This window comes from Devosia sp. MDV22-iso42 (assembly GCF_058629155.1).
On the sequence record NZ_JBZVWR010000006.1, the window covers coordinates 790,860 to 846,571 of the forward strand.

60 protein-coding genes and 2 riboswitches (2 of these 62 cut by a window edge) are annotated in these 55,712 nt (G+C 62.9%); of the genes, 27 read left to right on the plus strand and 33 right to left on the minus strand.

What is annotated here, in order from left to right; all coding sequences use genetic code 11:
- From AC4NN3_RS05490 to AC4NN3_RS05500, 3 genes are all read left to right on the plus strand, one after another.
- Positions 1-677, plus strand: partial view of an ABC transporter substrate-binding protein gene (locus AC4NN3_RS05490; RefSeq protein ID WP_491926079.1) — the 3' portion only. It extends 571 nt beyond the left edge of the window; 677 of the gene's 1,248 nt are visible here — the last part of the coding sequence; its start codon lies off the left edge, out of view; its stop codon occupies positions 675-677.
- Positions 678-748: 71 nt separating this feature from the next.
- Positions 749-1,228, plus strand: a complete 480-nt coding sequence (locus tag AC4NN3_RS05495; RefSeq protein WP_491926080.1) for a VOC family protein — start codon at positions 749-751, stop codon at positions 1,226-1,228.
- A 63-nt stretch (positions 1,229-1,291) separates the two neighbouring features.
- The gene (locus AC4NN3_RS05500) at positions 1,292-2,050 is read left to right on the plus strand and encodes a sugar phosphate isomerase/epimerase family protein (protein WP_491926081.1); all 759 of its coding nucleotides are present in this window, start codon (positions 1,292-1,294) and stop codon (positions 2,048-2,050) included.
- A gap of 77 nt (positions 2,051-2,127) precedes the next feature.
- On the opposite strand, the gene AC4NN3_RS05505 is transcribed toward AC4NN3_RS05500, so the two are convergent.
- Together AC4NN3_RS05505 and AC4NN3_RS05510 are read right to left on the minus strand one after the other, a co-directional pair.
- Positions 2,128-2,442, minus strand: coding sequence for a hypothetical protein (locus AC4NN3_RS05505; protein WP_491926082.1), 315 nt, complete (start codon positions 2,440-2,442; stop codon positions 2,128-2,130).
- Positions 2,443-2,459: 17 nt separating this feature from the next.
- Positions 2,460-3,137: a helix-turn-helix domain-containing protein gene (locus AC4NN3_RS05510; protein ID WP_491926083.1), complete on the minus strand. Its 678-nt coding sequence runs from the start codon at positions 3,135-3,137 to the stop codon at positions 2,460-2,462.
- 143 nt (positions 3,138-3,280) lie between these two features.
- Between AC4NN3_RS05510 and AC4NN3_RS05515 the strand changes: the two genes are divergently transcribed.
- Positions 3,281-4,015 (plus strand): response regulator, encoded by a 735-nt coding sequence (locus AC4NN3_RS05515; protein WP_491926084.1) that lies wholly within the window; start codon positions 3,281-3,283, stop codon positions 4,013-4,015.
- A 3-nt stretch (positions 4,016-4,018) separates the two neighbouring features.
- Here AC4NN3_RS05515 and AC4NN3_RS05520 read toward each other — a convergent pair whose 3' ends face one another.
- Positions 4,019-5,572 carry a PAS domain S-box protein gene (locus AC4NN3_RS05520; RefSeq protein WP_491926085.1) on the minus strand — a complete coding sequence of 518 codons (1,554 nt, stop codon included), beginning with the start codon at positions 5,570-5,572 and terminating at the stop codon, positions 4,019-4,021.
- Between the two features lie 300 nt (positions 5,573-5,872).
- Between AC4NN3_RS05520 and AC4NN3_RS05525 the strand changes: the two genes are divergently transcribed.
- Entirely contained in the window at positions 5,873-7,165 is a 1,293-nt protein-coding gene (locus AC4NN3_RS05525; protein WP_491926086.1) for an NAD(P)/FAD-dependent oxidoreductase, read from the plus strand.
- Positions 7,166-7,225: 60 nt separating this feature from the next.
- Here the strand turns inward: AC4NN3_RS05525 and AC4NN3_RS05530 are convergent, their stop codons facing one another.
- Complete coding sequence (locus AC4NN3_RS05530; protein WP_491926087.1) at positions 7,226-8,143, minus strand: helix-turn-helix domain-containing protein; 918 nt, start codon at positions 8,141-8,143, stop codon at positions 7,226-7,228.
- Positions 8,144-8,249: 106 nt separating this feature from the next.
- On the opposite strand from AC4NN3_RS05530, the gene AC4NN3_RS05535 reads away from it, so the two are divergent.
- The 5 genes from AC4NN3_RS05535 (at position 8,250) to AC4NN3_RS05555 (ending at position 14,583) form a co-directional block, all read left to right on the plus strand.
- Entirely contained in the window at positions 8,250-9,524 is a 1,275-nt protein-coding gene (locus tag AC4NN3_RS05535) for an ABC transporter substrate-binding protein (RefSeq protein ID WP_491926088.1), read from the plus strand.
- A 106-nt stretch (positions 9,525-9,630) separates the two neighbouring features.
- On the plus strand, positions 9,631-10,527 hold the full coding sequence (locus AC4NN3_RS05540) for a carbohydrate ABC transporter permease (protein WP_491926089.1): 897 nt from the start codon (positions 9,631-9,633) through the stop codon (positions 10,525-10,527).
- Positions 10,528-10,631: 104 nt separating this feature from the next.
- Positions 10,632-11,405 (plus strand): carbohydrate ABC transporter permease, encoded by a 774-nt coding sequence (locus tag AC4NN3_RS05545; RefSeq protein ID WP_491926468.1) that lies wholly within the window; start codon positions 10,632-10,634, stop codon positions 11,403-11,405.
- 11 nt (positions 11,406-11,416) lie between these two features.
- On the plus strand, positions 11,417-12,505 hold the full coding sequence (locus AC4NN3_RS05550) for an ABC transporter ATP-binding protein (protein ID WP_491926090.1): 1,089 nt from the start codon (positions 11,417-11,419) through the stop codon (positions 12,503-12,505).
- Positions 12,506-12,579: 74 nt separating this feature from the next.
- Positions 12,580-14,583 (plus strand): aldo/keto reductase, encoded by a 2,004-nt coding sequence (locus AC4NN3_RS05555; protein ID WP_491926091.1) that lies wholly within the window; start codon positions 12,580-12,582, stop codon positions 14,581-14,583.
- Between the two features lie 158 nt (positions 14,584-14,741).
- On the opposite strand, the gene AC4NN3_RS05560 is transcribed toward AC4NN3_RS05555, so the two are convergent.
- Complete coding sequence (locus AC4NN3_RS05560; protein ID WP_491926092.1) at positions 14,742-15,065, minus strand: putative quinol monooxygenase; 324 nt, start codon at positions 15,063-15,065, stop codon at positions 14,742-14,744.
- A 162-nt stretch (positions 15,066-15,227) separates the two neighbouring features.
- Here AC4NN3_RS05560 and AC4NN3_RS05565 point away from each other — a divergent pair, with 162 nt between their 5' ends.
- Positions 15,228-15,593, plus strand: coding sequence for a winged helix-turn-helix transcriptional regulator (locus AC4NN3_RS05565; protein ID WP_491926093.1), 366 nt, complete (start codon positions 15,228-15,230; stop codon positions 15,591-15,593).
- A gap of 166 nt (positions 15,594-15,759) precedes the next feature.
- Here the strand turns inward: AC4NN3_RS05565 and AC4NN3_RS05570 are convergent, their stop codons facing one another.
- Positions 15,760-16,029 carry a hypothetical protein gene (locus AC4NN3_RS05570; protein WP_491926094.1) on the minus strand — a complete coding sequence of 90 codons (270 nt, stop codon included), beginning with the start codon at positions 16,027-16,029 and terminating at the stop codon, positions 15,760-15,762.
- On the opposite strand from AC4NN3_RS05570, the gene AC4NN3_RS05575 reads away from it, so the two are divergent.
- The 9 genes from AC4NN3_RS05575 (at position 16,028) to iolB (ending at position 26,668) form a co-directional block, all read left to right on the plus strand.
- Complete coding sequence (locus AC4NN3_RS05575) at positions 16,028-16,771, plus strand: SDR family oxidoreductase (protein ID WP_491926095.1); 744 nt, start codon at positions 16,028-16,030, stop codon at positions 16,769-16,771. The genes AC4NN3_RS05570 and AC4NN3_RS05575 overlap by 2 nt on opposite strands.
- Positions 16,772-16,921: 150 nt before the next feature.
- A complete protein-coding gene (locus tag AC4NN3_RS05580; protein ID WP_491926096.1) occupies positions 16,922-17,836 on the plus strand; it encodes an AraC family transcriptional regulator in 915 nt (304 codons plus the stop codon).
- Between the two features lie 499 nt (positions 17,837-18,335).
- Positions 18,336-18,485, plus strand: a riboswitch (FMN riboswitch).
- Between the two features lie 101 nt (positions 18,486-18,586).
- On the plus strand, positions 18,587-19,564 hold the full coding sequence (locus AC4NN3_RS05585) for a DMT family transporter (protein ID WP_491926097.1): 978 nt from the start codon (positions 18,587-18,589) through the stop codon (positions 19,562-19,564).
- Positions 19,565-19,683: 119 nt separating this feature from the next.
- Positions 19,684-20,526 (plus strand): MurR/RpiR family transcriptional regulator, encoded by an 843-nt coding sequence (locus AC4NN3_RS05590; protein ID WP_491926098.1) that lies wholly within the window; start codon positions 19,684-19,686, stop codon positions 20,524-20,526.
- A 166-nt stretch (positions 20,527-20,692) separates the two neighbouring features.
- Positions 20,693-22,630 (plus strand): bifunctional 5-dehydro-2-deoxygluconokinase/5-dehydro-2-deoxyphosphogluconate aldolase, encoded by a 1,938-nt coding sequence (locus AC4NN3_RS05595; protein ID WP_491926099.1) that lies wholly within the window; start codon positions 20,693-20,695, stop codon positions 22,628-22,630.
- A gap of 74 nt (positions 22,631-22,704) precedes the next feature.
- A complete protein-coding gene (gene iolD, locus AC4NN3_RS05600; protein WP_491926100.1) occupies positions 22,705-24,552 on the plus strand; it encodes a 3D-(3,5/4)-trihydroxycyclohexane-1,2-dione acylhydrolase (decyclizing) in 1,848 nt (615 codons plus the stop codon).
- 142 nt (positions 24,553-24,694) lie between these two features.
- Complete coding sequence (gene iolE / locus AC4NN3_RS05605; RefSeq protein WP_491926101.1) at positions 24,695-25,612, plus strand: myo-inosose-2 dehydratase; 918 nt, start codon at positions 24,695-24,697, stop codon at positions 25,610-25,612.
- A gap of 62 nt (positions 25,613-25,674) precedes the next feature.
- Positions 25,675-25,923 (plus strand): DUF3329 domain-containing protein, encoded by a 249-nt coding sequence (locus tag AC4NN3_RS05610; RefSeq protein WP_491926102.1) that lies wholly within the window; start codon positions 25,675-25,677, stop codon positions 25,921-25,923.
- Positions 25,865-26,668: a 5-deoxy-glucuronate isomerase gene (gene iolB / locus AC4NN3_RS05615; protein ID WP_491926103.1), complete on the plus strand. Its 804-nt coding sequence runs from the start codon at positions 25,865-25,867 to the stop codon at positions 26,666-26,668. Before AC4NN3_RS05610 ends, iolB begins: the two co-directional genes overlap by 59 nt.
- 135 nt (positions 26,669-26,803) lie before the next feature.
- On the opposite strand, the gene iolG is transcribed toward iolB, so the two are convergent.
- The 7 genes from iolG to AC4NN3_RS05650 form a co-directional block, all read right to left on the minus strand.
- The gene (iolG, locus tag AC4NN3_RS05620) at positions 26,804-27,841 is read right to left on the minus strand and encodes an inositol 2-dehydrogenase (protein WP_491926104.1); all 1,038 of its coding nucleotides are present in this window, start codon (positions 27,839-27,841) and stop codon (positions 26,804-26,806) included.
- Between the two features lie 164 nt (positions 27,842-28,005).
- Positions 28,006-28,461, minus strand: coding sequence for a MerR family transcriptional regulator (locus tag AC4NN3_RS05625; protein WP_491926105.1), 456 nt, complete (start codon positions 28,459-28,461; stop codon positions 28,006-28,008).
- Between the two features lie 24 nt (positions 28,462-28,485).
- The gene (locus AC4NN3_RS05630; RefSeq protein WP_491926106.1) at positions 28,486-28,797 is read right to left on the minus strand and encodes an integration host factor subunit alpha; all 312 of its coding nucleotides are present in this window, start codon (positions 28,795-28,797) and stop codon (positions 28,486-28,488) included.
- A 244-nt stretch (positions 28,798-29,041) separates the two neighbouring features.
- Positions 29,042-30,019 (minus strand): beta-ketoacyl-ACP synthase III, encoded by a 978-nt coding sequence (locus tag AC4NN3_RS05635; RefSeq protein WP_491926107.1) that lies wholly within the window; start codon positions 30,017-30,019, stop codon positions 29,042-29,044.
- A gap of 4 nt (positions 30,020-30,023) precedes the next feature.
- Positions 30,024-31,085: a phosphate acyltransferase PlsX gene (gene plsX, locus AC4NN3_RS05640; protein WP_491926108.1), complete on the minus strand. Its 1,062-nt coding sequence runs from the start codon at positions 31,083-31,085 to the stop codon at positions 30,024-30,026.
- Positions 31,086-31,163: 78 nt separating this feature from the next.
- Complete coding sequence (locus AC4NN3_RS05645; RefSeq protein ID WP_491926109.1) at positions 31,164-31,712, minus strand: YceD family protein; 549 nt, start codon at positions 31,710-31,712, stop codon at positions 31,164-31,166.
- On the minus strand, positions 31,709-32,236 hold the full coding sequence (locus tag AC4NN3_RS05650) for a ubiquinol-cytochrome C chaperone family protein (protein ID WP_491926110.1): 528 nt from the start codon (positions 32,234-32,236) through the stop codon (positions 31,709-31,711). The genes AC4NN3_RS05645 and AC4NN3_RS05650 overlap by 4 nt, the downstream gene beginning before the upstream one ends.
- Positions 32,237-32,403: 167 nt before the next feature.
- On the opposite strand from AC4NN3_RS05650, the gene AC4NN3_RS05655 reads away from it, so the two are divergent.
- A complete protein-coding gene (locus AC4NN3_RS05655) occupies positions 32,404-32,853 on the plus strand; it encodes an outer membrane protein assembly factor BamE (RefSeq protein ID WP_491926111.1) in 450 nt (149 codons plus the stop codon).
- A 63-nt stretch (positions 32,854-32,916) separates the two neighbouring features.
- Entirely contained in the window at positions 32,917-33,303 is a 387-nt protein-coding gene (locus AC4NN3_RS05660; protein WP_491926112.1) for a putative immunity protein, read from the plus strand.
- A 9-nt stretch (positions 33,304-33,312) separates the two neighbouring features.
- Here AC4NN3_RS05660 and nusB read toward each other — a convergent pair whose 3' ends face one another.
- The 8 genes from nusB to AC4NN3_RS05700 all read right to left on the minus strand — a co-directional run bounded on the left by nusB (position 33,313) and on the right by AC4NN3_RS05700 (position 39,942).
- Positions 33,313-33,807, minus strand: coding sequence for a transcription antitermination factor NusB (gene nusB / locus AC4NN3_RS05665; RefSeq protein ID WP_491926113.1), 495 nt, complete (start codon positions 33,805-33,807; stop codon positions 33,313-33,315).
- Positions 33,808-33,909: 102 nt separating this feature from the next.
- Complete coding sequence (gene ribD / locus AC4NN3_RS05670) at positions 33,910-34,983, minus strand: bifunctional diaminohydroxyphosphoribosylaminopyrimidine deaminase/5-amino-6-(5-phosphoribosylamino)uracil reductase RibD (protein WP_491926114.1); 1,074 nt, start codon at positions 34,981-34,983, stop codon at positions 33,910-33,912.
- Positions 34,980-35,456: a transcriptional regulator NrdR gene (nrdR, locus tag AC4NN3_RS05675; RefSeq protein ID WP_193336297.1), complete on the minus strand. Its 477-nt coding sequence runs from the start codon at positions 35,454-35,456 to the stop codon at positions 34,980-34,982. Before nrdR ends, ribD begins: the two co-directional genes overlap by 4 nt.
- Before the next feature lie 9 nt (positions 35,457-35,465).
- Positions 35,466-36,767, minus strand: coding sequence for a serine hydroxymethyltransferase (gene glyA, locus AC4NN3_RS05680; RefSeq protein ID WP_491926115.1), 1,302 nt, complete (start codon positions 36,765-36,767; stop codon positions 35,466-35,468).
- 120 nt (positions 36,768-36,887) lie between these two features.
- Positions 36,888-36,970: riboswitch (ZMP/ZTP riboswitch) on the minus strand.
- 48 nt (positions 36,971-37,018) lie between these two features.
- A complete protein-coding gene (locus AC4NN3_RS05685; RefSeq protein WP_491926116.1) occupies positions 37,019-37,228 on the minus strand; it encodes a DUF6898 family protein in 210 nt (69 codons plus the stop codon).
- An 87-nt stretch (positions 37,229-37,315) separates the two neighbouring features.
- On the minus strand, positions 37,316-38,545 hold the full coding sequence (locus AC4NN3_RS05690; protein ID WP_491926117.1) for a L,D-transpeptidase family protein: 1,230 nt from the start codon (positions 38,543-38,545) through the stop codon (positions 37,316-37,318).
- Positions 38,546-38,829: 284 nt separating this feature from the next.
- Positions 38,830-39,339 carry a transcriptional regulator LdtR gene (gene ldtR / locus AC4NN3_RS05695; RefSeq protein WP_193336301.1) on the minus strand — a complete coding sequence of 170 codons (510 nt, stop codon included), beginning with the start codon at positions 39,337-39,339 and terminating at the stop codon, positions 38,830-38,832.
- Positions 39,340-39,549: 210 nt separating this feature from the next.
- Positions 39,550-39,942 (minus strand): DUF6163 family protein, encoded by a 393-nt coding sequence (locus tag AC4NN3_RS05700; RefSeq protein WP_491926118.1) that lies wholly within the window; start codon positions 39,940-39,942, stop codon positions 39,550-39,552.
- Between the two features lie 91 nt (positions 39,943-40,033).
- Between AC4NN3_RS05700 and hemB the strand changes: the two genes are divergently transcribed.
- The 4 genes from hemB to AC4NN3_RS05720 all read left to right on the plus strand — a co-directional run bounded on the left by hemB (position 40,034) and on the right by AC4NN3_RS05720 (position 43,494).
- A complete protein-coding gene (gene hemB / locus AC4NN3_RS05705; protein WP_491926119.1) occupies positions 40,034-41,047 on the plus strand; it encodes a porphobilinogen synthase in 1,014 nt (337 codons plus the stop codon).
- 42 nt (positions 41,048-41,089) lie between these two features.
- Entirely contained in the window at positions 41,090-41,653 is a 564-nt protein-coding gene (locus tag AC4NN3_RS05710) for an RDD family protein (RefSeq protein WP_491926120.1), read from the plus strand.
- 59 nt (positions 41,654-41,712) lie between these two features.
- On the plus strand, positions 41,713-42,441 hold the full coding sequence (locus tag AC4NN3_RS05715) for an arginyltransferase (RefSeq protein WP_491926121.1): 729 nt from the start codon (positions 41,713-41,715) through the stop codon (positions 42,439-42,441).
- A gap of 63 nt (positions 42,442-42,504) precedes the next feature.
- Complete coding sequence (locus tag AC4NN3_RS05720; RefSeq protein WP_491926122.1) at positions 42,505-43,494, plus strand: endonuclease/exonuclease/phosphatase family protein; 990 nt, start codon at positions 42,505-42,507, stop codon at positions 43,492-43,494.
- A 19-nt stretch (positions 43,495-43,513) separates the two neighbouring features.
- Here AC4NN3_RS05720 and AC4NN3_RS05725 read toward each other — a convergent pair whose 3' ends face one another.
- The 10 genes from AC4NN3_RS05725 to rpoZ all read right to left on the minus strand — a co-directional run bounded on the left by AC4NN3_RS05725 (position 43,514) and on the right by rpoZ (position 53,701).
- Positions 43,514-43,825, minus strand: a complete 312-nt coding sequence (locus AC4NN3_RS05725) for a Dabb family protein (RefSeq protein WP_491926123.1) — start codon at positions 43,823-43,825, stop codon at positions 43,514-43,516.
- Positions 43,822-46,092, minus strand: coding sequence for a DNA topoisomerase IV subunit A (gene parC / locus AC4NN3_RS05730; RefSeq protein ID WP_491926124.1), 2,271 nt, complete (start codon positions 46,090-46,092; stop codon positions 43,822-43,824). Before parC ends, AC4NN3_RS05725 begins: the two co-directional genes overlap by 4 nt.
- A gap of 442 nt (positions 46,093-46,534) precedes the next feature.
- Positions 46,535-47,242: a DNA repair protein RecO gene (recO, locus tag AC4NN3_RS05735; protein WP_491926125.1), complete on the minus strand. Its 708-nt coding sequence runs from the start codon at positions 47,240-47,242 to the stop codon at positions 46,535-46,537.
- A 32-nt stretch (positions 47,243-47,274) separates the two neighbouring features.
- The gene (gene era / locus AC4NN3_RS05740; protein WP_193336309.1) at positions 47,275-48,198 is read right to left on the minus strand and encodes a GTPase Era; all 924 of its coding nucleotides are present in this window, start codon (positions 48,196-48,198) and stop codon (positions 47,275-47,277) included.
- Positions 48,195-48,902, minus strand: a complete 708-nt coding sequence (rnc, locus tag AC4NN3_RS05745; RefSeq protein WP_491926126.1) for a ribonuclease III — start codon at positions 48,900-48,902, stop codon at positions 48,195-48,197. The genes era and rnc overlap by 4 nt, the downstream gene beginning before the upstream one ends.
- A complete protein-coding gene (gene lepB / locus AC4NN3_RS05750; RefSeq protein ID WP_491926127.1) occupies positions 48,899-49,693 on the minus strand; it encodes a signal peptidase I in 795 nt (264 codons plus the stop codon). The genes rnc and lepB overlap by 4 nt, the downstream gene beginning before the upstream one ends.
- A gap of 87 nt (positions 49,694-49,780) precedes the next feature.
- Positions 49,781-50,197 (minus strand): holo-ACP synthase, encoded by a 417-nt coding sequence (gene acpS / locus AC4NN3_RS05755; protein WP_491926128.1) that lies wholly within the window; start codon positions 50,195-50,197, stop codon positions 49,781-49,783.
- The gene (gene pyrE, locus AC4NN3_RS05760) at positions 50,194-50,787 is read right to left on the minus strand and encodes an orotate phosphoribosyltransferase (RefSeq protein WP_491926129.1); all 594 of its coding nucleotides are present in this window, start codon (positions 50,785-50,787) and stop codon (positions 50,194-50,196) included. The genes acpS and pyrE overlap by 4 nt, the downstream gene beginning before the upstream one ends.
- Positions 50,774-53,059, minus strand: coding sequence for a RelA/SpoT family protein (locus tag AC4NN3_RS05765; protein WP_491926130.1), 2,286 nt, complete (start codon positions 53,057-53,059; stop codon positions 50,774-50,776). Before AC4NN3_RS05765 ends, pyrE begins: the two co-directional genes overlap by 14 nt.
- Positions 53,060-53,332: 273 nt before the next feature.
- Positions 53,333-53,701 carry a DNA-directed RNA polymerase subunit omega gene (rpoZ, locus tag AC4NN3_RS05770; RefSeq protein ID WP_193336315.1) on the minus strand — a complete coding sequence of 123 codons (369 nt, stop codon included), beginning with the start codon at positions 53,699-53,701 and terminating at the stop codon, positions 53,333-53,335.
- 225 nt (positions 53,702-53,926) lie between these two features.
- Here rpoZ and AC4NN3_RS05775 point away from each other — a divergent pair, with 225 nt between their 5' ends.
- Entirely contained in the window at positions 53,927-54,499 is a 573-nt protein-coding gene (locus AC4NN3_RS05775) for a LabA-like NYN domain-containing protein (RefSeq protein ID WP_491926131.1), read from the plus strand.
- A 44-nt stretch (positions 54,500-54,543) separates the two neighbouring features.
- On the opposite strand, the gene smpB is transcribed toward AC4NN3_RS05775, so the two are convergent.
- Together smpB and dapA are read right to left on the minus strand one after the other, a co-directional pair.
- Complete coding sequence (gene smpB / locus AC4NN3_RS05780) at positions 54,544-55,041, minus strand: SsrA-binding protein SmpB (RefSeq protein WP_193336317.1); 498 nt, start codon at positions 55,039-55,041, stop codon at positions 54,544-54,546.
- Positions 55,042-55,046: 5 nt separating this feature from the next.
- Positions 55,047-55,712, minus strand: partial view of a 4-hydroxy-tetrahydrodipicolinate synthase gene (gene dapA, locus AC4NN3_RS05785; protein ID WP_491926132.1) — the 3' portion only. 210 nt of this gene lie beyond the right edge of the window; 666 of the gene's 876 nt are visible here — the last part of the coding sequence; its start codon lies off the right edge, out of view; its stop codon occupies positions 55,047-55,049.

Consider the following 55,712-nt stretch of genomic DNA (forward strand, 5'->3'; position numbering starts at 1 on the left):
TTGGTTACCTGACCCATGCACTGGTCGCGGCAGTGGCCGGACCGGACATCTACAGGAAGCTCTATGGCGAGGAGGTCGACCCCACCGCCCTGGACGATCCGGCCTTCGCCAGGACGCTCGAAACCCTGCGCCTCTTCGCCAACGAGGCCGGTCCGGAGGCGCAGAACCGCCCCTGGAACGAAACGACCAATGAGGTGATCACCGGCAAGGCGCTGATGCAGATCCATGGCGACTGGATGAAGGGCGAATGGCTGGGCGCCGGCAAGGTTGCCGGCTCCGATTTTGGCTGTATCGAGATCCCTGGTGCCCAGGCCGTCGTGGTGACCGTCGATGCCTGGGGCCTGCTTGGCGGTACTGCCGAGGACGTCAAGACGGCCGAGCTCGACTTTGCCGCCGAAGTACTCGATCCGGGTGAACAGGCCAAGTTTGCCGCGGCCAAGGGCTCGACCCCGGTGCGCCTGGACGCCCCGGCCGAAAGCCTCGACGCCTGTTCCACCGAAGTGCTGCGCATTCTCGAAGACCCGGCGCAGCAGGTGCAGAACCCGCACAATACCGCCGACGCCGACTGGCAGGATTCGATCTGGAACGTTGTCTTCAACTTCTGGAGCGATCCCGACATGACCGTCGAAGACGCCATCGCCCAGATGCATGAGAACTACGAGACCATCCTGGGCTGACACAAGTCCCTCCCGGGCCGGCGACCGCAATGGCCGCCGGCCTCCCCCATGACCTGAAATGGACCCATGCTATGGATAAGCGCCTGTTGGATGAAGACGAGGTGATGCAGATCTGCTTCGTCACCGACGATGTGGTGAAATCGGCGCAGTGGTTTGCCGACCTCACCGGCAAGCCCCTGCCCAAGGAAGGCAGGGCGGCCGAGCCGGCCGAGGCCAAGGCCATCTATAATGGCCAGCCGGCCGATGTCGGCTGCCGCATCATGATGTTCAAGTTCGGCAATATCGATGTCGAATTCCTGCAGCCGGGTCCGGAAAAGAGCGCCTGGCGCGACCTGCTCGAGCAAAAGGGCCCCGGCTGCCACCACATCGCCTTCCGCACCCGCAACCTCACCAAACGCGACGCCTATCTCGGATCCAGGGGTCACAAGCTGCTGCAGCGCGGCGAGTTCGACGGCGGCCACGGGCGCTATGCCTATTACGACACGGTCAAGGATCTGGGCGTGATGATCGAGCTGCTTGAATTTGACAAGGACAAGGAACCCCAACCCTAGCCCCGTGCCCCTCTTCCCGGGCGAAGCCGATGAAGCGAGCACGCCAACCCTCTGCAGGCCACCATGTCCTATCCCATTGCCTACCAGCTCTATTCCTCGCGCAACTTCCCGCCGCTGGCAGCGCAACTGCCCCTGCTCAAGGCCATGGGCTACGACGCCGTCGAGCCCTGGTTGCCGGCCTACGAGGCCGATCCAAGACTGTTCCGGCGCCAGCTCGATGATGCGGGCCTGGCCTGCTACGGCTTTCACATGCCGCTGGCCGGGCTGGTATCCGAGCCGAACCGCTTCATCGACATTGCCCTGACCCTGGGCGCGACGGTGATGATCCCGCCCTATGTCTGCGCCGAGGAGCGGCAGAACACGCCGGGCTATTGGCAGGATCTGGGCCGCAAGCTGGCCCGAGGTGCGGAACTGGCGGCGCCCCACGGGCTCAAGGTGGCGTGGCACAACCACGATTTCGAATATGCCCCGCTGCCCGACGGCACAAGGCCCATCGACCACATTTTCGCGGCGGGCGGGCCTGCGGTCTGGTTCGAGATCGACTGCGGCTGGATCACCAGGGCCGGCGCCGATCCGGCCGCCGAACTGGAGCGCTATGCCGATCGCATCGTCGCCATCCAGACCAAGGACACCGCGCCCATAGGCACCACGGAGGATGATGGCTGGACCGCGACCGGCGACGGCATCGTCGACTGGGCCGCCCTGGTGCCGCTGTTTGGCCAGACCAGGGCCAGTCATATCGTCACCGAGCACGACAATCCCGGCGACTGGCAGCGCTTTGCCCGGCGCTCCATTGACCACCTGAAGTCCATGGGCGTCTGACCCGGCAAGGCCGAGCCTACCTACGAAAACACCTCAAATGCCGAGGCTGGCGCGCGCGGCCGGCAGCAGAAAGCCGCTCAGAAATCGTGCAGCTGGACGCTTTGCGCGGCGCTGTCCAGCAAGGTGCGGGCGACCATGGCTTCTTCCTTGGCGCCGCCCGTCAGGTCCACCCGCAGCACAAAGGCATGGGGGTAGCGGGCCTGCAGGTCACCCAGCAGGGAGGAACTGAGCAGCGGGAATGCCCCCACGCGCGAAATCTCGTTCGCGGCCGAGCCGACATCGAAGGTCTCGCAGCGCTCGACACCCTGGCTGCGTAGCTTGGAGGTAACGGCGTCCAGATCAGCGACAGTGGTAAAGATGCCGATCGCGGCGCGACGACGAACCTCAGACATGGGGACTCTCTGCGCGATCAGTGGCTGTCGCCGTCACATTCGGCGAGTTGGCGGAGACGCTCGAGGCTGCGCACCTGGAAGCTGCCGCGGTCAGGAAGGTCAATGATGCGCAAGGAGCGCAGCCGGGTCATGTTGCGGCTGACCGTTTCAATGGTGAGGCCAAGATAGTCGGCGATGTCGGCCCGGCACATGGGCAGCGGCAGGCGCTCGCCCGAGGCCGGATCGGCCGACTTGCGCGCCATGGTCAAAAGGAAGCTGGCGATCCGCTCGATGGCAGTCTTGCGGCACAGCAGCAGCGACAGGTCCTGCAGCGTCTCGACTTCACCACGGGCCACTTCGAGCAGCTTTTCGGCCAGTTCGGGACGATCGCGCATGGCGCGCAGCAGCGACAGCTTGTGGATGACGCGCACGCGGGTGGTGGTCAGCGCATCGCAGTCAAAGCGGTAGGTGTCGCCATGGCCGAAGCCGACGATATCGCCGGGAAAGGCAAAGGCGACGATCTGGCGGCGACCATCGGGGAAAATCTTGTAGGCGCGCACCGCGCCGCTCAGGATCTCGTAGAAGGCGATGGTCTCATCGCCTTCGCGAAACAAGGCATCATAGGGGGCCAGCAGGCGAACAGCGCCGGTACCGGTGCCCTCGCTGGGCCAGAGCGTTTGAGTCTGCAATGGTGATGCATTATCAGAAAGCTGCATGATGAATCTTCCAAACCGCAAATCATCGTGGATGTGGTCTATATGCGCTTGGCCGTGTAAGCGCCGTACGGCAGCTTTGTCGTGATTTGTAACCCAATGTAACGGGCGCCCTGCCCCTGCATGCGAGATGCCGAGCCAGACCCATGAGCGATCGCCAGCATCACATTCTGATCGTCGATGACGACGCCCAGATTCGCCGCATGCTGCGGCGCTGTTTCGAGGATGAGGGCTACCGCGTCAGCGAGGCCATGGCGCAGGCCGGCGTCGACGCGGCGCTGGCCACCGGGGTGGACCTGATCACCCTCGATCTCAACCTGGATGGTACGGATGGGCTCTCGATTGCCCGCGCCGTCAGGCAGAACTGGGATATTCCCATCATCATGATCACCGGCAAGGGCGACATGATCGACCGCATCGTGGGCCTCGAAATCGGCGCCGACGACTATATCGCCAAGCCCTTCCATCTGCGCGAAGTGCTGGCCCGCGTGCGGTCGGTCTTGCGCCGTACGCAGCCGCGGCCGGCCCCGCTCGCCACGTCCTCAACCGCCGCACCGCCCAAGACGGCCCAGGTGCGCTTTGATGGCTTCATGCTCGATCTGGATCGTCGCGATCTGACCGGCCCTGACGGGGAAATCCGCCTGACCAGCGGCGAGTTCGACCTGCTGGCGCTATTCGCCCGGCACCCGCATCGTGTGCTCAGCCGTGATCAGATCATGGATCTGCTCAAGGGGCATGACTGGAGCCCCAATGACCGCAGTATCGACAATCAGGTGGTCCGGCTGCGCAAGCTGATCGAAGCCGATGCCCGCGCGCCCCGCCTGCTCAAGACCGTGCGCGGCGCGGGCTACAGCTTTACGCCACAGTCGCTGCAGTCCTGACCGTCATGACTTGAGGGCATCATCGATGGCGGCGGCGAGCTCGGCGAGCCGATAGGGCTTGTTGAGGATCTTGAGGGGGCCATCCCCGCCGGTGCCGCCCTCGCGCGACAGTTCCTCGGCATAGCCCGAGGTCAGCAATACCGGCATATTGGGATAGAGCGCCTGCACCTTGGCGCGCAGCTCGAAGCCGCTCATGCCGCCGGGCATGACCACGTCGGAGAACAGCAGGTCCACCGGCCTGCCGCCCGCGAGAATGTCGATGGCCTCGGCGCCGCTGCCCGCGGCCAGAACGGTGTAGCCCAGTTGCGTCAGACGGGTCACGGTCAGCTTGCGCACCCGTTCGTCGTCCTCGACAGCCAGGATGGTCTGCCCGGCCCCGACCAGCGTCGAGCCGCCGAGATCGGCATCGACCACCAGCGTCGGCTCGACGCGGTGGCGTGGCAGATAGATGGCAACGATGGTGCCCTTGCCCGGCGTGCTGTCAATGGTGGCCAGGCCGCCCGACTGCTTGGCAAAGCCATAGATCATCGACAGGCCCAGGCCGGTGCCACGCCCCATCTCCTTGGTGGTGAAGAACGGCTCGAAGGCGCGCTCACGCACGCCCGTGCTCATGCCCTCGCCGGTATCGGATACGGCCAGCTGCACATAATCGCCGGGGCTCAGCCCATCGAGCCGACTGGCCATATCGTCACTGATCGTCACATTGGACGTTTCGATGACCAGGCGCCCGCCGCGCGGCATGGCATCGCGGGCATTGACGGCGAGGTTGACGATGGCGCTCTCGACCTGGGAGGGATCGACGCGGACTGGCCACAGGCTGGGGGTCAGCGAACTGGAGAGATAGATGGTCTCGCCCAGGGTGCGGTGCAGCATGTCGGTGAGACCGAGCACGAAACTGTTGAGGTTGATGCTTTCCGGCTCGAGATGGGAGCGACGGGCAAAGGCCAGCAAGCGGGCGGTCAGGCGGGCGCCGAGATCGGCGGCGTCGAGCGCTTCAGTGGTCAGTTCGCGCTGCAGTGGCGTCGTCAACTTGCCTTCGAGCATTTCCAGATTGCCGATGATCACCGTCAGCAGATTGTTGAAATCATGGGCAATGCCGCCGGTCAGCTGGCCCATGGCTTCCATCTTCTGGGCCTGGCGCAGCGCCAGTTCGGTGGCCTTGTGGGCCGACAGATCGTGGATGATGCCGGTAAAGAAAGTGCGGCCGTCCATTTCGAATTCGCTGACCGCCAGCTGCATGGGAAACACAGTGCCGTCGCTGCGGCGCCCGCTGACTTCGCGGCCAATGCCGATAATGCGGCGCCGACCCGTGGTGCGGTAATTGTGCAGATAGCCATCGTGCTCGACCTGATAGGGGGCGGGCATGAGAAATTTGACGTTGCGACCCAGGAACTGGTCCTGGTCATAGCCGAACAGGCGCGCGGCCGCCGGATTGACCGTGGTGATGGTGCCAATGGCATCGATGGTGATGATGGCATCCACCGCCGATTCCAGAATCGACTGCAGTTTGCGCGCCTGACCCAATAGCGATGAATTGCTGTCGTTATCGTCGGTCAAGGCAGGTCACCAATGGTTGTGTTCACCGCGTACAGCATGCCCGAATTCAGCGACAAGCCAATGAAACTGCTGGTCTAATCCGCAATGCTGCGCCTATGGCCTACACGTGTCCCACAATTGGCGGACCTTGGCAATTCAGGCCTGGCTGCACGGCGCCCCACGGCGCCCCGTCATGGCATTCAGTGGCCGGATTGATACAGGTCAAGGGGACCTGGCTCCTGCCCTGCTAGCCTGCGCGGTAATGGAGCCGGCTCTCGATGCACCTGTCGAGGCTGGCAACCGTCCTGGGAGGAGATGCATATGGCACACGTCGTGGTACTCGGCGCCGGACTTGGTGGCACTATACTGGCCTACGAACTGCGCGATGCCCTCGGTGCCGTGCATCAGGTCAGCGTAATCAACAAGGGCCCGGAATATTCCTTTGTGCCATCCAATCCGTGGGTTGCCGTGGGCTGGCGCGATCGCAATGCCGTTACGGTCGATCTGGCGCCGGTCTTTGCCAAGCGCAAGATTGATTTCTATCCACAAGGTGCCCAGCGGCTGCATCCAGCCGAGAAGCGTGTCGAACTGACCGATGGCCGTAGCATCAGCTACGATTATCTGGCCATCTCCACGGGGCCGGAACTGGCGTTTGACGAGATTCCCGGCTTCGGGCCCGAACATTTCACCCAGTCCGTCTGTCAGATCGATCATGCGCTGGCGGCCAAGCCGGCCTTTGACGCGCTGGTGGCCAATCCGGGGCCGGTGATCATCGGCGCGGTGCAAGGCGCCTCCTGCTTCGGGCCGGCCTATGAGTTCGCCTTCATTCTCGAAAAAGCACTGCGCGACGCCAAGGTCCGCGACCGGGTGCCGATGACCTTTGTGACCGCCGAGCCCTATATCGGCCATCTCGGGCTGGATGGCGTGGGCGACACCAAAGGCATGCTCGAGAGCGCCATGCGCAACCGGCACATCAAGTGGATCTGCAATGCCAAGGTGGACAAGGTCGAGGCCGGCAAGCTCAGCGTATCGGAAATCGCCGAGGATGGTTCGGTCAAACAGGCACATGAACTGCCGTTTGCCTATTCGATGATGCTGCCGGCCTTCCGCGGCGTCGCCGCCGTGCGCGATATCGAGGGGCTCACCAATCCGCGCGGCTTCATCCTGGCCGACAAGTATCAGCGCAACCCGGCCTTCCCGGAAATCTTCTCGGTGGGCGTCTGCGTGGCGATTCCGCCCCTGGCCAAGACCCCGGTGCCGGTGGGCGTGCCCAAGACCGGCTTCATGATCGAATCCATGGTCACGGCAACGGTGCAGAACATTGCCCGGCTGGTGGCGGGCGAACAGCCCAATGCCATTCCCACCTGGAACGCCATCTGTCTGGCCGACTTCGGCGATTCAGGCATTGCCTTCGTCGCCCAGCCGCAATTGCCGCCGCGCAATGTGAACTGGTCGGCCGAGGGCAAGTGGGTGCATCTGGCCAAGATCGGCTTCGAAAAATACTTCCTGGGCAAAATTCGCTCGGGCAAGTCAGAGCCCTTCTACGAGCACCTTGCCCTGCAGGTGCTGGGGATCGACAAGCTCAAGGCGGTCAATACAGAGCCGGCCGAATAACGCCCGCCCGCCACCGCCGCACAGAGCAATGGCACCTGCAGGCGCCATTGTTGCCCGGCGTCAGTTCACGGCGCCGCGGGAATTGGCGCGCACCGGTATTGCCGCAGCCGGCCGGCACCGCACGTCGCGGCGAAAATCGGTGGGTGACATGCCGGCGATCTTGCGGAACGACTTGTTGAAGGCACTGAGCGAGCCAAAGCCGCTATCCATGGCCACCTGCAGCACATTGGCCTCTTCCTGCATCAGCAGGGCCTGGGCGTAGCTGAGCCGCATCAGGTTGACATAGTCGTTGAGCGTCATGCCGGTCGACTTCTTGAAAACCGTCATGGCGTATTTGGGATGAATATCGGCGGCGGCGGCAATGTCGGCGGAATCGATGTCCTCGCGGAAATTGTCGGCGATGAAATCACAGATGCGCACCACGATCGGCGATGAATGGTGATCGAGCCCGTCCACCGCGCTGACCACATCGGCCGGTCCCGGCAGCAGGTCATAGGCGTCAAAGCGCACCCGTTCGATGCGCAGCAGCAGCTCATCGACGGCCATGCTGGCCTTCATCGGGTCGCCGGAACGCGCATAGTCGTTCCATCGCGCAAAATTGACCGGGTCGGAGGCGTCGGTGGCGCGGGTCACCAGGGTGGCCCCCTGCATCAGCTTTGACTGCACGTTCTGCGGCAGCCGCAGACGGAAGAAATGCACCAGCGGCAGGTGTCCGCCGGCATAGATTAGGTCGTCCGAGGCATCGTCGAGCCAGTGCGGCAGACCGCCCCAGAACAGGGCCATATCCCCGGCATTGAAGCGCACATCATGCCCGCTCATGCGGTAATGCGCCCAGCCGCGAACAATGAAATTGACCTCGACCTGGGCGTGCCAGTGGGCCGCGCGCATCACCAAGGGCGACGCATGGAACATCTGCAGTTCGGTGGGCAGCCGTTCCACGCCATTGGCCTCGGGCACATAATAGGCTCGGGGCGCCATCTTACTTTCCGCCAACTCTACATACCTTTTGGCATAGACGTATTGCACCAGAAGCATAGCTTAGGAAGGGCTCGCGCTAAGAGCAAATGAAAAGGGAGGATCTTTCATGAACCGCATCGCATCACGGTGGCACCAGAAGCTCGCCGTCGCCCTCGCCGGCATCAGCCTGCTGACCGTCGCCGCCGCATCGGCCGGCGAAATCTCGGTCTGGGTCTGGGACAAGGCCTTCAATGGCGACACCATGCGCGAGGCCGGCGCCCTCTACACAGCCGAGCATCCCGGCGTCACCCTCAACGTCGACGACACCGCCAGCCAGGACGATATCCGCGCCAAGCTGCAGACGCAGCTGCTGGCCGGCAGCACCGAAGGTCTGCCCGATATCGTGCTGATCCAGGACGACATTGCCCAGAAATACCTGCAGTCCTTCCCGGGCGCCTTTGAGCCGCTGTCGGATTCGATCGATATGTCGGTGTTCGCGCCCTACAAGGTCGCCGCCGCCACGCTGGACGGCAAATCCTATTCCGTGCCGTTCGATTCGGGCGTGACGGGCCTGTTTTACCGCTCCGATTATCTCGAGGAAGCCGGCTTCACCGCGGCCGACCTCGAAAACATCACCTGGGATCGCCTGGTCGAAATCGGCACCGAGATCAAGGCCAAGACCGGGCATCTGCTGCTCGACCTCGACCTCAACGATACCGGCCTGATCCGCATGATGATGCAGTCGGCGGGCGAGTGGTATTTCAACGAGGACGGGAGCCTGAACATCGTCGACAATGCGCCGCTCAAGAAGGCGCTTGAAAGCTATGCCAAGTTCTACCAGGCCGGCCTGGTCAAGCCCGTTTCCGGCTGGGCCGAGTATACCGGCGCCTTCACCTCGGGCGAAGTCGCCATGGTGCCGGTCGGCGTCTGGATCACCGCGACCATCAAGGCCAATGCCGATCAGTCCGGCATGTGGGGCGTTGCCCCCATTCCGCGCCTCGACATCGAGGGCTCGGTCAATGCGTCCAACCAGGGCGGCTCGAGCTGGTTCGTGCTGGCGTCATCAGACAACAAGGAAGAGACCATCGACTTCCTCAAGACCGTCTGGGCCGGCAATACCGACTTCTACCAGGACATCCTGATCAAGCGCGGTGCCGTGGGCTCGCTGCTGGCCGCCCGCGACGGCGATGCCTTCAAGGCCTCCGATGAGTTCTTCGGCGGCGCGCCCGTCTGGCAGAATTTCTCGGCCTGGCTCGGCCAGATCCCAAGCGTGGACTATGGCACCTTCACCGCCGAAGTCGATGCGGCCGTGCAGGCCCAGCTGCCCACGATCATCGAGGGCGGCGACATCGACGCGGCCCTGCAGGCGATCAACGACCAGGCCACCCAGCAGATGCAATAGGCTGACTGACGGGGCGGGCTCCGGCTCGCCCCACTGGTCAGGTGCCGCCTGGCGGTACCCGACCGCTATCGGCCACATGGCGTTGCACTATCAGGGAGGCTGACAATTGGCACAGGCGCGACTGGATCGCCGCGAGCAGATCACGGGCTGGGCATTCATCGCCCCTGCCCTCGTCCTGCTTGGACTGTTCATGATCTATCCCATCGTCTGGTCGCTCTGGATGAGCTTCCAGGTCGGCAAGGGGATGAATCTGAGCTTTGGTGGCTTCACCAATATCGTGCGGCTGACCAAGGATACGGTGTTCCTGCGGGCGCTGGGCAATACCTTCACCTTCTTCATCATCCAGGTGCCCATCATGATCACCCTGGCGCTGCTGTTCGCGGTGGCGCTCAATGATGCGACCCTAAAATTCCGCGGCCTGTTCCGTACCGCCATCTTCCTGCCCTGCGTCACCTCGCTGATCGCCTATTCGACGCTGTTCAAGTCAATGTTCGCCACCGATGGCGTGGTCAACCAGGCGCTGATGGCCATCCACGCCATCTCCGGACCGATCTCCTGGTTCGGCGACCCCTTCTGGGCCAAGGTCGTGGTCATCATCGCCATCACCTGGCGCTGGACCGGCTACAACATGATCTTCTATCTGGCGGCGCTGCAGAATATCGACCGCTCGATCTATGAGGCCGCCCGCATTGACGGCGTGCCGGCCTGGGCACGCTTCCGCTACCTGACCATTCCCATGCTCAAGCCGGTGATCCTGTTCACCACGGTGATCTCCACCATCGGTACGCTGCAGCTGTTCGACGAGGTCTACAACTTCACTGCCGGCACCGGCGGCCCCTCGGATTCGACGCTCACCCTCTCGCTCTACATCTACAACCTGACCTTCAAGTTCATGCCCAGCTTCGGCTATTCGGCGACCGTGTCCTGGGTCATCGTCATCGTGGTGGCGATCCTGAGCTTCCTGCAGTTCCTGGTAGCCCGCGACCGGAGGGTCAAGCCATGACCGTTTCGCCGATGACCGACATCGCCGCCGACCGGACGATCGCCACACGCTCCTTCATGCCGGGCAATGCCTGGGCCCTGGTGCGCCGCGGCCTCGTCTATCTGATGCTCAGCGTGGCCGCCTTCATCTCGGTCTTCCCGTTCTTCTGGATGATCGTGGGCGCCACCAACAGCTCGGCCGACATCATCAAGGGCAAGGCCAGTTTCGGCGATGCCTTGTTCACCAATGCCGCCACCTTCTTCACCCAGGTCGATGCGCTGCGGGTGTTCTGGAATTCCGGCCTCATTGCCGTGGTCGCCACCGCGCTGACGCTGGTGATCTCCTCGCTGGCCGGCTACGGCTTCGAGATGTTCCGTTCGCGCATTCGCGAGCGCATCTTCAGCCTCTTGCTGCTGCTGCTGTCGATCCCGTTTGCGGCGATGATGGTGCCGCTCTTCGTGATGTTCGCCCAGGCCAAGCTGGTCAATACCTTCGTGGCGGTGATCCTGCCCACCGTGGCCTCGATTTTCATCATCTTCTACTTCCGCCAGGCGACCAAGGCCTTCCCCAGCGAGCTGCGCGACGCGGCCAAGATCGACGGGCTCAAGGAGTGGCAGATTTTCCTCTTCGTCTACATGCCGGTGATGCGCTCGACCTATGCGGCGGCCACCATCATCATCTTCATGACCAACTGGAACAACTATCTGTGGCCGCTGATCGTGCTGCAGACGGCCGAGAACAAGACCATTACCCTGATCCTCTCCGCCCTCACCTCGGCCTATACGCCCGATTACGGCATGCTGCTGTTCGGGACGGTGCTCGCCACCCTGCCCACCCTCGTCATTTTCTTCCTGCTCCAGCGCCGCTTCGTCGAAGGCATGCTGGGCGCGGTCAAATAGGTGCAATTAACATGAGCAGCTTGAAACTCACGGGCGTGCGCAAGTCCTACGGCAATCTCGAGGTCATCAAGGGCGTGGACCTCGAAATCAAGAGCAAGGAATTCGTCGTCTTTGTCGGCCCCTCGGGTTGCGGCAAGTCGACCCTGCTGCGCATGATTGCCGGGCTTGAACATATCACCGCCGGCGACCTCGAGATCGGCGGGCAGCGCATGAACGAGGTCGATCCGTCCAAGCGCGGCATTGCCATGGTGTTCCAGTCCTATGCGCTCTATCCGCATATGACGGTACGCGAGAATATGGGCTTTGCCCTGCGTTTTGCCGGTGTCGCTAAGGAGCAGATCGCCATCCAGGTGCAGGAAGCGGCGCGCGTCCTGGCGCTGGAGCCGCTGCTCGACCGCGTGCCCAAGGAGCTCTCGGGCGGTCAGCGGCAACGCGTCGCCATTGGCCGGGCCATCGTGCGCAATCCGCAGGTCTTCCTGTTCGACGAGCCGCTGAGCAATCTGGATGCCGAGCTGCGCGTGCATATGCGCATCGAGATCGCCCGGCTGCACAAGGAATTGCAGACCACCATCGTCTATGTGACGCATGATCAGGTCGAGGCCATGACCCTGGCCGACACCATAGTGGTGCTGCGTGATGGCCGCATCGAACAGGTCGGCCGGCCGCTCGACCTCTATGACAATCCGGCCAATCTCTTCGTGGCGGGCTTTATCGGCTCGCCGCGGATGAACTTCATGGCCGGCAGCGTCACCGCTTCGGGCGGGGGCACGATCACCGTCGCGCTGACCCATCAGGGCAAGGCCCAGGTCACCCTGCCCGTCACCGGCACGGCGCCCGCCGTCGGCGACGTCGTCACGCTGGGCCTGCGGGCCGAGCATTTCGGGGCCGCGGGCGCCGGTGGTGCCGATATCCATCTGGATATCGACGTGGCCGAGCATCTCGGCTCCACCAGCTATATCTACGCCAATACCAAGACCGGCGAGCAGATCATCGTCGAGCGCGAGGAATCGCGCAACGAGCTCGATCGAGAGAGCATCACCGTCTCGATCGACCCGGAACGGGCCTATCTGTTCAACGCCCAGGGGCAGCGCATCCAGTAGCGCTGGCCACCTACGACTTCCATCAAACCGGCCGGTTGGCCGGACCTCTGTTTTGACGAAAAAGGACCATTTTCATGGCTGAGAAAATTCGCTGGGGCATTATCGGACCCGGCAGCATCGCCAAGGCGTTTTTTGGCGGCGTCGCCGATTCCAGGCATGGCGTGATCGCGGCCGTTGCCACCCGCAATCCGGACAAGCCGAACCTGGCCACCGACTTCCCGGGCGTCCGCGTCGTCAAGGGCTATGAAGCCCTCCTGGCCGACCCCGAAATCGACGCCGTCTATATTGCCGTGCCCCATACCGGCCATGCCGAATGGGCGATCAAGGCCGCCGAGGCCGGCAAGCATGTGCTGGTGGAAAAGCCCTTTGCGCTGTCCTCGTTTGAAATCAGCGCCGTGCTGCATGCGCATAAAAAGGCCGGCACCTTTGCCGGCGAAGCCTTCATGTATCGCCTGCATCCGCAGACCGCCAAGCTGATCGATCTGGTCCAGTCCGGCGCGATCGGCGAGGTGCGGATGATCCAGTCCAGCTTTGGCTTCTCGATGGGCAAGTTCCAGCCCGAGCATCGCCTGTTCGCCTCCGCGCTGGCCGGTGGCGGCATTCTCGATGTCGGCGGCTATCCCGTCTCGATGGCCCGGCTGATTGCCGGCGCCGCCATGGGCAAGCCCTTTGCCGATCCGGTCAAGGTCTCCGGCACGGCCAAACTCAATGCCGAAGGCACCGATGACTGGGCCGCCGCAGTGCTGACCTTCGAGAATGGCATTGTCGCCCAGGTCTCCTGCGCGGTGATGGTCAATCTCGACAATGTGCTGCGCATCCATGGTTCGGAAGGCCGCATCGAAGTGCCCGATTTCTGGTTTGCCGGCGGCGACCGCACCAAGGGCGAAGGCCGCATCGACGTCATCAAGAGTGGCAAGACCGAGACGATCAGCGTGGGCGAGCAACGCCACGTCTATTCCTTCGAGGCCGATGCCGCAGCCGAGGCGATCTTTGCCAAGCGGCAGGAACTGGCGGCGCCGGGCATGAGCTGGGATGACAGCCTGGGCAATGCCCGGGTGCTCGACCAGTGGCGTCGCGATGCCGGGATCGAATTCTCGGTCGAAAAAGCAGCCAACCGCACCAAGACCCTGGACAACCGCCCCCTCGGCGCCAATAGCGGCGTCATTCCTAAGCGCTCGATTCCCGGCCTCTCCAAGCAGGCCTCGGCCGTGGCCCTGGGCTTTGAGGATTTCCGCAGCTTTGCCTCGGGCGCCATCCTGCTCGACGCCTTCTGGGAAAAGGGCGGCAATATCTTCGACACGGCCTTCGTCTACGGCAATGGCTATACCGAGAAGCTGTTCGGCGAATGGCACACCAATCGCGGCACCCGCGAGGGTGCCGTGCTGATCGGCAAGGGGGCGCATAGCCCGCTGGTCTATCCCGACGTCATCGCCAAGCAGCTGACGCAGTCGCTTGACCGGCTGCAGACCGACTATGTCGACGTCTACTTCATGCACCGCGACAATCCCGAGGTCCCGGTCGGCGAATTCGTCGATGCCATGCATGCCGAGGTCAAAGCCGGCCGCATTCGCGGGCCGTTCGGCGGGTCCAACTGGACCATGGAGCGTTTCGACGCCGCCGTGGAATATGCCGAGCGCACCGGCAAGACCAAGCCCATGGCGTTGAGCAACAATTTCGCGCTCAGCGAAATGCTGGTGCCGATCTGGGATGGCTGCGTCACCTCGGCTTCGGACGAATGGAAGAAGTGGTTGACCGATACCCAGACCACCAATTTCTCCTGGTCCAGCCAGGGCCGTGGCTTCTTTACCGACCGCGCCGGTCGCGACAAGACCGACAATGAGGAACTGGTGCGCTGCTGGTACAATGACAAGAACTTCGCCCGCCGCGACCGCGCCATCGAGCTGGCCCAAAAAATTGGCCACAATCCGATCCATGTCGCCCTGGCCTTCGTCCTGGCCCAGCCCTTCCCATCCGTCCCGCTGATCGGGCCGCGCACGCTGGGCGAGCTCGACGACAGCCTAAAAGCCTTCGAGATCAAGCTGACGCCCAACCAGGTGGCCTGGCTCGACCACGGCTAGAAACGACGAAAGGGCCCTGCGGGGCCCTTTCTTCTGGCTTTAGCGGTTATGGCGCGGTGCGCCGCTCGCAGGCTAAGGCAGCTCCAGATCGCCCCATGGTGATCGACCGCCCGATCAGTCAGTCTGCCGCGCCATCCGCCCATAGCCATGGATTTCGCTTAGGAAAGAGCCGTGCGGCCAGTCGACTCGGAGATGTAGATTTCTCGATTCAGGATGCGCAGCTGCATCGCCTTTTCCAGCATAGCATGAAAATCCGGGCTGCTGGTATGCGCATCGAGTGCTGCCTTGTCGGCCCACCCTTCTGCCAAGTGAAACACGCCCGGCTCGTTCACGTCCTGGGAGGCGATATAGTAGAGGCATCCTGGCTTGCTTGCCGTGTCGGGAACTGAACCCGCTGCAATGCTGGCGAAGGCCGCCGCATCCGCAGGATCAACCCTGTAGGTGCCCACTATGCTCAAATAGGTATCGGTCGAACTGCTCATCGTTTTCTCCATAAGCGCGCTCAAGGCTGGCCGGCGTCTCGCTACCGAGCCTTCAGCCCTGACATTCAATCCCGGGGGGGACTGCTATGGGGGAAATAGGCCATTGCTTTTTATTCCACCAGTATGCACCTTTTGGTAAGTACCTTTGAGGAGCATTGAAGCATGCCGAGGCCCCCCTTTTCCTGCGGACTGGATGCCGTTCTGGCTATCTCGGGCGGCAAGTGGAAACCGCTGATCATCTACCACCTGGCCCATGGCACGCACCGCTACGGCGAATTGAGGCGGGCTGTCGGCAAGGTCACCGACAAGATGCTGATCCAGCACCTCAAAGAGATGGTCGCCGATGGCTTGGTTGCCAGACACGACTTCAAAGGCATCCCCCCGAAAGTCGAGTATGCGCTTACCCCCTTGGGGAAGAGCCTTGCTGAGGCTCTTGCGCCCCTATGCGTTTGGGGTACGGAGCAAATGTCGGTTGTTGAGAAGGTTGTGACCGCGCGTGACTTGGTGGCCGCCCGAAATGGGTCATAGAGGAAGTGCGGTTCCAAAGTCGAGAAAATGCCGACAGAGGGCCGCTTTAGAGGACCGGCGGTCAGTTCGGAACGACCGAAACGGAGTCGACTCCACCAAGGCAGATAGGCGCCCCATTTCAGGCGTTGGACCGCGTCGGCTATTCCCCAATAGCGGTCGTTCCACCTCAAGATCCAGCAACAGCAAAAATGGGGTGGGTTGCGGACTGGCGGCTTTCAGCTGCATTCGTTGAAGGCGCATCTAGTGGGGCTGGCACAGTTGTGGCCGGGAAACAGACATAGGTCGACTGGCGAGTTTGTTCTATATCCGGAAGGTCATATCTGGGAGGATTGTGCAAGTGGTTGAGAGCTTGATGATAACGTCGGTAGATGAGGCGGTGCTTAAATGGTGTCGAGGCGATCAGGGTATCGCTCAGCACTTCAAGGGAAAACACCATGAACACCATCATGATCACCGGCAGCTCGTCTGGCTATGGACTCGAAACGGCCCGCTTCTTCCTTGCTCAAGGGTGGAACGTCGTCGCCACGATGCGCAAGCCAAACCACGACCTTCTGCCTGCTTCCGAACGGCTCCGCGTCATCGCTCTGGATGTCACCGACGAGCCTAGCATTGCCGCCGCTCTGGAGGCGAGCGGGCCTATCGACGTCCTGGTCAATAATGCTGGGATCGGTGTGGTCGGGGCATTTGAGGCGACCCCGATGAGCCATGTTCGAAAGGTGTTCGAAACAAACACTTTTGGCGTGATGGCGATGACGCAGGCCGTCCTGCCGATGTTTCGCGCACAGAACTCGGGCGCGGTGGTCAATGTCACCTCCAGCGTGACCCTGGCGCCGATGCCGCTTGCCGCAGCCTATACCGCCAGCAAGCAGGCCATTGAGGGCTTCACCGGCTCCCTGGCGCATGAACTGTCGGCATTCAATATCCGGGCCAAGCTGGTCGAGCCTGGTTATGCACCAACGACCCGCTTCTCGCAAAATTCGGCCATCAACATCGACGATCTTATCCCTCCCGCTTACCAGGTCTTTGCCCAGCCGATCTTTGCAGCTTTTGCCAGGCCAACGCTCACCACCAAGGAGAGTGACGTCGCAGAAGCTGTATGGGCGGCCGTGCACGACACATCAGGCCAGCTGCGCTTTCCCGCCGGACCAGACGCTGTGGAACTCGCGCGGGCGAGCTAGGTCCGGTTTGGACGTACCTGGGTGGGGTTGCTGCACCGCGTACCTTCCAAGAATGGTCTCGCGGCAGGCTTGCACAATGCTATCGTGGGCTGGACTGTGTTGGCGTGAGGTGCTCATCCACCTCACGCCAAGTCTGAAGGGAGTTGTCGTGTGGAAAAGCAGATTGCAGAACTTGGGGACCTGATTGCTCGTCATGCCCGATCTGACATGGGTACAGCGATACCAGGCGTCATGCTGGCGCGACAGGACGTATCCACCCACGAACACACCATGTCCGGGACTGTGATGGCTCTGGTTGCACAAGGCGCCAAGCACCTGGTCCTGGGCGACCGCATGTACGAATATCATCCTGGCCAATACCTGGTGGCGTCAGTGGATCTGCCGGTCACAGGCAGGTTCATTGATGCCAGTCCAGACCATCCCGCACTCGGCTTCGGGTTCGTGCTTGAACCCGTGGCCATAGCCGAGCTTCTGCTTCAGGCCCCATCAGATGGGGTACGGCAGGAAAATGGCATCACTCCATCCGGCATGCAGGTCAGTGACGCATCACCCCCTTTGCTGGATGCTGTTCTGCGTATGGTCCGCTTGCTCGACACTCCTCGGGACATCGCTATCCTTGCGCCACTCGTCAAGCGAGAGATCCTCTGGCGTCTGATTGCGGGAGAACAAGGTAGCGCGGTGCGCCAGCTCGGGCTGGCCGACAGTCACCTCAGTCACATTTCACGAGCCGTTAGCTGGATCCGCCTGCACTATGCCGCATCCTTCCGCGTGGAAGACGTCGCCGAGTTCGTGGGGATGAGCGTGTCGGCCTTCTACCGCAACTTCCAGGCCGTGACTGCCATGAGCCCGATCCAGTTCCAAAAGCAGCTTCGACTGCAGGAGGCTCGATTGCTACTGGCCTCATATCCAAACGACGTCACTGGCGCCGGGTTCAAGGTTGGCTACGATAGTGCATCCCAGTTCAGTCGCGAGTATCGTCGGTATTTTGGTATGCCGCCCAGTCAAGATGCTCAGAGGCTCCGGTTGGGCAACGCCAAACATCGTCTGATGCTGCCCCAGCCGTGATGCTACCGCAGCTTTCAGGAAATCGCGATGGCTGCTCCATTGGCCGACATGGGGTAGGAAGCGGCCAGTCTGTTCTGTTTTGTCCGGCGAGTCCGGTTCATGCCTGTTGCCCGGAAGAACTTATCCCCGGCTGCTCCGGCGCGATTACACTTCTGCCCATCACCCCGCATGGGCGGCCTGCAGGCGAACAGTGGTGGGGTGGGCTGGGTGGAGGACGCCTCTTCCACAGGTTCCACGCTTCGGTTGCGACAGGGCGAGCGACCCCTAGGACCGGACAGTTCCAAAAACCAGCACCCCGAGGCGGCCACCGTCTCACTATTTAACTCACTCAGGGGCGATTGCCGCTTCGGGGTTCGTCCCTAGACCTATAACCGGAGGCCATTGGTCGTCCGGCGCCTTGGCTCATCTTTACGTCGAGAGGCGCGGTCACATGCCTGTGTCTGCTTGCAGCGGGCGCTGCCCTGGCCTATATCCATCGTCGCGGGACGATAGAGCCCCGCAATGTTCTCAGGGCGGGGTGCGATTCCCCACCGGCGGTAAAGGCGGCAACGCCAAGCCCGCGAGCGCCTTCGGACTTGATGTCCCTGGGGTCAGCAGATCCGGTGTAACTCCGGAGCCGACGGTATAGTCCGGATGAAAGAGAACGGGACCAACGCTGGCACGCCTGCGTCCGCCTCCCTTTGGAGCCGGGCGAGGCACCGGCGAGACTTCCCGTAACCCTGAGGAAACTGGTTACGGAAAGGACTTTTGATGAACCACGTTTCCTCGACTCCCCACAATGGCGCCACGACCGGCGCCCTGTTCATGGTGGTGGCCAGCTTGGCTTTCGCCGGCACCAACCTGCTGCAGTCGTCGCTGCCCACCCCGGTGGAATATGGCGGCTATGGCATGAGCTCGACCGGCATGGCCTTCTGGCAATATCTGATTGCCTCGGTACTGGCGCTGCCACTGATCCTGCGCATCGGCATCAGCAAGCTGCGCACACGCCATCCATTGGTGCACGAAATCCGTGCCTTCGTCTCGGCGCTGGGCGTGCATGTCTTCGTCTATGGCTTCGCCTCGGGTGTGCCGATCTGGCAGATGGTGACCCTGCTGGCCACCGGTCCGCTGTTCATAATCCTCGGCTCGACGCTGTTCCTGGGCGAGCGCGCCTCCACGGCCCGCATTCTGGCCGGACTGGTGGGCTTTGTCGGCGCCATCATCATCTCGGGGGTCGGCAGCGAGGGACTGAGCCTAGTGACCCTTATCCCTGTCGTGGCCGCCGCCCTCTGGGCCACGACCGACGTGCTGACCAAATATCTTGCCCGCGAGGAATCGCCGGAGACGCTGACCATCTCGCTGCTGGTGCTGGTAACGCCCAACCACCTGCTGATCCTGCTGGCCGTCAACGCCTTTGCCTTTCTGGCGCCGGGTGCAGTGCCGGCGGGCCTGGCCACCGGCTTCCCATTCGCCCTTCCCTCGGGCAATGCGCTGTGGCTGCTGCTGCTGCTCGGGGCCCTCACGGCGGCCGCGCAATATCTGCTCAGCTTCGCCTACAAAGTGGCCGACGCCACCTATCTGCAGCCCTTTGGCGACCTCAAGGTGCCGCTGAGCGGCTTGCTGGGCTGGATCGTGCTGAGCCAGATGCCCTCGATCTGGTTCTGGCCCGGTTCGCTGCTGATCCTGGGCGCGTCGAGCTTCATCCTGTGGGCCGAAACGCAGAACCGGCAGAAACTCAGCATGGCCTGATCGACCGCGGGTCGCCGTCCGCGGCGACCCGATTGTTCTGATGCTGGAACGGGCATTCGAGAAAACTTGATCCCGGGCGCGGTTTGGGGACTATGCTGGGCGCAAGACGAGAGCCCACCATGACCCAGACCGACACCAGAGACCTGCCGCCCGAGGATTTCGAGACGCTGCGCGCCGTCATTCTCGAGCGCAAGGGGGAATTGCCCAAGCGGCTGACCCAGGTGGCCGCCTATGCGCTGGACCATCCCGACGAAATCGCCTTTGGCACAGCGGCCAGCATTGCCACTTCGGCGCAGGTGCAGCCCTCGACGCTGGTACGCTTTGCCCAGCATTTCGGCTTTGACGGCTTTTCCGGGCTGCAGTTGCTGTTCCGCGCCCGGCTGCGCGGCCGCACGTCGTCCTATGAAGAGCGCCTCAAGACGCTGGAACAGGACGGCGCGGCTTTGGCCGAAAGCACCACTATTTTCAATGGCTTCGTTGCCGCCGGCCACCGATCGCTCGATGCCATCGCGGCGGCGGTGGATCCCGATGCGCTGGAACGGGCGGTGAGCCTGCTGGCCAAGGCGGACACCATCTATCTCATCGCCAAGCGCCGCTCCTATCCGATCACCAGCTATATGGCCTATGCCTTTGGCAAGCTGAAGGTAAAGTGCCATCTGGTCGGCACCTCGGCCGGCATTGACGATGATATCCTCGCCATGGCGACACCGCACGACGCGGCCTTTGCCATCAGTTTTGCGCCCTATGCGTCCGAGAGCGCGGCCCAGGCGCGCTCGCTGGCCGCACGCGGCGTGCCGGTGGTATCGCTCACCGATTCGGCGTTTTCCCCGCTGGCGGAATGCTCGCGCGAATGGTTCGAGGTGGTCGAGGCCGACCATGCCGGCTTCCGCTCGCTCTCGGCCAGCATGGCCTTTGCCATGGCGCTGACCGTCTCCATTGCCGAGCATAGGCGACGCGGCTAGCCGCCATTTGGTCACAAGTCTGAACGCATGATGACTGGCTGCGGCAGCAAATTCCATTGATGGAATGGGCATTCCATATTGACGCGAAGCCGGAACCCATGTTTCATCGCAGGCAACAGCCGTCCGGCTCAAACCGGCAGGCCGCGGATGGAATGGGAGAACAAGAGTGAGCACTGCGCAAGCCGGTACCGGCGCAAAGAGCCTCGACGTCATCACCATTGGCCGGGCCTCGGTCGACCTCTATGGCCAGCAGATCGGCACGCGGCTCGAAGATATCGGCAGCTTTGCCAAATCGGTCGGCGGTTGCCCCGCCAATATCGCGGTTGGCACGGCGCGGCTGGGGCTCAAGTCAGCGCTGATCACCCGGGTCGGCAATGAGCAGATGGGCCGCTTCATCGTCGAGCAGCTGGCCCGCGAAGGCGTTGCGACCGCCGGCATCGCCACCGATCCCGAGCGCCTGACGGCGCTGGTGCTGCTCTCGGTTGAAGCCGAAGGCGTATCGCCGATGATCTTTTATCGCACCGAGTGCGCCGACATGGCCCTGTCGGAAGCCGATATCGACCCGTACCTCATCGCCTCGGCGCGCGCCATTGTGGTCACCGGCACGCACTTTTCTCGGCCAAACAGCGAAGCCGCACAGAAAAAGGCCATCGCTCTGGCCAAGGCCAGTGGCGCCCGCGTCGCCTTCGACATCGACTACCGCCCCAACCTATGGGGCCTGGCCGGCCACGATGCCGGTTTCGAGCGCTATGTCGCCTCCGACATGGTCTCGCAGAAATACCAGTCGGTGCTGCCCGACTGCGACCTGATCGTCGGCACCGAAGAGGAGATCCTTATCGCCTCGGGCGCGGCCGACCTGCTCACCGCGCTCAGGACGATCCGCACGCTGTCCTCCGGCACGATCGTCCTGAAGCGCGGGCCCATGGGCTGCATTGTCTATGACGGCGCCATTCCCGACGACCTCGAAGCGGGCATTGTCGGCAAGGGCTTTCCCATCGAGGTCTATAATGTGCTGGGCGCCGGCGATGCCTTTATGAGCGGCTGGCTGCGCGGCTGGCTGACGGGCGAACCACATGCCACGAGCGCCACCTGGGCCAATGCCTGCGGCGCCTTTGCCGTATCGCGGCTGATGTGCTCGCCGGAATATCCGAGCTGGGCCGAGCTGAGCCACTTTCTGGCCAAGGGCAGTTCCGAGCGCGCGCTGCGCAAGGATGCTGAACTCAACCACCTGCATTGGGCGACCAATCGCCGGCGTGCCATTCCGAGCCTGATGGCGCTCGCCATCGATCACCGCAGCCAGATCGAGGATATGGCAGCGGGCGATCCGCAGAAGCTGGCGCGCATCCCCGCATTCAAGGCGCTGGCGGTCAAGGCCGCCGTGCAGGTGGCCAATGGGCGGCCCGGCTTTGGCATGCTGCTCGACGACAAATATGGTCGGGACGCGCTGTTCGCCTCCGCCGCCCTGCCCGATTTCTGGATCGGCAGGCCGATCGAGCTGCCCGGCAGCCGGCCGCTGCAGTTTGAATTCAGCCAGGACCTCGGCTCGCGGCTGGTGGACTGGCCGGTCGACCACTGCATCAAGGTGCTGTGCTTCTACCATCCCGACGATGCCAATGAGCTCAAGGCGCAGCAGATTGACAAGCTCCGCACTGCCTATGACGCTGCCCGCAAGATCGGCCGCGACCTGCTGGTGGAGATCATCGCCAGCAAGCATGGCCCGGTGGGCGACGATAGCATTCCCCGCGCCATGACCGAGATTTACGCTGCAGGCATCAAACCCGACTGGTGGAAGCTCGAGCCTCAGGCGAGTGCCGCAGCCTGGGCAGCCATCGATGCAGTGATCGATACGCACGATCCGCATTGCCGCGGCATTGTGCTGCTGGGCCTCGACGCGACGCAGGAAGCGCTGGAAACCGGCTTTGCGCTGGCCCAGACTTCGCAGCAGGTCAGGGGATTTGCCGTAGGTCGCACCATCTTCGCCGGGGCGGCAAAGGCCTGGCTGGCGGGCAGGATCAGCGATGAAAACGCCGTGGCCGATATGGCAGGCCGCTTTGGCGCCTTGGTGACGGTGTGGCAGCGGCTGGGCGACAGCAAGGCAGCGTAAGCAATTCCCGCATCGCCGCGCTATGCTAGATTGAGATGCAGGCGCTGCTGCGCCAACGACAAGGAAAAGGCCCGATGAGCCAGAACACGATCCGACTGACAATGGCCCAGGCCGTGGCGCGCTTTCTGACCATGCAGAAGACCGAGATCGACGGCGAGATCGTGCCGATCTTTGGTGGCGTTTTCGCGATTTTCGGGCACGGCAATGTCGCCGGCATCGGCGAGGCCCTGCACGGGGTCAAGGACACGCTGCCCACCTATCGGGCGCAGAACGAGCAGGGCATGGCCCATGCCGCTATTGCCTTTGCCAAGGCCAGCTTCCGCCGCCGCTTCATGGCCTGTACCAGCTCGATCGGGCCGGGCGCGCTCAACATGGTCACGGCCGCCGCCCTGGCCCATGTCAACCGCCTGCCCGTGCTGCTGCTGCCCGGCGATGTCTTCGCCAACCGCCTGCCCGACCCGGTGCTGCAGCAGGTGGAGGACTGGGGCGATGGCAGCGCCACCGCCAATGACTGTTTCAAGCCGGTCAGCCGCTATTTCGACCGCATCACGCGGCCCGAGCAGATTATCCCCGCCCTGCGCCGCGCCATGGCGGTGCTGACCGACCCCGCCGAATGCGGCCCGGTGACGCTCAGCCTCTGCCAGGATGTGCAGGCCGAGGCCTATGACTATCCCGAGAGCTTTTTTGCCGAGGCGATCTGGCGCGTGCGCCGGCCCATGCCCGATGGCGACGAATTCGCCCATGCTGCGGCGGCGCTGATTCGCGCCAAGAAGCCGGTGATCATTGCCGGTGGCGGCGTGCTCTATTCGGAGGCGACGGCGGCGCTGCGCAGCTTTGCCGAACGCTATGGCGTGCCGGTGATGGAGACCCAGGCCGGCAAATCCAGCCTGACGCATGACCATGACCTCAATATGGGTTCGGTCGGGGTTACCGGTACGGCGGCAGCCAATGCCCTGGCCGAAGAGGCCGATGTAGTGCTGGCGATCGGCACGCGGCTGCAGGATTTCACCACCGGCTCCTGGGCACTGTTCAAGAACGACAATCTCAAGATCGTCGGACTCAACGTGCAGCCCTTCGACGCGCACAAGCATAGCGCCCTGCCCCTGGTGGCCGATGCGCGGACGGGCCTCGAGGCGCTCAATGCGGCGCTGACCGGCTGGCAGGCGGACCCCGATTGGACCGACCGGGCCAAGTCCGGCAAGGACGACTGGCTGACCGCCGCCGACGCGGCGACCGCCTCGAGCAATGCCGAACTGCCCTCGGACGCCCAGGTGATCGGCGCGGTGCAGCGGGCGCGGGAAAATGCCATCGTTGTTTGTGCTGCCGGCGGCCTGCCCGGCGAGCTGCACAAGCTATGGAAGGCCCAGGGTCCGGGCAGCTACCATATGGAATATGGCTTTTCGACCATGGGCTACGAGATTGCGGGCGGGCTGGGCGTCAAGCTGGCGCGGCCCGATGCCGATGTCGTCGTGATGGTAGGCGATGGCAGCTACATGATGGCCAATTCCGAGATGGTCAGCGCGATCATGCTGGGCGCCAAGCTCACCATCGTGCTGCTCGACAATGCCGGCTATGGTTGCATCAACCGACTGCAGATGGCCACCGGCGGCGCCAACTTCAACAATCTGTTGAAGGATACCAGCCATGTCACTCTGCCTGGGATCGATTTTGCCGCCCATGCCGCCGCCATGGGCGCGGTGTCGCGCAAGGTGGCCTCGCTGGCCGAGCTCGAGACCGCCCTGCAGGAAACCGAAGGCAGCGACCGCACCACGGTCATCGTCATCGACACCGACCCGCTGATTTCCACCGATGCTGGCGGCCACTGGTGGGATGTCGCGGTGCCCGAGGTCAGCGACCGGCCGCAGGTGCAGGCAGCGCGCGAAGCTTATGTGGCGGCGCTCAAGGCGCAGCGGGCGGGGTAATTTATCACTGCCGGCCCCACCTAGCCTCCCCCTGAAGGGGGAGGGACCGCGTGGCGGATGTGGCAAGATTTGTTGAAGCCTCCATCTGTCCCTCCCCCTTCAGGGGGAGGTTAGGTGGGGGTGGTACGGGAGGAGCAAAAGCATGAAAGCCAAACTCGGCATATCGCCCATCGCCTGGTGGAACGACGATCTGGTGGAGCTCAGCGATGACGTGTCGCTGGAAGAGTGCCTGCGCCAGTCGCGCTCGGCGGGCTTTACCGGCATGGAAAAGGGCCGGCGCTTCCCCGATGATCCGGCGGTGATGCTGCCCATCCTGAAAGCCGCCGATGTAACGCTGTGCGGCGGCTGGTTTTCCGGCACGCTGGTGGATGAAGACCTGGCCGCCAACCAGGACCGCATTGCGCCGATGATCGAACTGTTCAAGGCCGTGGAGGCGCCCTGCATCGTCTATGGCGAGGTCGGCCGTTCGGTGCAGGGCGATCGCAGCAAGCCGCTGGCCAGCAAGCCAAAGCTCAGCGACGACGAGATGAAGGCCTATGCCCGCAAGGTCACGGCCTTTGGCGAATGGTGCGCCGAACAGGGCATGCCCCTCTCCTACCATCACCATATGGCGGCCGTGGTCGAGACCGAGGCTGAGCTCGATGCCTTCATGAAGCATTCCGGCGCTGGCATTCCGCTGCTGCTCGATGCCGGCCACCTGGCCTTTGCCGGCGGCAATGTACTGCGCGCCATCGACAACCACCATGCAAGGATCAACCACGTGCATGTCAAAGACGTGCGCATGGACGTGATCAACAGGCTTGATCGCAGCAAGCAGTCCTTCCTCGACGCCGTGGCTTTGGGTGCCTTTACCGTGCCGGGCGATGGGTCGCTGGATTTCGGGGCGATCGTGCAGAAATTCGCCGACTATGGCTATGAGGGCTGGTTTGTCGTCGAAGCCGAGCAGGACCCCAAGTCCAACCCACCGCTGCGCATGGCGCAGGTTGGCTACAAGGAACTGATGCGCGCCATGACCGCCGCGGGCTATACGGTGGAGACCCAGGGCTTTCCCAAGGGGTGAAACCTGGGCCCGGCCTGTGCTAAGGCTGGGTCCAATGCAGTGCAACGTGAAGGCGGATTGGCTTGAAAGCAAATGAAGTAAGCTGGTTCCGGCCGCTCTGGCGCCGGGTGGCGGTCACGGTGTTCCTGGCGATCTGGCTCGCCTGGGAACTACTGTGGACGCAGGATCAGTTCTGGGCCTTCCTCGTGGGCGCGGCTTTGATCTATTCGCTCTATAATTTCTTCTACGCCTTTCCCAAGGAGGAGCCCGACAATGGCCGGCCAACAGAATCTGCGCGTGCGCCCGACGGGAACGACGGGCCAAGTCCATAACGTCACCCCGGCCTCGGCCGGCTGGCGCCATGTCGGTTTTGCCCTGCACCGGCTGGGCACGGGCGAAAGCGCCGATGGCGAAACCGGCATCCAGGAGATCTGCCTGGTGCTGGTGAGCGGCAAGGCGCGCATTACCGTGGACGGCATCGACCTTGGTGAGATCGGCGAGCGCATGAGCCCGTTCGAGGGAGCGCCCTGGGCGGTCTATGTGCCGATGGGCAGCGAATGGGAGGCCGAGGCCACAACGGCGCTGGAACTGGCGGTCTGCGCCGCGCCCGGCGGCGGCAGCCACACAGCGCAGATCATTCCGCCCGACCGGTATCCACAGATCACCCGCGGCAAGGGCGCCAATGTGCGCCATGTGCACAATATCATGCCCGAGGATGACGGCGCGGCCAATGCGCTGCTGGTGGTGGAGGTCATCACCCCGCAGGGCAATACGTCCTCCTATCCGCCGCACAAGCATGACCAGGACAACCTGCCCCATGAGAGCGCGCTGGAAGAGACCTATTATCACCGGTTGAACCCGCCACAGGGCTTTGCCATGCAGCGGGTCTATACCGATGACCGGAGCCTGGACGAAGCGCTGGTGATCGAGGATGGCGACGTAACGCTGGTGCCGCGCGGCTATCACCCCGTGGCCACCGTGGCGGGCTATGACCTCTATTATCTCAACGTGATGGCCGGCCCGAAGCGGGTGTGGAAGTTCCACAATGCGGCCGAGCATGAGTGGCTGCTGAAATAGGCAGAACGATCCAGACACGATGTCATTCCGGCGCAGGCCGGAATCCATCCTGAGAGCCTTCCGCGCCCGGCGCGCGCGAGATCATCTCAGGTTGGACCCCGGCCTTCGCCGGGGTGACACCGAGCATGTTGATACCTACCGCCCCAGGAACACGCTCTTGTCGGCCAGGGCGCCGGTGATCTCGCTCACCTTGACGGTGCGGCCTTCCTTGACCGACCTGAGTGCTGCTTCGGCCAAAGCCAGGGCGATCAGGCCGTCAACACCGCTTGGCGCTGCCGGAGATTTTGATTCCACAAAGTCGATGAAGCTGCTGATTTCGTGGGCATAAGCGTCGAGGTAACGGGTCATGAAGAAGTCATGCAGCGGCGGTCTTGTATAGCCGCTGGCATTGGCCACCTCGATGGAGACCGGGCGCTGGTTCTCGGCCGAGACGGCGCCCTTTGACCCGTGGACTTCAATGCGCTGGTCATAGCCATAGGTGGCGCGGCGCGAATTGGAGATGGTGGCGTGCTTGCCGGTGGCGGTCTGGAGCATGACCGAAGCGCTGTCATAATCGCCGGCCGTGCCGATGGCGGGATCGATCAGCACCGAGGCCTGGGCGGTGACCGAGTCGATCTCCTCGCCGAGCAGGAACCGCGCCATGTCGAAATCGTGGATGGTCATGTCGCGGAAAATGCCACCGGAGCGCTTGATGTAGTCCACGGGCGGAGCGCCGGGATCGCGCGAGACGATGGTGACCATTTCGACGGTCCCGATCTCGCCCCGGTCGATGACATCGCGCACGGCCATGAAATGAGGATCAAAGCGGCGGTTGAAACCGACCATCAGTGTGCCGGCTTCGGCATCGACCACCTTGAGGCAGGCCTTGACGCGCTCGACGTCCAGATCAATGGGCTTTTCGCAGAAGATGGCCTTGCCGGCGCGGGCGAACTGCTCGATCAGATCGGCATGGGTGTCGGTCGGGGTACAGATCACCACGGCATCAATGTCACTGGCGGCGAGGATCTCGGCGACGCTGCGCACCTGGCAGCCATACTGGCTGGCGAGGTCGCTGGCGGCCTTGTCGAAGGCGTCGGCGACGGCAACCAGGGTCGCCCGGGGATTGGACGACACGGCCTTGGCATGCACCTTGCCGATGCGACCGGCGCCGAGCAGGCCGAAACGAACAGTCATGGAAAGTCTCCTCAAGATAGAGCGCGATGCAACACGGCGACCGAGGTGCTGTCAATATGGAACGTACGTTCCAAGTTCTGGGAGTTCGTGCCATGCGGGCTTAGCCCTCATGGCCTTGAGCGCTCAAATCGCTGCACTGCAGCGATTTGCCCTGCGGGACGCGTTCAAGTCTCGCGGGCGCGCTCGAGGATGCGCTTGCACTCGAGCAGTTCGCGCATGACGTCGGAGAGCTTGTTGCGGGAGTCGAGGTCAAGGTTGGGGCTTGCCAGCATCAGGGTGTCCTCGAGCTCGGCGGCATCGCCGGCGGCCTCGGCCTCTTCGATCATGGGCAGGATATCATCGATCGACTTGCCCTCGCCCACGGCAATGACATAGCGGCTGCCCTGATCCTTGAGGATGCGCTGCACGCCTTTGATGGTAAAGCCCTGATCATAGAGCAGGTGGCGGATGCCGCGCAGCAGCAGGACATCGTCGGGCCGGTAATAACGCCGGCCGCCGCCGCGCTTGAGCGGCTTGATGGTGGCAAAGCGGGTCTCCCAGAAACGCAGGACGTGCTGGGGCAGGTCCAGTTCCTCGGCAGCTTCAGATATGGTCCGGAAGGCGTCTGGCGACTTGTCCACGAAGGCTGAGACTCGCTGGATAGCTTATTTCCCAGAGGCAACCATAGATTTGTTGATCTTGGACTTCAACACGTTGGACGGTTTGAACACAAGAACCTGTCGCGGCAGGATGGGCACCTCTTCGCCGGTCTTGGGATTGCGGCCGATGCGCTCGTTCTTGGAGCGGACCTGGAAGGAGCCAAAGGATGACAGCTTGACATTGGCGCCGGTGATCAAGGCGTCCCCGATCAGTTCGAGAACCCGCTCGACCAGTTCGGCCGATTCAGTTCTGGACAGCCCGACCGTGCCATAGACCGCTTCGGCAAGATCTGCCCGCGTTACCGTCTTTTGCGTCATTCGAAACCCCGTGTTGTCCGCAGAGCCGCGTTCCCCATGACGGCAACGTCGATGACGCCGCCGCGCAAGCGTGCCGGAAACGCAACCCTGGTTGAGATCGCGCCAATCGGCAGAAACCCGTCTTTCCGGTCAGCACCGTAGACTGCACAAACCCCTCATGCAGCCCATTGCGGCGCCGTATCCTCCACCAGAAAACGACACTAACGCCTTGAAACACCTAAGGTCAATCGCGCTGCGACCAGGCCTACCAGCGGATCAGGGAGGCGCCCCAAGTGAAGCCGCCGCCCATGGCCTCAAGCATGACGAGATCGCCCTTCTTGATCCGGCCGTCGGCCACGGCCACGCTCAGTGCCAGGGGCACCGAGGCGGCTGAGGTATTGGCGTGCTCGCTGACGGTCATGATGACCTTTTCCGGCGGCAGGCCGAGCTTGGCCCCTGCCCCTTCGATAATGCGCTTGTTGGCCTGGTGCGGTACGAACCAGTCGAGGTCGGCCACGGTGTAGCCTGTCTTTTCAAGCGTGGCATAGACCACGTCGGTGATCTTGCCCACGGCGTGGCGGAACACTTCGGGCCCCTGCATGTGCACATGGCCGGTGGTGCCCGTCGTCGATGGTCCGCCATCGACATAGAGCTTTTGCCAGTGGTGACCATCCGAGCGCAGCGCGGAGGCCAGGATGCCCTGTTCGGGCGCATCGTCAGCCAGTTCCAGCTTTTCCAGCACGACGGCGCCGGCGCCGTCGCCAAACAGCACGCAGGTGGTCCGGTCGGTCCAGTCGAGCAGCCGCGAGAAGGTTTCGGCGCCGATCACCAAAGCGCGGGTGGCCAGGCCGTTCTTGATATAGCTGTCGGCCGTGGCCATGCCATAGACGAAGCCCGAGCAGACCGCCTGGATGTCAAAGGCCATGCCGTGATGCATGCCGAGCTTCATCTGCACCAGAGTGGCAGCAGCGGGGAAGGTGTAGTCGGGCGTGGTGGTGGCGACGATGATCAGGTCAATGTCGTCGGGGGTGACGCCGGCATCGGCCATGGCCCGTTTGGCGGCCTCGACAGCCAGGTCGGAGGTGAACTGCCCTTCGGCGGCAATATGGCGCTCCTTGATGCCGACCCGTTGCTGGATCCACTCATCGGAAGTGTCGACCATGGTGGCCAGTTCAGCATTGGTGAGTATCTTTTCAGGCAGATAGCCACCGACACCACGGATAATGGAACGCGTCTTGGTCACGCCGTTAAGCCTCGGATTCTGAGTCAATGGCGACAGGTGCCGCCTTGATGGGAAACTGTTTCATGGTGTCGTTGATCTTTTCGATCAGATTGCTGCGGGCCATTTCGTAACCCAGCGACAGCGCGCTCTTGTAACCGACTTCATCAGTACCACCATGCGATTTGATGACGATGCCGTTGAGGCCCATGAACACGCCACCATTGACGGTGCGCGGGTCCATGCGGCGGCGCAGCGCATTGAGCGCCGAAGTGGCAAATAGCGCGCCGATGCGGCTCATCAGATTGGACTTGAGCGCCGTGCGCAGATAGGAGCCGACCTGACGGGCCGTGCCTTCAGCGGTCTTGAGCGCGATATTGCCGACAAAGCCCTCGGTGACGACAACGTCCACCGTGCCCTTGCCAATGTCATCGCCTTCGACAAAGCCATGGTAGGTGAAGCCAGCGCCACTTGCCTCGGTCAGCATGCGTCCGGCTTCCTTGATGGATTCCAGACCTTTGACTTCCTCGGTGCCGACATTGAGCAGGCCAACGGTGGGCGAGGCATGATTGAAGAGGCACCGGGCCAGCGCCGAGCCGAGAATGGCATAGTCGACCAATTGCCTGGCATCGGCGCCGATGGTGGCGCCCATGTCGAGCACCACGATGTCGCTGCGCAGGGTGGGCCAGATGGCGGCGATGCCCGGGCGGGAGATACCCTCCATGGGGCGCAGACAGAAGGTGGCCATGGCCATCAGCGCCCCGGTATTGCCGCCGGAAACGGCGACCCCCGCTTCGCCATCCTTGACCGCCTGGATGGCCATCCACATCGATGACGTACCCCGCCCCTTGCGCAGGGCCTGGCTGGGCTTTTCGTCCATGGCGATCACCGTCTCGCAGTGGCGCACCGACGAAACCGACTTGAGTGCCGGAAATTCTTCGAGCAGCGGGGCGATCAGTTCCTGGCGTCCATGAAAAAGGAAGCGGGCATTGTTGTGCTGCTGGAACAGCAGATGGGCGCCGTGGACGACCGCACGAGGGGCATTGTCGCCGCCCATGGCATCCACTGATAGTGTAACTGTATCGGTCATTTCAGCCCGTTTTCCGCCTGATCGGCCGGCATGCGAACATAGCCCATCGCGGACTCGGTGCAAGCCCCGGCACTGTTGCTACCGGTCAATGTCGGTGGACTTCTTGAGTTTGGTCAGGGCGGCGAAGGGTCCCGAGGGTTCGCCGTCGTCATTGAGACCCAGTGATTCAAGGCTTTCGCCAGGCCGACGGGGATAGGGATCAATGGCCAGGGCGATGGTTTCAATCAGCAGCGCACTGAGATCGACCTCCGGGCCGTCGATATGGTCGGGAAAATCGTCGTCCTCGAGATCGACAAAGATTTCCGAGCCCGGCGTGGGCACGTTCTCGGTGCTAGCCGGCAGAAAGACACGGTCGACCGCCTCGTCGATATCCTGCACCACCGGTTCAAAGGACACCACGGAGGCCTGCACGATGCGGGCCGTCAGATGGCCGAGCGCACGGATGCCGCCGCGCAAAGGCGTGACGGTCAGCGAAGCCTGCATGGCTTCGACCGCCTGCACATTGAGGATTTTGGCCAGTTCGGCGCGGGCGGCCGCGTCCGGCGCCACATCGACCGAGCGGCCGGCGGACGGCAGACGGTCGATGCGCACGATCGCATCGATGATAGGGGTGTCGGGCTGGCTCATAGTGGGCTCACAAACTCGATGGTGCCATCCGTAATGGCGTCGGCGGATTGACGGGCGATGGCCGCGTCCTGGCGCAGCAGATATTCAGCCATGGCACTGACCTCGGCCTCCTGGCTGTCGGCAAAGACGTTGCGCGCCAAAACCGCCTGAAGTGCGGCCAGATCATTGCGGTCCATGGCTTCAGACAGGGCCGCCAGCAGACCGAAAAACACATTGCCCATCTTCTGGATGCGCTTGGGGACGCCGAGGTCTCCCACCCCCATCTCGCGCAGGGAGCGATCCATGTCCTTGAAGAACAGGTCAAAGACCGCCTGGCTGAAATCCTTGCCGGCCCCCGGCTCGCTGCGCAACCGGCGGAACAGCAGCGCCATGTGCAGGCTGATCATGTCAAACCGGCCGGTCACCGTGTCGGGCACGTGCCAATCGGCGTAGAAATGGGGTTGCCGGGATTGCGCCACAATGGCGCTATAGACGGCGTAAACCGGTTCGGTTGCTGTATTCTTGCGGAACAGGTTCATTATCATGGGGTTGCGCTCAGCTTCGTGATCGGCCTAACACAAGGGCACAACGGCCTTTGGGACCATTGCCAGCTTGCCAGACATGCAGGTTGGCAGCTACACATTCCGGCGGTTGAAGCATTGCCGCCTTGCAGTCGTGCCTATAGTCGAGAGCCATCGGGAAAGTCAAATTCATGCCACTGCGTACCGTTCACGGTTCACTCGCGCCCCTCGCCGCTGCTGTCGTTCTCGCGGTCGCCCTGGGAGCCTGCAGCAGCAGCACATCGCTGATCAATGCGCGGACACAGGGCTACGAGATTTCCGACAGCGCCCAGGCGCAGATTCGCAACGGCCAGAGCCAGCAGCTGGTGACGTTGGTGCTGGGCTCGCCGCAGTCCACCAACACGTTCGGCGACCAGACGGCCTGGTACTATGTCGAGACCAAGGTGCGCCAGACCGCGTTCGGTCTGACGATGATCGATTCGCGTACCGTGCTGGCGATCTATTTCGACAAGAACGGCAAGGTGGTCGACAAGGCCGTCTATTCGCTCAAGGACGGCAAGACCGTCACCATCGAAACGCGGCGTACGCCGTCCTTCGGCGAAGATCGCACCTTTATCGACCAGATCCTGCAGTCCTTCTAGGTCGCAGGCCCCTACAATTTCGAAGCCCCGGGAGACCGGGGCTTTTTGCTTTTGGAGACCAGGATGCAACACAACACAAAACAGCACAAAGCCATTGCCAGTTGGGCAGCGGACTGCGCCGAACGCGTCCTGCCGCTCTTCGAGGCCGCCAAACCGGGCGACTCACGCGTCAAGGCCGCGATTTCGGCAGCGCGCCGCTGGGCCAAGGGCAAGATAACCATGGCCGACGCTCGCAAAGCCGCAGTTGCAGCCCATGCCGCTGCCCGCGATGCCGGCACGCCACCGGCCCGCGAGGCGGCACGGTCAGCCGCGCATGCCGCGGCATCGGCCCATATTCCGGGCCATGCGCGCAACGCGGCCAATGCCGCCGTCAAGGCCGTGGCGGCCGCAGGCGGTGATGATGTGGCAGAAGAGAGCTGGCAGGACGAAAACGTGCCGTTGCCCGATTAGCCGAGACGCTCAGCGCGTCTCTTTGAGATCCGAGCCGGCCTCGCGGGCAATAGCGTCCAGCGTGCCATTGACAAGGCCCGACGCATCGTCCTCGTAAAAGGCCTTGGCGATGTCGACATATTCGGTGATGACGACGCGCGGCGGAATATCCTGGCGGCGCAGCAGCTCAAAGGCGGCCGCCCGCAGAATGGCGCGGAGTGTCGCGTCAACGCGCTCTACCGGCCAGCCGTCGGCCAGAGCCCGGTCGACTGCGGGATCAATTTCGAGCTGATGCCTGGTCACGCCAGAAACGATCTGGCGAAAGAAATCGGCATCGGCTGGGAGGTATTGCTCGCCCTCAATCTCGCGGCCCAGGTGAAAGCTGCCGAACTGGGCCAGCGTATCCTCAAGCGAGGTGCGGCCGATATCCATCTGGTAGAGCGCCTGCACCGCCGCCAGGCGGGCAGCGCCCCGCTGGTTGGCCGGCTTGTCACTTTGGGGATTGCGCTTGGGGGCATCAGCCATGGAAAGTCACTCTGTTCGATCCGGGCTGCAGACGCCGGGCGGGAAGGGCCCACCCCATAGTCGCCTCGGGCGGGAACATCAATAGAATTGGCTGGGCAGCTTCTATTCAGGACGGCGAAAATAGGTGAGCGTATCGGTGCCGTGGGTCTGGCGGCCGCGCTCAACCAGGCCGGCGGCCTGAATAAGGTCGGCAACCTTGCCGCTGCTGGCCGCTGCCGGACCGGTGTTCGGGGCGGCACTGCTCCTGATCAAGCCGAAGCAGTCAATCAGGCCGGCGAACAGCAGCGCCGCCGTGAGGCGGGCGCCCGGTTCGACCAGTAGGTTCTGAATGCCCTTGCCGGCCAGGGCGCCCAGGCTGGCAGCCAGATCGGGGCGACCGCGAGATCCCTTGACGCGCAGCACCTCCACCGAGATGGGCGCATCGACGCTGGCGTCGTTTTCGGCAATGATTGCCGTGCGATGGCCGGAAAACCTGCCAATCAGATTGATGCTGCGATCCACGCCTTCGGCACCAGCCAGCACGACACGCAGGGGCGTTCGTGACGTCAGTCCGGGCAGCGCCACGGTCAGTTGGGCCTGCTGGCTGCGGGCCGTGGCGGCACCGATCAGCACGGCGCTGGAACGGGAGCGCTGCAGATCGATCCAGTCACGGGCCATGCCGGTCGGGGCCCCGACAATCCTCTCCTCCGGCGAAACGACGAGCATGGCCGTCACATAGGGGCGGGCCTTGATGTGCTGGCGCAAATGGCCGGCATGCAGCGCGGCAGAGGGAGCGTGATTGGCCACAACCACTTCTATGCCCGCAGATTCAAGCCGCTGGATGCCGGCCCTGGCCATGCGTGGATCCGGATCGGCAACGCCGATCACCACCCGCATCACACCGGAGCGGACGATGACATCGACGCAGGGCGGGGTGCGGCCCCAATGGTGGCAGGGTTCCAGCGTGACATAGAGGGTGGCCCCGGCCGCCTCAAAGCCGGCACTCTCCAGCGCTAGCGCCTCGGGGTGCGGGCGTCCGCCGCGCGCGGTGACGGCGCGGGCAATCAGGATCTGGCTGCGCGGCTCGACGACAAGGGCCGCCGCGCAGGGACTGTCCGCGGTCGTACCCAGGAACGGCGTCGCATAGCGCACGGCGGCGTCAAGCCAGCGCAGGTCTTCGGCGGTTGCCTGGGTCAATCGTCATCACGCAGGGTGCCCTGCCCTTCCGCCAGTTCGGCCAGAAAATTGCGGAAGTCATCGGCCGCCGAGAAATTCTTGTAGACCGAAGCAAAGCGGACAAAGGCGACGTCGTCGAGGCCCTTGAGGCCGTCCATGACATATTCGCCAATCTGGTCGGAGGTAACTTCCACATCACCGAGGCTTTCGAGCTGCCGGACGATGCCGGAAATCATGCGCTCGATGCGGTCGGGTTCCACGGCCCGCTTGCGCAAGGCGGTATAGACCGAACGCGCCAGCTTTTCACGATCGAAGGGCACCTTGCGGCCGCTCTTCTTGACCACGGTCAGATCGCGCAATTGTACCCGTTCGAAGGTGGTGAAGCGGCCGCCGCAGCCATTACAGACGCGGCGGCGGCGAATGGCCCCGGAATCCTCGGTGGGCCGGCTGTCCTTGACCTGCGTATCGTCATTGCCGCAATAGGGACAGCGCATGGGTTTGCCTTACTGACCGTAGATGGGGAAGCGGTCGGTGAGGCTCTTCACCTTGGCGCGCACCTGCGCTTCAACCGCACCGTTATTGTCGTCGCCGTTTTCCTTGAGGCCATCGAGCACTTCGATGATCAGCTCGCCGATCAGCTTGAACTCGGCCTCGCCGAAGCCGCGCGACGTACCGGCAGGCGTGCCAAGACGAATGCCTGAGGTGATGGCCGGCTTTTCCGGGTCAAAGGGGACTGCATTCTTGTTGCAGGTAATGTGGGCGCGTTCGAGTGCCTGCTCGGTTGCCTTGCCAGTGAGACCCTTGGGCCGGAGGTCGACCAGCATAAGGTGATTGTCCGTGCCCTGGCTGACGATATCGACACCGCCCTTGACCAGAGTTTCGGCCAGCACCTTGGCATTGGCGACAACCTGACGGGCATAGGCCTTGAACTCGGGCTGCAGCGCTTCCTTGAAGGCAACTGCCTTGGCCGCGATCACATGCATCAGCGGACCGCCCTGGATGCCGGGGAAAATGGCCGAGTTGATCTTCTTGGCGATGGCTTCGTCATTGGTGAGGATGAGGCCGCCGCGCGGTCCGCGCAGAGTCTTGTGGGTGGTGGTGGTGGCGACATGGGCATGCGGGAACGGGCTGGGATAGACTCCACCAGCGACGAGACCAGCCACATGGGCCATGTCGACGAACAGAATGGCCCCCACTTCATCGGCAATGGCCCGGAAGGCTGCCCAGTCCATAATGCGCGAATAGGCGGAGAACCCGGCGATGATCATCTTGGGCTGGTGCTCAAGGGCCAGGCTGTGCACCTGTTCCATGTCGACCAGACCATCCTGCTTGCGCAGGCCGTACTGGATGGCATTGAACCACTTGCCCGACTGGTTGGGCTTGGCGCCGTGGGTCAGGTGACCGCCGGCGTCGAGCGACATGCCCAGAATGGTGTCGCCAGGCTGGATCAGCGCCTGATAGACGCCCTGATTGGCCTGCGAGCCGGAATTGGGCTGCACATTGGCATAGTCAACGCCGAACAGCTGCTTGGCGCGCTCGATGGCCAGGGTTTCAGCGACATCGACATACTGGCAGCCGCCATAATAGCGGCGGCCGGGATAGCCCTCGGCATATTTGTTGGTGAGTACCGAGCCCTGCGCTTCAAGCACGGCCCGGGAAACGATGTTCTCCGAGGCGATCAGCTCGATTTCGCCCTGCTGGCGGGCCAGCTCGTCGCGAATGGCGGCAGCCAGTTCGGGGTCGGTCTGGCTGACCGAACTGGTGAAAAAGTCCGGAAAGAGCGGAAGTGCGGTGGCGGCGCTCATGGAACGAATACCTCGGAACGGGCGAAAAATACGGGCGTGACGCAGCCTTTATCACGGGGCGAAGTGCGATTCCAAGGCCGGGAAAACTGAGATTGGTGCATGCGGGCTCCCTGGTGTGCGGATGGGTGCCCAGGCGAGCGGCTCTGCAAGGTTCGCGTTCCCCGATGGTTCCCCATCTCTTCTCGCCAGTCGCGCGAACCAGGCAACTATGCCGCAGATCGGGCGTGAGCGAAAGAGCCTTTGCGTCGCGCTCAAGCGAGTTTTCCCGCAGGGCGAGCCGGTGGCGGGGGCGTGCCGAGCCGTTTGAGCAGCTTGGCCAGGGCCAGCTGCTGCATCTGCAACTTGGTGGCGGAGACCGGCGTGATCACGATGACCTCGGTGCCGGTATCGACATCGATGGCCGCGACCCGCATCTGCCGGCCGACCTGCGAGAACTCAAAAAAGACTTCGCCCTGCCCCATAAGCGTACGATAGCAAGATTCGGCGGACCGCGAACAGAAAAGCGCCCTCCGTCGGGAGGGCGCCAAAATAGCTCCAGAGATCCGAGGTTACGCTTCCTCGAAGCTGACCTTGCCCTGCTCATCAAACTTGTAGACGTCGTCGCGGAAGCTAACCGTGCCCTGGCGATTGGCCCAGGCGGTAATATAGGTGGTGAGCAGTGGCACCCGGGCTTTGCACTCCACATCGAGGCGCTGCAGCGACTCGAACGTCGTATCCACCTTGGTCTGGTCCCAGTCGCCATTGTCGCGCAACAGCCAGTTGACCAACTGGTTGACGCCATCCACACGCACACATCCCGACGAGTGAAAACGGGCGTTTTCGCCGAACAGCGCCTTGCTGGGCGTATCGTGCAGGTAGCAGTCGTAGGGATTAAAGAAATTGATCTTGCAGTGGCCCATTGAGTTGGCCGCACCCGGCTCCTGGCGATACATGTAATTCACCTGCTGGTCGGTGATGTTCGCCCAGTTGATCGTTGACGGATCAATCTTGTTGCCCGAGCCATCATAGATGAAAATGTTCTGCTCGGTCAGGTAGTTCGGGTTTTCCTGCATGTACTTGGTCAGGTCCTGGCGAACCAGCGACTTGGGCACATGCCAATAGGGGTTGAAGTTGATCTGGCTGACCTTGGACGCCATGATCGGGGTGGCCCGCTCGACACGCCCGACCACGGCCGTATGGCGCTGCTCGACCATGCCGTCGCTGACCGCTTCGATGGTCGCGGCCGGAATATTGACCACCACGTAGCGCGGGTTGAGCTTGGGGGCGAGCGCCTGCACGCGGGTATAGTTGAGGTAAAGCTGCTGCAGGCGCTGCTGCGCCGGGATGGCCATGGCGTACCAGGTCGCTTCATCCACCTGGCCGGTGATGTTGAGACCATGGCGGGCCTGGAATTTGCGCACGCCGGCGTCGGTTGCCGCGTCAAACACGTCGTTGACGTTTTCGACCATGGCCATATCGCCCGAAGAGATCAGGCGACGCTTGAGGGCGATCACGGCCTTGGTGGCATTGCCCAGCGTCAGGCTGTAAGCCTCCTGGGGAATTTCTTCCCAGCCGCCGGCGGCGACGAAGGGCTCATATTGGGCGATGGCCATCTGCAAGTTGTAGACCGTGTCGAAGGACAAGATCGGCTCATTGGTGGCGATCAGCGCCTCGGCGGCCATGGTATTGCCGCCCTTGTCGGCATCCCGCAGTACGCGATTACGACCGAACAAGTCGAAAATCGACTCGCCCTCTTGCGCGCGCAGGGCGGTTGGCAAGGCCAGGCTAGCCCCGGCCATGGCCGTGTACCGAAGGAGAGAACGTCGATTGAGCCGCATTAATTCACCCGATTCCGTCTGATGGCCGAAGCAGAAGCACTTTTACCATTCCGCACCAACTGTCACAACGCGGTCAAACGCATGTGAACCAGGTCAGCAATCAATTGCACTGGCGACGCGGGAAATGGTTGTTGAAGCACCTATCCCGATTTGCTTGAGTTTGCGGCAGAAATGAGAACGCCGGCCCATGGGACCGGCGTTTGCAAATCAATGTGGCAGGCCGGCAACAGGTGCCGTGGCAAAGCCTAGAGCTTGTACAGGATCTGATCGACCCAGAAACGTTCGAGACGGGCCAGGGCCTTGTTGAGGCCGTCGAATTCGTCATCGCCGAGGCCGCCGACCTTGTCGATCGACTTGAGGTGGCGGTCATAGAGCTCGTCGATGACTTCGGCCACTTCTTCGCCCTTGGGGGTCAGCTTGATGCGGACCGAGCGGCGGTCGGAACGCGAGCGTTCCTGGAAGATGTAGCCGGTTTCGACCAGTTTCTTGAGATTGTAGGACACGTTGGAGCCGAGATAGTAGCCCCGCGAACGCAGCTCGCCAGCCGTCAGTTCGGCATCGCCGATGTTGAACATCAGCAGCGCCTGGACCGGGTTGATGTCGTCCCAGCCCATGCGGTCGAACTCGTCCTTGATCAGGTCGAGCAGGCGGCGGTGCAGGCGCTCGACCCGGGAAACAGCCTCCATATAGAGCGGCTTCAAGCTCTTGGAGCCTTCTGGGGTCAGGGCCTCAGCTGCGTTGGATTTGAATGCCATGGTAGCCTCACTGTTTGCAGTCTGCGCGATTTTTCGCATCTCATGAGCCTAAACTACCGTGGCCTTTCTAAGATCGCCCTAAGCAGCGTGATTAAGAGCATCTTACTGGAATGCAATGAGAATTTGGCTTTATTCTTCGTTACACCGGTAGAGGAATCTGTAACCTTACGAGGGTGTGAACGGCTCCGGCGCAATTGCACCGAAGGCGCTTCAGTCGGCAGCGCCGGCGCGGCGACTGCGGATGCTGAGGACGAAAATAATGACGATGGAGGCCAGCAATACCAGCCGCACGGCAAAGCCGATGGCGCTCATGTCGACGTCGCTGCTGCCCGCCAGATAAAGCGCCAGCTCGACGCCGGTGGCCCCAACCAGCAGCACGGCGCCCCAACTGGCCTTAATCCACAAACCGACTGCCGCGAACAGACGCGCCAGGGCAAAGATGGCCAGATAGACAAAGCCGGTCATGCCCATCGCCGTGATGGGGCTGACGGCGCCGAGATTGACGCCGAGCAGACGGGCGGCATCGTTGAGCCCCAGCATCAGGCTGATGATGGCGACGATGCGGATATAGATGCCGATTGGGGAAGCGTTGAAATCCATCATGGTTTTCTATCCCTCCGGAGGGGTTGCGACAAGCCGGTGCTTGGAGTGGCCCCTGGCCCCTGATAAACCCCCTGCAATACAGGAGACGATGATGGCCGAGCAGTGGCAGAAGCACGATATGGACTTTCTCGGCGGGCAGCGGCTGCGCCGCACGCGCCGAACGGCCTGGAGCCGGGCCATGGTGCGTGAAACTACATTGACACCGTCCGACCTGATCTGGCCGCTCTTTGTCATCGAGGGGCATAACGAGAAGACCGCCATCCGCACCATGCCGGGCGTGCAGCGGCTGAGCGTCGACCTGTGCGTCGAGGCGGCCCGGGCAGCGCGGGACGCCGGCATTCCGGCGCTGGCGCTGTTTCCCAATACGCCCGACCACCTGCGCAGCGAAAACGGCGCCGAGGCCCACAATCCGGACAATCTGATGTGCCGGGCGCTCAGCGCCATCAAAAGCGCGGTGCCCGAGATCGGGCTGATCGCCGATGTGGCGCTGGATGAGTATTCCAGCGACGGCCAGGACGGGCTGGTGCGGGACGGGGAAATCCTCAATGACGAGACGGTGAGGGTGATGATCAAATCGGCTTTGGTGCAGTCCAGGGCCGGCGCCGATATCATTGCGCCATCGGACATGATGGACGGAAGGGTCGGCGCCATCCGTGCAGCGCTGGACGACAATGGCTTCGAGCAGACCCAGATCATGGCCTATGCGGCCAAATATGCGTCGTTCTTCTATGGACCGTTCCGCGAGGCCGTCGGCTCGGGCAGCCGACTCAAGGGCGACAAGCGCACCTATCAGATGGACTATGCCAATTCCGATGAAGCCCTGCGCGAGATCGAGCAGGACATTGCCGAGGGCGCGGACAGCATCATGGTCAAGCCCGGCATGCCCTATCTCGATATCGTACGCCGGGCCAAGGACAGCTTCAACATTCCCATCTACGCCTATCAGGTGAGCGGGGAATACGCGATGATCGAGCTGGCCGCTGCCGCGGGGGCGATCGACCGCAAGGGCTCGATTCTGGAAAGCCTGCATGCCTTCAAGCGGGCGGGCGCCAATGGCGTGCTGAGCTATTTTGCGCTCGAAGTGGCGCGGGAGCTTGGTCAGTAGGCTCCGTGGACAGCAGGCTTGCCGGGGTGGGCAGGATTTTACATGCAGCCTCTTGCGCTGGCCCTCTGCCATGACAATGTTTTGATCATGCACCAGACCGATACGCTCCGCCCTGCCCTGCCTGACCCGCAAAGCGCTCCCGAACTGTTCGAGGGCCTGCTGACAAGGCGCGTTGCCGCATTCTGCATCGACCTGCTGGTGATGGGAGCCATGATCCTGGCCTTTTCGCTGGTGGGACTGATTGCCGGCTTCCTGACCTTCGGCTTGGCCTGGCTGGCCCTGACCCTGGTCGTGCCAGCGACCATCGTGCTCTACTATGGCATTACGCTGGGCTCTCCCAAGCGGGCGACCTGGGGCATGCAGGCCATGGATATCGTGCTGACGCCGACGCGCGGCCAGCCGCTGGACGGCTGGATGGCCATCATCCATGCCGGCGTGTTCTGGATCACCACCTGGATTTCCTGGCCGGTCTCGCTGCTGTTTGCCCTGTTCACCCCGCGCCGGCAGATGCTGCATGACCTGATCACCGGCACACTGATGCTACGGCGGTCGCCAATGGAGCGGCACTGGCGCAATCATTCGGCGCGCACCAACGAGGCATATTGAACCGTTGCCGCGGGTGATCGGGGGGCGTACAATCTCCTGATTGCACTCAAGGGTCTCGGATGACCGACCAGACGCCCGACACCACCCAGCTGTTCCTTACCGCGGCCATGCCCTGCCCCTATCTGCCGGGCAAGCAGGAGCGCAAGCTGTTCACGCACCTGACCGGAAGGCGGGCGGCGCACCTGCATCACCTGCTCAGCGAGAACGGCTTCCGGCGCAGCCAGAACCTGATCTATCGGCCGGCCTGCGAAGGCTGCAATGCCTGCCAGTCGGTGCGGATCGTGGCGGATGCCTTTGAGCCTTCGAAACGCTATCGCCGCGTGCTGCGGACCAATGAAGACGTCAGTATCGAGGTGCGCCCCACCGTGGCGACCGGCGAACAATACGAGTTGTTCAAGCGCTACCTGGAATCGCGCCATGCCGGCGGCGGCATGACGCAGATGAGCTTTGTCGACTACGAGTACATGGTGGAAGACACCCCGGTGCAATCGGTGCTGATCGAATACCGACTGCGCGACGACCCCGAGCAGAGACTGGTGGCCGTGGCGCTGACCGATGTGATGCCGGACGGGCTTTCCATGGTCTATTCCTTCTACGATCCCGACCTGGCGCAGCGCAGCCTCGGCACCTTTCTGATTCTGGACCATATTGCCCAGGTCCGCTCGGCGGCGCTCGACTATGTCTATCTTGGCTATTGGGTGAAGGATTCGCCCAAGATGGCCTACAAGGTGCAGTTTGCACCGCTGCAGGTGCAGCGCGGGCCGCTCGGCTGGTGCCTGCTGGACTGAACCCGCCATCTTTGAGCCACACCTCTCCCCGAGAGCGGTTCCACCATTCTCACGGGATTGCCCATGCCCCTGTTGCTGCTGACGATCCGGTTTTGCCTCGTATCTGGGGCCCTGCTGGCTGCGTCCCTGGCCCTGGCCGCGCTGTTCGGCTTTGCCGTACCGGTCTTCGACCTGCTCAACCACGCCCAGATCCTGCTGTTCCCGGCGACCGTGCTGGGGCTGGTGATCGTCGCGCTGGCGCTGCGCGGCAAGGTCCGCGAGATTGCCGTCATCTATGCTTTCATGGGGTTGGCGGCTTCGGCCAATGTCATGGTTCCGGAATTCATCGCCGGCATGCAGCCCAGACCGCCGGCACCGACGTCGGACACCGTGACGGTGATGACGCATAACCTGTTCGGCCTCAACTACGACATGGCACAGGTCACCGCGGCGATCACCGCCGAGGACCCCGACATCATCGTGCTGCAGGAATATTTCGGCGAGCAGGCGACGGACCTGCATCCGCTGCTGCTGGCCAGCTACCCGTTCTTCGCGCGCTGCCTGGGCGGCAAGCGCGCCAATCTGGGGCTGTATTCCCGCCTGCCGTTCGACCAGGCGCAGGATGGGGCCTGCCCCAACAATGCCTATGTGACCAACCGGACGGGGCATATTCTGGCACAGTTCAGCACGCCCGGGGACAAGTCGTTTTCGCTGCTGACCACGCATATGGACTGGCCCCTGCCGGTGGAACGGCAGCGCGATCAGCTGGCGGGCCTATCGGAAGTGCTTGCCGGCATCGAGGGGCCGCTGATCGTGGCGGGCGACTTCAACTCAACGGCCTGGTCCTATGCGCTGCGCAATTTCGTGGCGGCCAATGGACTGGTGCGCGAGACGGTCAACCTGGTGACCTTTCCGATGCGCCTTTACTATTTCGGTGCCTGGCGCGATGCGATCCCGTTCCTGCCGCTCGACCATGTGATGGTGCGGGGCGGCGTGGTGGTGCATGAACTGCATGCCGGCGGCCGGACCGCCAGCGACCACCTGCCGGTGGTGTTCACCTTTTCGGTGCAGTGACCTCACAGGCGTGGCCGATTTAGTCGACCTGCAGATCGAACACCATGATGCCGTCGCGGCCGCCTTGCAGGGCGGCGACGAGGCGCGACCCGGCGGCCTTGTGGGCGGGGTCGACCAGGTAACGATCACGGGCGGCGGCATCGGCCAGATCCATGATGAAGCCATCATCAAAGCCCTGGGATACGCCCTCGGGCGAGATGTTCGGGCCGAAATCGGCCCGCAGCAGGCCGGGAATCTGGCCTACCAGCGCATTGAGGCCGGCATAGATGTCGGCCTTCTCGGCGGGGGTGACGTCGGCGCGGAACTTGACGAAGACGCAGTGGCGGATCATCCGACAAACCTGTTGTTGCGAGGGAAGCCGTTGGGGGGCTGGCGGCCGGCCGTGGCGCGGTCGCCCAGCCAGTCGGTAAGTTCTTCCATCGGCTTGGTATAGGTGCGACCCGATGAATCCATCCAGGTCAGGCCATCGGCGGCGTAGAAGGTCTTGAGGTCGGAAATGCCGCCATCCTTGTATTTCTGCAACCGCACACCTTTGCCGCGGCCCATTTCAGCCAGCTGGCTGAGCGGGAAGACCAGCAGCTTGCGGTTCTGGCCGATGACGGCGACGCGGTCACCATTGATCGGCACGATCAGGGCGGCCTCGTCAGGCGTGGTGACGTTGAGCACCTGCTTGCCCTTGCGGGTATTGGCGATCATCTCGTCTTCGCTGACGATGAAGCCATAGCCACCGGCCGAGGCAATGACGCGCTTCTGGCCCGGCTTGTAGACAAAGATATCGACGATATCCTGATCTTCCTCCATGTCGACGATGATGCGCACCGGCTCGCCCTGGCCGCGGCCGCCGGGCAGCTTGTCGCCGCCCAGCGTATAGACCTTGCCGCCGGTGGTGAGCATGAGCAGCTTGTCGGTGGTCTCGCACTTGATGGCCAGCTTGAGCCGGTCACCGGCCTTGAAGGCCTTGTCGTCGATGTCGTCCGAGTGCCCCTTGGGCGCGCGGATCCAGCCCTTTTCGGAGAGGATGACGGTGATCGGCTCGCGCTCGATAAAGGCTTCGGTGACCTCGGAGAGGTCGGCATTGGGCGCGTCCATGAGAATGGTGCGGCGGGCGCCCAGCTTGTGGGGCGTGATGCCATCGGCCTCGAGCAGCGGATAGGCCTTCTTGAGTGCCTCGATTTCCTTGCTGATGGAGGCCCATTGCCGCTTGTCAGAGGCGAGCAGACCTTCGAGCTGGCCCTGCTCCTTGGTCAGGTTGTCGTGTTCCTTGCGCAGCTCGATTTCCTCGAGCTTGCGCAGGGAGCGCAGGCGCATGTTGAGAATGGCTTCGGCCTGCACGTCGGAGAGCTCGAAGGTCGCCATCAGGCTGACCTTGGCGTCATCCTCCTCGCGGATGATGCGGATCACCTCGTCGAGGTTGAGATAGGCAATGATGTAGCCGCCCAGCACTTCGAGGCGGTGGGCGATCTGGCCGAGGCGGTAGTTGGAGCGGCGGACCAGGACTTCCTTGCGGTGCTCGAGCCAGGCGCGCAGCGCCTGTGGCAGGCCCATGACCTTGGGCACGGCGCCGCGATCGAGCACGTTGAGGTTGAGCGGGAAGCGGGTTTCCAGATCACTGGTCTTGAACAGCTGTTCCATCAGGATGACGGGGTCGACCGTGCGGGCGCGCGGCTCGAGCACGAGGCGGATATCGTCCGAGCTCTCGTCGCGCACATCCTTGAGCAAAGGCAGTTTCTTGGCCAGCAGCAGTTCGGCGATCTTTTCGACCAGGCGCGACTTCTGGATGCCATAGGGAATTTCGGTGACGACGATCAGATAGACGCCGCGGCCGGTTTCCTCAATTTCCCATTTGGCGCGCAAGCGGAACGAGCCGCGGCCGGTGGCATAGGAATGGGCGATGGAGGAGGCACTCTCCACCATGATGCCGCCGGTGGGGAAATCGGGGCCTTTGACGAACTGGGTGAGCTCGAGCGCGGTGGCGTCCGGATTGACGTTGATCAGGTGCAGCGCGGCTTCGCAGAGCTCATAGACATTGTGCGGCGGGATGGAGGTGGCCATGCCCACGGCAATGCCGGTTGAGCCATTGGCCAGGAGATTTGGGAAGTTGGAGGGCAGGACGACGGGCTCTTCGTCCTCGCCGTCATAGGTGGCCTTGAAGTCGATGGCGTCTTCAGTGATGCCTTCGAGCAGGCGCATGGCCACGTCGGTCATGCGGCTTTCGGTATAGCGCATGGCGGCGGCGTTATCGCCGTCGATATTGCCGAAATTGCCCTGGCCGTCGACCAGGGGATAGCGCAGGGCGAAATCCTGCGCCAGGCGGACCAGGGCGTCATAGATCGACTGGTCGCCATGGGGGTGGAACTTACCGATCACGTCACCGACGATACGGGCGGACTTCTTGTAGCCCTGGCCGGGATCGAGCTTGAGCAGGCGCATGGCATGGATGATGCGGCGATGCACCGGCTTGAGGCCGTCGCGGACGTCAGGCAGCGCACGCTGGGTGATGGTGGAGAGGGCGTAGGAAAGGTACCGCTCCTCAAGCGCCTGCTTGAGGTCGACGACGCGCTGGTCATCGGCAGGTGGCAGGGTATCGGTGTCGGCCATTGGCATGCATTCCAGGAGAACGAATCAGGAAATCAGTATAGCCGGGCTGCGGTAGATTCCGGGAATCCGTGGCGGAAAACGGCAGGTTCTACACGAATTTCGGCATGCTGAAGCGCCGCCTGACTGCGGTTGTCATAGGTGGACGGACCCCGAGGCCTCTTTCGCCTCTGGTAAATTTAAAAAATGAGACGGAAGCCGCCTCGGGGTGCCGGTTTTTGGAACTGTCCGGTCCTAGGGGTCGCTCGCCCTGTCGCTACCGAACGTGGAACCTGTGGAAGAGGCAAAACCGCCACCCGGCCCACCCCACCACTGTTCGCCTGCAGGCCGTCGCGTGGGGTGATGGGGGCATTATGCCATAGTCAGAACGGACGGGGATAAGCGGAGCAAGAAGCAGAGCCCGACGCGCGGGCCATCAGCCGATCGCGATAAGGAGCCCCGCGGATCATTGCTCCTGCGTCAGGGCCGTTACCAGAGCGTCACGGGTGGCCGAAAGCGCCAGGTCGCGGGGACTGAAGACGCGGCTTTGCAGGAAATGGCTGGAGAGGCTCAGCGCGTCGGCGATGTCATGCGGACTGGCATTGCCGCGGGTGGTCAGGAAGCTGGGCAGTGGCAGCAGGCGATCAAGATAGGGCGCAGCGGCGGCCCGGGAGACCGCCCTGCCCGATTTGGGCGAGACGTGGGTCAGGTCTTCCGTGGTGCCGGTGACGGCGCATTGGCTGAGGTCGAGGCCAAAGCCGAGATCGTCGAGCACGGCGAGTTCGAACTGGACGAGAGCGACGCCGTCGGGCGGGCTGTCGATGAGGCGCAGGGCCATGCCGAGCAGGCGATCATGCGGGTCGCGCTCGGGCAGCAGGCGCAGATGTTCGCAGACCAGTTGGCTCAGATAGAGCCGGGTGCGGTCATTGACCAGTTCGGCGGCGCGGGCGGTCAGCAGCTCGACGATAAACTGGCCGAGCTGGTCCTCCAGCCGGGCGCGCCAGGTCAGCTGGATGGTATTGCCGGGCTGCAGGACCGGGGCCAGGCGCGTCGAGCGGCCGCCGCGCACCAGGCCCAGGCAACGGCCGCGCCCGGCCACCATGGCCTCGGCAATGACACTGCTCTCGCCATGGCGGCGAACGCCGATGAGCAGGGCTTCGCCTGTCCACTCCATCTCGTCAGTTCCCCAAAGGGGCGAGGGTGACGCTAGTCCTTGCCATGGGGATATTCGAGACCCATTTCGCGATAGCGCTCGGGGTCGTCGCCCCACTTTTCGCGGACCTTGACGAACAAGAAGAGGTGGATCGGCACCTCGTACATTTCCATCAGCTCCTTGCGGGCTTCCTGGCCGATGGCCTTGATGGTCTGGCCGCCGGCGCCGAGCACGATCTTTTTGTGGCTGTCGCGCGTGACATAGACCACCTGGTCGATCTTGTAGGAGCCATTGGGCTGGATCTTGAAGCTCTCGGTCTCGACCGTGCAGTTATAGGGGATCTCGTCATGCACGCGCAGGAAGAGCTTTTCGCGGGTGATTTCGGCCGCGGTGATGGCCATGGTCAGATCGGTGAGATGATCCTCGGGGAAGTGCCAGGGGCCGGGCGGAATGTGCTTGATGCACCAGGCCATCAGATCGGACACGCCATAGCCCTTGAGAGCCGAGATCATGAAAGTGGCCTCGAAGCGCAGCTTGGCGTTGAGGGTCTGGCTGAGCTCGAGCAGCGCCTCGTTCTTGATGGTGTCGATCTTGTTGAGGATCAGGATCTTGGGGTGGTTGATATTGCCCAGGCCCTCGATCATCGATTCCAGATCAGGCGTGATACCGCGCTCGGCATCGATGATGAAGCCGACGATATCGGCATCCCCTGCCCCGCCCCAGGCGCTCTGCACCATGGCGCGGTCGAGCCGGCGCTTGGGGGCAAAGATGCCGGGCGTATCGATGAAGATCAGCTGCGCCTGATCCTGGGTGACGACGCCGCGCACCTGGCTGCGGGTGGTCTGCGCCTTGTGAGTGACGATGGACACCTTGGTGCCGACCAGGGAATTGAGCAAAGTCGACTTGCCGGCATTGGGGGCGCCGACCAGCGCGATGAAGCCGCAGGAGGTATCGGAGAGTTGTTCGGGTGTGTTCATTTGCTTTCCTTCCACACCTTATGGGTGAGCAGGAACAGTTCGGCCGCCTTGTGTTCGGCGATCTTCTTGGAAGGACCGATGGCGCTCAACTGTTCGAACTCGCCCAGGGCAATGGCGATGGTGAATTCGGGGGCATGGTCGGGACCGGTGCGGGCGACCTGGATATAGGTGGGGGGCTCAAGACCGCGGGCCTGGGCCCATTCCTGCAGAGCGGTCTTGGCATCTGGCTTGTTGGCCTGGCCGTCGGCGAGAAATTCGGCAAACATGGCTTCGACGAACTCATAGGCCTTGCCCATGCCGCCGTCGCAATAGATGGCGCCGATGACGGCTTCGGTGACGTCGCCGAGAATGGCTTCCTTCTCGGCGCCGCCGGTGCGGGCCTCGCTCTCGCCCAGGATCATCTCGGCGCCCAGATTGAGCGTGCGAGCAATGACGGCGCAGGTTTCCTTGCGCACGAGCGTATTGAGCGTGCGGCTGAGCTCGCCCTCATTGGCCTTGGGATAGCGGCGATAGAGCATGTCGGCGACGACCAGACCGAGCACGCGATCGCCGAGGAATTCGAGGCGCTGATAGGACTGCTCGATGCGTCTGGCAGGCGAGACGGCGCTGGAATGGGTCAGCGCGCGATCGAGCAGGCCCGGATCGGCAAAGCGATAGCCCAGACGGAACTGCAGTTTTTCATGATCGCGCGCGCCACGGCTCATCGGTCGACGGACTGGAACATGCGATCCCAGCGGACATTGGCGGGCCACTGCCAGATCTGCCATGGCGGAATATTGTCGGTGATGGAGAAGAAGCGGGCCTCGGCCTTGGCGATCAGGTTGATGGCCGGCACGTAGCCGACCTGGCTGAGAACGCGGCTGTCGGCCGAGCGATCGCGGTTGTCGCCCATCATGAAGTAGTGACCGGCGGGAACGACATAGACCTGGGTATTGTCGAGCGGGCCATTGTCGGCGATTTCCTGGATGGTGTGCGTGGTGCCTTCGGGGAAGGTCTCGCGATAGACGGTGACTTCCACCGACTGGGCCGAGCTGTCGGTATCGGTGGCGGTGCCGATAGCTTCGCGCTCGACCATGACGTCATTGATGTAGAGCCGGCCTTCCTTCATCTGGATGCGGTCACCCGGCAGGCCGACAATGCGCTTGATGTATTCGACATCCTGCGGCACGGGGCGGAAGACGGCAATGTCGCCGCGGTTGGGGTCGCGGCCGAGGATGCGGTTGGCAATGGGCAGCTCGAAATCGAGCGCGGTGAAATTGCCATAGCGGCCCAGCGAGAAGGAATGCTTGCCATAGCCCCAGACGAACTTGTTGGCGACGAAGTAGTCACCAATCATCAGCGTCTGCTGCATCGAGGCGGTGGGGATGGAAAAGGGCTGGTAGAGGAAGGAGCGCAGCACGATGGCGATCAGCAGCGCCTCGACCACGACAATGATGGTCTCAAGCCATTCACTGGTCGCGGACTTGTGGGCAGATTTGTCGGCGGGCTGGCTCATAGGTTTCCCCAGATTGATCGTGCGGCAGGGTTAGTCTCTTGCGCCAGCCGGGTCAATTGCGTTGGCCGCGGCGGCAACCTGCAGCGGCTAGGCGATTTCGGCGGCGGTGACAGGCAGCGCTTCGATGATGACGAAAGCCTGGGCGAGCCCGGCATCGTCGGTGATGGTCAGGTGAATGTGGGGACGGTGACCGGGCGGCACAAGGCGGGCCAGCGCGGCGGCGGCACCATGGGTCAGGGCCATGGTGGGCTTGCCCGAGGGCAGGTTGACCACGCCCATGTCGCGCCAGTAGACGCCCCAGCTCAAACCGGTGCCCAGGGCCTTGGAACAGGCCTCCTTGGCGGCGAAACGCTTGGCATAGGAAGCGGCGCGCTGGGCGCGGCGGTCGGACTTGGCCTGCTCGATCTCGGTGAAGCAGCGCTGGGTGAAGCGGCTGCCATAGCGCTCAAGCGTCCTGGCGACGCGGTCGATCTGGATGAGGTCGGAGCCCAGGCCGATGATCACTTGACCCCCTGAATGCCGCGGCTGCCGGGCTTGACGGCCGGAATGGCGGCCAGTTCGGGGGGGAGCTGATCGGCGGGATAAGCGGGTACCTTGAACTCGATCAGGCTGACCAGCGGCACGCCGACATCGGCCTCGCCGCCGGAGCGGTCGATGAGACAGGCAGCGGCCACCACATTGGCGCCGATGGCGCGCAAAGCGGCGACGCATTCGCGGATGGACAGGCCGGTGGAGACGATGTCTTCCACGACGATGATCTTGTCGTCAGGGGCGATCTCGAAGCCGCGGCGCAGTTCGAACTGGCCGTCGACGCGCTCGGTATAGAGGGCCGGCAGGCCAAGATGGCGGGCGGTTTCGTAGCCGGGGATGATGCCGCCAATGGCCGGGGAAACGACCTTGGTCACATCGCCGAAGCCATCGGCATGGATCTTGGCGGCCAGCGCCTTGCAGAGCTTTTCGGTCTGGGCCGGATACTGAAATACCCTGGCCTTCTGCAGGAAGACCGGCGAGCGCAGGCCGGAGGACAGGATGAAGTGCCCCTCGAGCATGGCGCCGCATTCCTTGAAGATCGCCAGCACGTCATCTCTTGTCATCGCTAAACCTCTTGTCGACCTTGCCGTCCCATTCCAGCGTGGAAATCATGGATGCCTCGCGCAGACCGGCGCGCTGCACGGCGGAAAGGCCGGGACTGCGCTTGAGCGTTGCCAGAACATCGGTCAGCTGCGCAAGGTCGCGCACCTCGATTTCAAAGATCATCTGGTGAAAATCGGGCGAAATCATCCGCATCACCAGATTGTTGATATTGGCGTCGCAGGCGGCGATGGCGGCGGAAATCTGGGCCAGCGAGCCGGGCTTGTTGACGCTTTCCATGGAGATGACGGTGGCATAGGGGCGATCTTCGCGCCCGGCCAGGTTCCAGCGGACGTCGACCCAGGCGACATCGCTGTCATGCAGGTCGATCAGCGCCTCGGAATGAATGGGATAGATCTGCATCGGCAGATCGGGCTGCAGGATGCCCACCAGGCGATCCCCGGGCACCACGCCTTCGGCCGAGACGGTGACGCCGATATGGAAATCGAGCTGCGACAGCGCCGCCTTGGCATTGGGCCCGGAACGCTGGCCACCCGGCACGCGGAAGCGGAACAGATCGGTGGAGCGCAGGGCGAACCAGCCATCGGCGGTGTCGGCGACGGGCAGATCGAGCTTGCGGCGGCGCTTGCGCAGGCCCTTGATGCTGGCCAGTTCGGTGGCGAGCGGCTCGGCGCCGATCTTGCCTTCGCCCACGGCAATCAGCAGGTCGCGGCGGCTGGCCATGCCGAGGGCCTCGGCCAGGGCCTTGGCCTCGGTATCGTCGAGCATGACGCCTTCACGCTCGAGCATCATGTTGAGCACGTGTTCGCCCAAAGCGAAGGTGCGCTGCGTCGCGGCATGCCGGACGGCGCGGCGAATGGCGGCGCGGGCCTTGCCGGTGGCGGCAATGCCGAGCCAGTTGATGGGCGGCATGTGGTTATGGTCGCGGATGATTTCGACTTCGTCGCCGCTGCGCAGCTGCGTCACCAGCGGCAGGATGGCGCCATTGATCTTGGCGCCCACGGTGGTGTCGCCGATATCGGTATGCAGGGCATAGGCGAAATCGATGGGCGTGGCGCCGCGCGGCAGGGCAATCAGTCGGCCGCGCGGGGTGAAGCAGAACACCTGGTCCTGGAACAGCTCGAGCTTGGTATATTCGAGGAAATCCTCGGTGGAATTGCCGGCCGTCAGATGGGCAATGGTGGAGCGCAGCGAGCCATAGGCGTGCGACTCGTTCTCGATGCGGCTGAGATCGGCCGATGCGCCATCCTTATAGAGGGCATGGGCGGCAATGCCGAACTCGGCGATGCGGTCCATTTCCTCGGTGCGGATCTGCAGCTCGGCGCGCTGGCGGCCGGGGCCGACAATGGTGGTGTGGATCGACTGATAGTCGTTGTGCTTGGGGACCGAGATATAGTCCTTGAACCGGCCGGGCACGACCTTCCACTTGGTGTGGACCACGCCCAGCGTGTGATAGCACTCGTCGGTGGAGCCGACGATGACGCGGAAGCCGATCATGTCGGAGAGCTGTTCTAGGGCGATCGACTTGCGCTCGATCTTGTTGAAGATCGAAAAGGGCGACTTCACCCGCGCCTTGACCCGGGCGGTGATGCCCTCGGCAGAGAGGCGCTCGCTCAGCTCGGTAGAAATGGTGGCGATAGTCTCGCGATAGGTGGCCTGCATCTCGTCGAGCCGGGCAACGATGGCCTGATAGTGCTCAGGCTGCAGGATCTTGAAGGAAATGTCCTCCAGCTCGCTGCGCATGTCCTGCATACCCATGCGGCCGGCGAGCGGGGCATAGATATCCATGGTCTCCTGGGCAATACGGGTGCGCTTTTCGGGCGGCATGTATTGCAGGGTGCGCATATTGTGCAGGCGGTCGGCGAGCTTGACCAGCAGCACGCGGACGTCCTGGCTGATGGCCAGCAGCAGCTTGCGCAGGTTCTCGGCCTGGGCCTCTTCGCGCGAGACCAGGTTGAGGCGTTCGATCTTGGTCAGGCCATCGACGATGGCGCCGATCTCGGCGCCGAACAGCTGGTCGATCTCGGCCCGGGTGGCGTCGGTATCCTCGATGGTGTCATGCAGCAGGCCAACGACGATGGATGCGTCGTCGAGCTTGAGCTCGGTGAGGATGGCCGCCACTTCGAGGGGATGGTTGAAATAGGGGTCGCCCGAGGCACGCTTCTGCGAGCCATGCTTCTGCATGGCGTAGACATAGGCCTTGTTCAACAACTGCTCGTCGACGTTCGGGTTATACGCCTGAACGCGTTCGACAAGCTCGTACTGACGCATCATGGGATTGGTCGCTCGCTCGGAAAGGAAAGCTTAGCGCGTTGAAACAAAATGGGAAAGGTGCGCGGAGGCAAGTAAGTGCGTGGCCGGCCAGCAAAACCAAGCCCGGCGCCATCGCGGCTATCCGCCCCACCCGAGAAACGAAACACCCCCGGCTGGCGCCGAGGGTGAAAATGGACCGTGCTTGCGGAGGACCTGGGCCATTCGCGCACAGCGCTCATGGCCTGGCCACCTAAAATCGCTCCACCGGGGCGATTTTGCGCGAGAGCGCGGTGCCTAGTCGTCGCGGCGTTCCGGCGGCGCCAGGCTCTCGATGCCACGCAGCAGTTCTTCTTCGCTCATGCTGTCAAAGCTCATCGAATCATCAGCGCCAGCGCTTTCGATCTGCGGCGCGGCATGGCTCTCGGGCTCGTCGACTTCGACATATTTCTGCAGCGAGTGGATCAGATCCTCGCGCAGATCGTCGGGCGAGATGGCGCCGTCGCCGATTTCGCGCAGGGCAACAACGGGATTCTTGTCATTGTCGCGCGAGACGGTGATCTGGGCGCCCGAGGAAATCATGCGCGCACGATGGGCGGCCATGAGAACGAGATCGAAGCGGTTTTCGATCTTTTCAATGCAGTCTTCAACGGTGACGCGGGCCACGGACGTCTCCAAAATTTATGGAATGAGCGCTTCCCATACACGAGCGCCCTGCCCGGCACAAGGATGGCGTGCCCTGTACCTCCAATCGGTCACGAAAATCGGCATCATCTTGTCATGGGCACAAAAACATGACATCACCGATTAATTAGACTTTCTGCGGAATTTAAACTAACGACCTGACGCGCGCCGGATTCGGCCCTGCGGCACCATATTGAGAGATTTGCCATGACCATCGACGCCCGCGAAAAAATCGTTCTGTTCATCGATGGTGCCAATCTTTACGCGACCTCCAAGGCCATCGGGATCGACATCGACTATCGGCGCCTGCTGGCCGAGTTCAAGGCCAAGGCCTTCCTGCTGCGCGCCAATTACTACACGGCGTTGGTGGAAGATCAGGAATATTCCTCCATCCGGCCGCTGATCGACTGGCTGGACTACAATGGCTTTACGGTGGTGACCAAGCCAGCCAAAGAATTCACCGATGCTGCCGGCCGCCGCAAGGTCAAGGGCAATATGGATATCGAGCTGTGCGTGGATGCGCTCGAACTCGCGCCCCACTACGATCATATGGTGCTGTTTTCCGGGGATGGCGACTTTACCGCGCTGGTGGCCTCGCTGCAGCGCATGGGCAAAAGGGTGACCGTCGTATCAACTCTGACCACGTCGACCCCGATGATTTCGGACGATCTGCGTCGGCAGGCCGATTTCTTCATCGATGTCGCCGATCTGGCCAAGACAGTGGGACGGCCACCGAGCACGCGGCCGGTTGCTGCACCCGTCACGGACGACGCGGAGTAGCGGTGACGGTGCCCTGAGCGGATCGCCAAGGGCGGCGGTGGCGACTAGCCCCGGCCGCCCTCTTTCATGATGCGCGACTTGTCGCGGTTCCAGTCGCGGTTGCGCTCGGTTTCGCGCTTGTCATAGTTCTTCTTGCCCTTGCCGACGCCGATCAGCAGCTTGGCAAAGCCCTGATCGTTGAAGAACAGCTTGAGCGGCACGATGGTATTGCCGGCGCGGGCGACTTCCTCACCCAGATGGGCGAGCTGCTTGCGCGAGACCAGCAGCTTGCGCGGGCGCTTTTCCTCGTGATTGAAGCGATTGGCCTGCAGATATTCCGGGATATGGGCGTTGATCAGCCAGAGCTCGCCCTTTTCGGGCGAGGCATAGGATTCGGTGATCTGGGCCTTGCCCAGGCGCAGAGACTTGACCTCGGTGCCGGTCAACACAATGCCGGCCTCGAAGGTTTCACCAATCTCGTAGTCGTAACGCGAACGCCGGTTCTCCGCCACGAGACCGTGGCTGATCACACCGTTCTTTGCTTTGTCGTTCTTTGGAGCCATGGGGCTTAGATAAGCCCTGCATGGGCAATTGCAAAGTCCATGGCGTCCTGCGTCGGCTTGCTGACCGGCACCAGGGGCAGGCGCATTTCATTGGCACACAGATTCAGCCGGTTGGCGACATACTTGGCCGGCGAGGGATTGGGCTCCATGAACAGGTCCCGATGCAGATAGACCAGCTTGTCGTTGATCTCGCGGGCGGCAATGAAATTGCCGGCCAGCGACAGCTCCTGCATCTGCGAACAGAGGCGCGGGGCGACATTGGCGGTGACCGAAATACAGCCATGGCCGCCATGGGCATTGAAGCCCAAAGCGGTGCTGTCGTCGCCCGAGAGCAGGATGAAATCGGCGCCCAGCTTGCTGCGCTGCATGCTGGCGCGCTCGAGATTGCCGGTGGCATCCTTGACGCCGATGATATTGGCATGGGCCTCGTGCAGGCGCGCAATGGTATCGACGCTGAGATCGACAACGGTGCGACCAGGGACGCTGTAGAGAATGACGGGAATGCCGATGGCGCTGGCCACGGCGGAGAAGTGCTGGAACAGCCCTTCCTGGTTGGGCTTGTTGTAATAGGGCACGACCGACAGCACCGCATCGGCACCGGTGGCCTCGGCAAACTTTGCCAGGGACACGGCTTCGGCCGTGGAATTGGAGCCGGCGCCGGCAATTACCGG

Coding starts and splice junctions, on each gene's coding strand:
- AC4NN3_RS05495 (WP_491926080.1), top strand. CDS start 749: ATGGATAAGCGCCTGTTGGATGAAGACGAGGTGATGCAGATCTGCTTC.
- AC4NN3_RS05500 (WP_491926081.1), top strand. CDS start 1,292: ATGTCCTATCCCATTGCCTACCAGCTCTATTCCTCGCGCAACTTCCCG.
- AC4NN3_RS05505 (WP_491926082.1), bottom strand. CDS start 2,442: ATGTCTGAGGTTCGTCGTCGCGCCGCGATCGGCATCTTTACCACTGTC.
- AC4NN3_RS05510 (WP_491926083.1), bottom strand. CDS start 3,137: ATGCAGCTTTCTGATAATGCATCACCATTGCAGACTCAAACGCTCTGG.
- AC4NN3_RS05515 (WP_491926084.1), top strand. CDS start 3,281: ATGAGCGATCGCCAGCATCACATTCTGATCGTCGATGACGACGCCCAG.
- AC4NN3_RS05525 (WP_491926086.1), top strand. CDS start 5,873: ATGGCACACGTCGTGGTACTCGGCGCCGGACTTGGTGGCACTATACTG.
- AC4NN3_RS05530 (WP_491926087.1), bottom strand. CDS start 8,143: ATGGCGCCCCGAGCCTATTATGTGCCCGAGGCCAATGGCGTGGAACGG.
- AC4NN3_RS05535 (WP_491926088.1), top strand. CDS start 8,250: ATGAACCGCATCGCATCACGGTGGCACCAGAAGCTCGCCGTCGCCCTC.
- AC4NN3_RS05545 (WP_491926468.1), top strand. CDS start 10,632: ATGCTCAGCGTGGCCGCCTTCATCTCGGTCTTCCCGTTCTTCTGGATG.
- AC4NN3_RS05550 (WP_491926090.1), top strand. CDS start 11,417: ATGAGCAGCTTGAAACTCACGGGCGTGCGCAAGTCCTACGGCAATCTC.
- AC4NN3_RS05555 (WP_491926091.1), top strand. CDS start 12,580: ATGGCTGAGAAAATTCGCTGGGGCATTATCGGACCCGGCAGCATCGCC.
- AC4NN3_RS05560 (WP_491926092.1), bottom strand. CDS start 15,065: ATGAGCAGTTCGACCGATACCTATTTGAGCATAGTGGGCACCTACAGG.
- AC4NN3_RS05565 (WP_491926093.1), top strand. CDS start 15,228: ATGCCGAGGCCCCCCTTTTCCTGCGGACTGGATGCCGTTCTGGCTATC.
- AC4NN3_RS05575 (WP_491926095.1), top strand. CDS start 16,028: ATGAACACCATCATGATCACCGGCAGCTCGTCTGGCTATGGACTCGAA.
- AC4NN3_RS05570 (WP_491926094.1), bottom strand. CDS start 16,029: ATGGTGTTTTCCCTTGAAGTGCTGAGCGATACCCTGATCGCCTCGACA.
- AC4NN3_RS05585 (WP_491926097.1), top strand. CDS start 18,587: ATGAACCACGTTTCCTCGACTCCCCACAATGGCGCCACGACCGGCGCC.
- AC4NN3_RS05590 (WP_491926098.1), top strand. CDS start 19,684: ATGACCCAGACCGACACCAGAGACCTGCCGCCCGAGGATTTCGAGACG.
- iolD (WP_491926100.1), top strand. CDS start 22,705: ATGAGCCAGAACACGATCCGACTGACAATGGCCCAGGCCGTGGCGCGC.
- iolE (WP_491926101.1), top strand. CDS start 24,695: ATGAAAGCCAAACTCGGCATATCGCCCATCGCCTGGTGGAACGACGAT.
- iolB (WP_491926103.1), top strand. CDS start 25,865: ATGGCCGGCCAACAGAATCTGCGCGTGCGCCCGACGGGAACGACGGGC.
- iolG (WP_491926104.1), bottom strand. CDS start 27,841: ATGACTGTTCGTTTCGGCCTGCTCGGCGCCGGTCGCATCGGCAAGGTG.
- AC4NN3_RS05630 (WP_491926106.1), bottom strand. CDS start 28,797: ATGACGCAAAAGACGGTAACGCGGGCAGATCTTGCCGAAGCGGTCTAT.
- plsX (WP_491926108.1), bottom strand. CDS start 31,085: ATGACCGATACAGTTACACTATCAGTGGATGCCATGGGCGGCGACAAT.
- AC4NN3_RS05645 (WP_491926109.1), bottom strand. CDS start 31,712: ATGAGCCAGCCCGACACCCCTATCATCGATGCGATCGTGCGCATCGAC.
- AC4NN3_RS05650 (WP_491926110.1), bottom strand. CDS start 32,236: ATGATAATGAACCTGTTCCGCAAGAATACAGCAACCGAACCGGTTTAC.
- AC4NN3_RS05655 (WP_491926111.1), top strand. CDS start 32,404: ATGCCACTGCGTACCGTTCACGGTTCACTCGCGCCCCTCGCCGCTGCT.
- AC4NN3_RS05660 (WP_491926112.1), top strand. CDS start 32,917: ATGCAACACAACACAAAACAGCACAAAGCCATTGCCAGTTGGGCAGCG.
- nusB (WP_491926113.1), bottom strand. CDS start 33,807: ATGGCTGATGCCCCCAAGCGCAATCCCCAAAGTGACAAGCCGGCCAAC.
- nrdR (WP_193336297.1), bottom strand. CDS start 35,456: ATGCGCTGTCCCTATTGCGGCAATGACGATACGCAGGTCAAGGACAGC.
- glyA (WP_491926115.1), bottom strand. CDS start 36,767: ATGAGCGCCGCCACCGCACTTCCGCTCTTTCCGGACTTTTTCACCAGT.
- AC4NN3_RS05685 (WP_491926116.1), bottom strand. CDS start 37,228: ATGGGGCAGGGCGAAGTCTTTTTTGAGTTCTCGCAGGTCGGCCGGCAG.
- AC4NN3_RS05690 (WP_491926117.1), bottom strand. CDS start 38,545: ATGGCCGGGGCTAGCCTGGCCTTGCCAACCGCCCTGCGCGCGCAAGAG.
- ldtR (WP_193336301.1), bottom strand. CDS start 39,339: ATGGCATTCAAATCCAACGCAGCTGAGGCCCTGACCCCAGAAGGCTCC.
- AC4NN3_RS05700 (WP_491926118.1), bottom strand. CDS start 39,942: ATGATGGATTTCAACGCTTCCCCAATCGGCATCTATATCCGCATCGTC.
- hemB (WP_491926119.1), top strand. CDS start 40,034: ATGGCCGAGCAGTGGCAGAAGCACGATATGGACTTTCTCGGCGGGCAG.
- AC4NN3_RS05710 (WP_491926120.1), top strand. CDS start 41,090: ATGCAGCCTCTTGCGCTGGCCCTCTGCCATGACAATGTTTTGATCATG.
- AC4NN3_RS05715 (WP_491926121.1), top strand. CDS start 41,713: ATGACCGACCAGACGCCCGACACCACCCAGCTGTTCCTTACCGCGGCC.
- AC4NN3_RS05720 (WP_491926122.1), top strand. CDS start 42,505: ATGCCCCTGTTGCTGCTGACGATCCGGTTTTGCCTCGTATCTGGGGCC.
- AC4NN3_RS05725 (WP_491926123.1), bottom strand. CDS start 43,825: ATGATCCGCCACTGCGTCTTCGTCAAGTTCCGCGCCGACGTCACCCCC.
- parC (WP_491926124.1), bottom strand. CDS start 46,092: ATGGCCGACACCGATACCCTGCCACCTGCCGATGACCAGCGCGTCGTC.
- recO (WP_491926125.1), bottom strand. CDS start 47,242: ATGGAGTGGACAGGCGAAGCCCTGCTCATCGGCGTTCGCCGCCATGGC.
- era (WP_193336309.1), bottom strand. CDS start 48,198: ATGAACACACCCGAACAACTCTCCGATACCTCCTGCGGCTTCATCGCG.
- rnc (WP_491926126.1), bottom strand. CDS start 48,902: ATGAGCCGTGGCGCGCGCGATCATGAAAAACTGCAGTTCCGTCTGGGC.
- lepB (WP_491926127.1), bottom strand. CDS start 49,693: ATGAGCCAGCCCGCCGACAAATCTGCCCACAAGTCCGCGACCAGTGAA.
- pyrE (WP_491926129.1), bottom strand. CDS start 50,787: ATGACAAGAGATGACGTGCTGGCGATCTTCAAGGAATGCGGCGCCATG.
- AC4NN3_RS05765 (WP_491926130.1), bottom strand. CDS start 53,059: ATGATGCGTCAGTACGAGCTTGTCGAACGCGTTCAGGCGTATAACCCG.
- AC4NN3_RS05775 (WP_491926131.1), top strand. CDS start 53,927: ATGACCATCGACGCCCGCGAAAAAATCGTTCTGTTCATCGATGGTGCC.
- smpB (WP_193336317.1), bottom strand. CDS start 55,041: ATGGCTCCAAAGAACGACAAAGCAAAGAACGGTGTGATCAGCCACGGT.